At 72.8% G+C, this 56,624-nt stretch carries 51 protein-coding genes and 1 tRNA gene (1 of these 52 running past the window's edge); 31 read left to right on the forward strand and 21 right to left on the reverse strand.

What is annotated here, in order from left to right; translation table 11 throughout:
• Positions 1-55: 55 nt before the first annotated feature.
• Positions 56-754, reverse strand: a complete 699-nt coding sequence (locus tag ACY1JF_RS09910) for a DUF5324 family protein (protein ID WP_462704634.1) — start codon at positions 752-754, stop codon at positions 56-58.
• Between the two features lie 349 nt (positions 755-1,103).
• On the opposite strand from ACY1JF_RS09910, the gene ACY1JF_RS09915 reads away from it, so the two are divergent.
• Positions 1,104-1,637 (forward strand): peptidylprolyl isomerase, encoded by a 534-nt coding sequence (locus ACY1JF_RS09915; protein WP_462704635.1) that lies wholly within the window; start codon positions 1,104-1,106, stop codon positions 1,635-1,637.
• Positions 1,638-1,748: 111 nt separating this feature from the next.
• Positions 1,749-2,645 (forward strand): rhomboid family intramembrane serine protease, encoded by an 897-nt coding sequence (locus tag ACY1JF_RS09920; RefSeq protein WP_462704636.1) that lies wholly within the window; start codon positions 1,749-1,751, stop codon positions 2,643-2,645.
• Between the two features lie 256 nt (positions 2,646-2,901).
• On the opposite strand, the gene crgA is transcribed toward ACY1JF_RS09920, so the two are convergent.
• The gene (gene crgA, locus ACY1JF_RS09925) at positions 2,902-3,156 is read right to left on the reverse strand and encodes a cell division protein CrgA (RefSeq protein WP_215170380.1); all 255 of its coding nucleotides are present in this window, start codon (positions 3,154-3,156) and stop codon (positions 2,902-2,904) included.
• A gap of 101 nt (positions 3,157-3,257) precedes the next feature.
• Between crgA and ACY1JF_RS09930 the strand changes: the two genes are divergently transcribed.
• The 5 genes from ACY1JF_RS09930 to ACY1JF_RS09950 all read left to right on the forward strand — a co-directional run bounded on the left by ACY1JF_RS09930 (position 3,258) and on the right by ACY1JF_RS09950 (position 6,866).
• Positions 3,258-4,037 carry a DUF881 domain-containing protein gene (locus ACY1JF_RS09930; RefSeq protein WP_462704638.1) on the forward strand — a complete coding sequence of 260 codons (780 nt, stop codon included), beginning with the start codon at positions 3,258-3,260 and terminating at the stop codon, positions 4,035-4,037.
• An 88-nt stretch (positions 4,038-4,125) separates the two neighbouring features.
• The gene (locus tag ACY1JF_RS09935; RefSeq protein WP_462704639.1) at positions 4,126-4,323 is read left to right on the forward strand and encodes a hypothetical protein; all 198 of its coding nucleotides are present in this window, start codon (positions 4,126-4,128) and stop codon (positions 4,321-4,323) included.
• Positions 4,320-4,958 carry an aminodeoxychorismate/anthranilate synthase component II gene (locus ACY1JF_RS09940; protein WP_462704640.1) on the forward strand — a complete coding sequence of 213 codons (639 nt, stop codon included), beginning with the start codon at positions 4,320-4,322 and terminating at the stop codon, positions 4,956-4,958. Before ACY1JF_RS09935 ends, ACY1JF_RS09940 begins: the two co-directional genes overlap by 4 nt.
• Positions 4,955-6,079: a class E sortase gene (locus ACY1JF_RS09945; RefSeq protein ID WP_462704641.1), complete on the forward strand. Its 1,125-nt coding sequence runs from the start codon at positions 4,955-4,957 to the stop codon at positions 6,077-6,079. Before ACY1JF_RS09940 ends, ACY1JF_RS09945 begins: the two co-directional genes overlap by 4 nt.
• Before the next feature lie 13 nt (positions 6,080-6,092).
• Positions 6,093-6,866: a class E sortase gene (locus ACY1JF_RS09950; RefSeq protein WP_462704642.1), complete on the forward strand. Its 774-nt coding sequence runs from the start codon at positions 6,093-6,095 to the stop codon at positions 6,864-6,866.
• A gap of 74 nt (positions 6,867-6,940) precedes the next feature.
• Here ACY1JF_RS09950 and pknB read toward each other — a convergent pair whose 3' ends face one another.
• The 6 genes from pknB to ACY1JF_RS09980 form a co-directional block, all read right to left on the reverse strand.
• The gene (pknB, locus tag ACY1JF_RS09955) at positions 6,941-8,953 is read right to left on the reverse strand and encodes a Stk1 family PASTA domain-containing Ser/Thr kinase (RefSeq protein WP_462704643.1); all 2,013 of its coding nucleotides are present in this window, start codon (positions 8,951-8,953) and stop codon (positions 6,941-6,943) included.
• Between the two features lie 190 nt (positions 8,954-9,143).
• Complete coding sequence (locus ACY1JF_RS09960; protein ID WP_462704644.1) at positions 9,144-10,616, reverse strand: peptidoglycan D,D-transpeptidase FtsI family protein; 1,473 nt, start codon at positions 10,614-10,616, stop codon at positions 9,144-9,146.
• Complete coding sequence (locus ACY1JF_RS09965; RefSeq protein ID WP_462704645.1) at positions 10,613-12,046, reverse strand: FtsW/RodA/SpoVE family cell cycle protein; 1,434 nt, start codon at positions 12,044-12,046, stop codon at positions 10,613-10,615. Before ACY1JF_RS09965 ends, ACY1JF_RS09960 begins: the two co-directional genes overlap by 4 nt.
• Before the next feature lie 27 nt (positions 12,047-12,073).
• The gene (locus ACY1JF_RS09970) at positions 12,074-13,612 is read right to left on the reverse strand and encodes a Stp1/IreP family PP2C-type Ser/Thr phosphatase (protein WP_462704693.1); all 1,539 of its coding nucleotides are present in this window, start codon (positions 13,610-13,612) and stop codon (positions 12,074-12,076) included.
• A gap of 144 nt (positions 13,613-13,756) precedes the next feature.
• Positions 13,757-14,269 carry an FHA domain-containing protein FhaB/FipA gene (locus ACY1JF_RS09975; protein WP_462704646.1) on the reverse strand — a complete coding sequence of 171 codons (513 nt, stop codon included), beginning with the start codon at positions 14,267-14,269 and terminating at the stop codon, positions 13,757-13,759.
• A 10-nt stretch (positions 14,270-14,279) separates the two neighbouring features.
• Positions 14,280-15,155, reverse strand: a complete 876-nt coding sequence (locus ACY1JF_RS09980) for an FhaA domain-containing protein (RefSeq protein ID WP_462704647.1) — start codon at positions 15,153-15,155, stop codon at positions 14,280-14,282.
• Positions 15,156-15,634: 479 nt separating this feature from the next.
• Between ACY1JF_RS09980 and ACY1JF_RS09985 the strand changes: the two genes are divergently transcribed.
• The 7 genes from ACY1JF_RS09985 (at position 15,635) to ACY1JF_RS10015 (ending at position 22,115) form a co-directional block, all read left to right on the forward strand.
• A tRNA-Leu gene (locus tag ACY1JF_RS09985) sits at positions 15,635-15,721 on the forward strand.
• Between the two features lie 319 nt (positions 15,722-16,040).
• The gene (locus ACY1JF_RS09990; protein WP_462704648.1) at positions 16,041-17,558 is read left to right on the forward strand and encodes a DUF2252 domain-containing protein; all 1,518 of its coding nucleotides are present in this window, start codon (positions 16,041-16,043) and stop codon (positions 17,556-17,558) included.
• A 177-nt stretch (positions 17,559-17,735) separates the two neighbouring features.
• Positions 17,736-18,578, forward strand: coding sequence for a hypothetical protein (locus ACY1JF_RS09995; RefSeq protein WP_462704649.1), 843 nt, complete (start codon positions 17,736-17,738; stop codon positions 18,576-18,578).
• Between the two features lie 14 nt (positions 18,579-18,592).
• Complete coding sequence (locus tag ACY1JF_RS10000) at positions 18,593-18,922, forward strand: rhodanese-like domain-containing protein (protein ID WP_462704694.1); 330 nt, start codon at positions 18,593-18,595, stop codon at positions 18,920-18,922.
• Between the two features lie 256 nt (positions 18,923-19,178).
• Positions 19,179-19,946 carry a DUF5819 family protein gene (locus ACY1JF_RS10005; RefSeq protein WP_462704695.1) on the forward strand — a complete coding sequence of 256 codons (768 nt, stop codon included), beginning with the start codon at positions 19,179-19,181 and terminating at the stop codon, positions 19,944-19,946.
• Positions 19,943-21,217: an HTTM domain-containing protein gene (locus ACY1JF_RS10010; protein ID WP_462704650.1), complete on the forward strand. Its 1,275-nt coding sequence runs from the start codon at positions 19,943-19,945 to the stop codon at positions 21,215-21,217. The genes ACY1JF_RS10005 and ACY1JF_RS10010 overlap by 4 nt, the downstream gene beginning before the upstream one ends.
• A gap of 82 nt (positions 21,218-21,299) precedes the next feature.
• A complete protein-coding gene (locus tag ACY1JF_RS10015) occupies positions 21,300-22,115 on the forward strand; it encodes a TrmH family RNA methyltransferase (RefSeq protein ID WP_462704696.1) in 816 nt (271 codons plus the stop codon).
• Here the strand turns inward: ACY1JF_RS10015 and paaN are convergent, their stop codons facing one another.
• Positions 22,116-23,822, reverse strand: coding sequence for a phenylacetic acid degradation protein PaaN (gene paaN / locus ACY1JF_RS10020; protein WP_462704651.1), 1,707 nt, complete (start codon positions 23,820-23,822; stop codon positions 22,116-22,118).
• 236 nt (positions 23,823-24,058) lie between these two features.
• On the opposite strand from paaN, the gene ACY1JF_RS10025 reads away from it, so the two are divergent.
• The gene (locus tag ACY1JF_RS10025; protein ID WP_462704652.1) at positions 24,059-25,576 is read left to right on the forward strand and encodes a 3-hydroxyacyl-CoA dehydrogenase; all 1,518 of its coding nucleotides are present in this window, start codon (positions 24,059-24,061) and stop codon (positions 25,574-25,576) included.
• Positions 25,573-26,163 (forward strand): TetR/AcrR family transcriptional regulator, encoded by a 591-nt coding sequence (locus tag ACY1JF_RS10030; RefSeq protein WP_462704653.1) that lies wholly within the window; start codon positions 25,573-25,575, stop codon positions 26,161-26,163. The genes ACY1JF_RS10025 and ACY1JF_RS10030 overlap by 4 nt, the downstream gene beginning before the upstream one ends.
• Before the next feature lie 8 nt (positions 26,164-26,171).
• On the opposite strand, the gene ACY1JF_RS10035 is transcribed toward ACY1JF_RS10030, so the two are convergent.
• Entirely contained in the window at positions 26,172-26,678 is a 507-nt protein-coding gene (locus tag ACY1JF_RS10035) for an Lrp/AsnC family transcriptional regulator (protein WP_462704697.1), read from the reverse strand.
• A gap of 334 nt (positions 26,679-27,012) precedes the next feature.
• Here ACY1JF_RS10035 and pdhA (ACY1JF_RS10040) point away from each other — a divergent pair, with 334 nt between their 5' ends.
• The 6 genes from pdhA (ACY1JF_RS10040) (at position 27,013) to ACY1JF_RS10065 (ending at position 34,586) form a co-directional block, all read left to right on the forward strand.
• Positions 27,013-28,179 (forward strand): pyruvate dehydrogenase (acetyl-transferring) E1 component subunit alpha, encoded by a 1,167-nt coding sequence (gene pdhA, locus ACY1JF_RS10040; protein ID WP_462704654.1) that lies wholly within the window; start codon positions 27,013-27,015, stop codon positions 28,177-28,179.
• Entirely contained in the window at positions 28,176-29,183 is a 1,008-nt protein-coding gene (locus ACY1JF_RS10045) for an alpha-ketoacid dehydrogenase subunit beta (RefSeq protein WP_462704655.1), read from the forward strand. The genes pdhA (ACY1JF_RS10040) and ACY1JF_RS10045 overlap by 4 nt, the downstream gene beginning before the upstream one ends.
• Entirely contained in the window at positions 29,183-30,697 is a 1,515-nt protein-coding gene (locus ACY1JF_RS10050) for a dihydrolipoamide acetyltransferase family protein (protein ID WP_462704656.1), read from the forward strand. Before ACY1JF_RS10045 ends, ACY1JF_RS10050 begins: the two co-directional genes overlap by 1 nt.
• Before the next feature lie 126 nt (positions 30,698-30,823).
• Positions 30,824-31,795, forward strand: a complete 972-nt coding sequence (locus ACY1JF_RS10055) for an NTP transferase domain-containing protein (protein WP_462704657.1) — start codon at positions 30,824-30,826, stop codon at positions 31,793-31,795.
• Positions 31,792-33,492 carry a molybdopterin molybdotransferase MoeA gene (locus ACY1JF_RS10060; protein WP_462704658.1) on the forward strand — a complete coding sequence of 567 codons (1,701 nt, stop codon included), beginning with the start codon at positions 31,792-31,794 and terminating at the stop codon, positions 33,490-33,492. The genes ACY1JF_RS10055 and ACY1JF_RS10060 overlap by 4 nt, the downstream gene beginning before the upstream one ends.
• A complete protein-coding gene (locus ACY1JF_RS10065; RefSeq protein WP_462704659.1) occupies positions 33,489-34,586 on the forward strand; it encodes a potassium channel family protein in 1,098 nt (365 codons plus the stop codon). Before ACY1JF_RS10060 ends, ACY1JF_RS10065 begins: the two co-directional genes overlap by 4 nt.
• A 13-nt stretch (positions 34,587-34,599) precedes the next feature.
• On the opposite strand, the gene ACY1JF_RS10070 is transcribed toward ACY1JF_RS10065, so the two are convergent.
• Together ACY1JF_RS10070 and ACY1JF_RS10075 are read right to left on the reverse strand one after the other, a co-directional pair.
• Positions 34,600-35,448 (reverse strand): ABC transporter permease, encoded by an 849-nt coding sequence (locus tag ACY1JF_RS10070; RefSeq protein WP_462704660.1) that lies wholly within the window; start codon positions 35,446-35,448, stop codon positions 34,600-34,602.
• Positions 35,445-36,503, reverse strand: coding sequence for an ATP-binding cassette domain-containing protein (locus ACY1JF_RS10075; RefSeq protein WP_462704661.1), 1,059 nt, complete (start codon positions 36,501-36,503; stop codon positions 35,445-35,447). Before ACY1JF_RS10075 ends, ACY1JF_RS10070 begins: the two co-directional genes overlap by 4 nt.
• Positions 36,504-36,772: 269 nt before the next feature.
• Between ACY1JF_RS10075 and ACY1JF_RS10080 the strand changes: the two genes are divergently transcribed.
• Positions 36,773-37,753: an NAD(P)H-quinone oxidoreductase gene (locus tag ACY1JF_RS10080; protein WP_462704662.1), complete on the forward strand. Its 981-nt coding sequence runs from the start codon at positions 36,773-36,775 to the stop codon at positions 37,751-37,753.
• A gap of 32 nt (positions 37,754-37,785) precedes the next feature.
• Here ACY1JF_RS10080 and ACY1JF_RS10085 read toward each other — a convergent pair whose 3' ends face one another.
• On the reverse strand, positions 37,786-38,358 hold the full coding sequence (locus ACY1JF_RS10085; protein WP_462704663.1) for a hypothetical protein: 573 nt from the start codon (positions 38,356-38,358) through the stop codon (positions 37,786-37,788).
• Between the two features lie 255 nt (positions 38,359-38,613).
• Between ACY1JF_RS10085 and ACY1JF_RS10090 the strand changes: the two genes are divergently transcribed.
• Positions 38,614-39,156, forward strand: a complete 543-nt coding sequence (locus ACY1JF_RS10090; RefSeq protein ID WP_462704664.1) for a bacterial proteasome activator family protein — start codon at positions 38,614-38,616, stop codon at positions 39,154-39,156.
• A 682-nt stretch (positions 39,157-39,838) separates the two neighbouring features.
• Positions 39,839-41,443, forward strand: a complete 1,605-nt coding sequence (locus ACY1JF_RS10095) for a protein kinase domain-containing protein (protein ID WP_462704665.1) — start codon at positions 39,839-39,841, stop codon at positions 41,441-41,443.
• 180 nt (positions 41,444-41,623) lie between these two features.
• On the opposite strand, the gene ACY1JF_RS10100 is transcribed toward ACY1JF_RS10095, so the two are convergent.
• Positions 41,624-42,655 carry a phosphotransferase gene (locus tag ACY1JF_RS10100; RefSeq protein ID WP_462704666.1) on the reverse strand — a complete coding sequence of 344 codons (1,032 nt, stop codon included), beginning with the start codon at positions 42,653-42,655 and terminating at the stop codon, positions 41,624-41,626.
• Between the two features lie 886 nt (positions 42,656-43,541).
• On the opposite strand from ACY1JF_RS10100, the gene pdhA (ACY1JF_RS10105) reads away from it, so the two are divergent.
• Genes pdhA (ACY1JF_RS10105) through ACY1JF_RS10115 form a run of 3 tightly spaced genes read left to right on the forward strand, consistent with a single transcriptional unit; the run spans position 43,542 to position 47,357 of the window.
• Complete coding sequence (gene pdhA / locus ACY1JF_RS10105; RefSeq protein ID WP_462704667.1) at positions 43,542-44,774, forward strand: pyruvate dehydrogenase (acetyl-transferring) E1 component subunit alpha; 1,233 nt, start codon at positions 43,542-43,544, stop codon at positions 44,772-44,774.
• A gap of 2 nt (positions 44,775-44,776) precedes the next feature.
• Entirely contained in the window at positions 44,777-45,754 is a 978-nt protein-coding gene (locus ACY1JF_RS10110; RefSeq protein WP_462704668.1) for an alpha-ketoacid dehydrogenase subunit beta, read from the forward strand.
• 19 nt (positions 45,755-45,773) lie between these two features.
• Positions 45,774-47,357: a dihydrolipoamide acetyltransferase family protein gene (locus ACY1JF_RS10115; protein WP_462704698.1), complete on the forward strand. Its 1,584-nt coding sequence runs from the start codon at positions 45,774-45,776 to the stop codon at positions 47,355-47,357.
• A 160-nt stretch (positions 47,358-47,517) separates the two neighbouring features.
• On the opposite strand, the gene ACY1JF_RS10120 is transcribed toward ACY1JF_RS10115, so the two are convergent.
• Complete coding sequence (locus tag ACY1JF_RS10120; protein ID WP_462704699.1) at positions 47,518-48,366, reverse strand: D-alanyl-D-alanine carboxypeptidase family protein; 849 nt, start codon at positions 48,364-48,366, stop codon at positions 47,518-47,520.
• A 242-nt stretch (positions 48,367-48,608) separates the two neighbouring features.
• Between ACY1JF_RS10120 and ACY1JF_RS10125 the strand changes: the two genes are divergently transcribed.
• Both ACY1JF_RS10125 and ACY1JF_RS10130 read left to right on the forward strand, forming a co-directional pair.
• Entirely contained in the window at positions 48,609-49,259 is a 651-nt protein-coding gene (locus tag ACY1JF_RS10125; protein ID WP_462704669.1) for a GntR family transcriptional regulator, read from the forward strand.
• Entirely contained in the window at positions 49,256-50,572 is a 1,317-nt protein-coding gene (locus tag ACY1JF_RS10130) for an MFS transporter (RefSeq protein ID WP_462704670.1), read from the forward strand. The genes ACY1JF_RS10125 and ACY1JF_RS10130 overlap by 4 nt, the downstream gene beginning before the upstream one ends.
• Positions 50,573-50,887: 315 nt before the next feature.
• Here ACY1JF_RS10130 and ACY1JF_RS10135 read toward each other — a convergent pair whose 3' ends face one another.
• From ACY1JF_RS10135 to ACY1JF_RS10145, 3 genes are all read right to left on the reverse strand, one after another.
• Complete coding sequence (locus tag ACY1JF_RS10135) at positions 50,888-51,712, reverse strand: maleylpyruvate isomerase family mycothiol-dependent enzyme (RefSeq protein WP_462704671.1); 825 nt, start codon at positions 51,710-51,712, stop codon at positions 50,888-50,890.
• 188 nt (positions 51,713-51,900) lie between these two features.
• Positions 51,901-52,431 carry an LURP-one-related/scramblase family protein gene (locus tag ACY1JF_RS10140; RefSeq protein WP_462704672.1) on the reverse strand — a complete coding sequence of 177 codons (531 nt, stop codon included), beginning with the start codon at positions 52,429-52,431 and terminating at the stop codon, positions 51,901-51,903.
• Entirely contained in the window at positions 52,428-53,441 is a 1,014-nt protein-coding gene (locus tag ACY1JF_RS10145; protein ID WP_462704673.1) for a GlxA family transcriptional regulator, read from the reverse strand. The genes ACY1JF_RS10140 and ACY1JF_RS10145 overlap by 4 nt, the downstream gene beginning before the upstream one ends.
• A 52-nt stretch (positions 53,442-53,493) precedes the next feature.
• Here ACY1JF_RS10145 and ACY1JF_RS10150 point away from each other — a divergent pair, with 52 nt between their 5' ends.
• Positions 53,494-53,895 (forward strand): cupin domain-containing protein, encoded by a 402-nt coding sequence (locus tag ACY1JF_RS10150; RefSeq protein WP_462704674.1) that lies wholly within the window; start codon positions 53,494-53,496, stop codon positions 53,893-53,895.
• Positions 53,896-53,926: 31 nt separating this feature from the next.
• On the opposite strand, the gene ACY1JF_RS10155 is transcribed toward ACY1JF_RS10150, so the two are convergent.
• From ACY1JF_RS10155 to ACY1JF_RS10165, 3 genes are all read right to left on the reverse strand, one after another.
• Complete coding sequence (locus tag ACY1JF_RS10155; RefSeq protein WP_462704675.1) at positions 53,927-54,172, reverse strand: DUF6458 family protein; 246 nt, start codon at positions 54,170-54,172, stop codon at positions 53,927-53,929.
• Between the two features lie 100 nt (positions 54,173-54,272).
• Positions 54,273-55,577 (reverse strand): M18 family aminopeptidase, encoded by a 1,305-nt coding sequence (locus tag ACY1JF_RS10160; protein ID WP_462704676.1) that lies wholly within the window; start codon positions 55,575-55,577, stop codon positions 54,273-54,275.
• 693 nt (positions 55,578-56,270) lie between these two features.
• Positions 56,271-56,624 carry the 3' portion of an acyl-CoA dehydrogenase gene (locus ACY1JF_RS10165; protein ID WP_462704677.1) on the reverse strand. Its footprint extends 1,473 nt past the window's final position, so only the last 354 of its 1,827 coding nucleotides appear in the window; its start codon lies off the right edge, out of view; the stop codon is at positions 56,271-56,273.

Genomic DNA, 56,624 nt, shown 5'->3' on the forward strand with positions numbered 1-56,624 from the left:
CGGGAGAGTCCGGCTCTCCCGCCCCGCGGCGGTGTGTTCGCCCCAGCGCCGGCCGTCAGCGCTGGTCGTCGCCCTCGGTGGCCTCGTCCTCGGCCTGCTTGGCCTCCACCTCGGGGTCGAGCGACGCCCCGCTGCCGTCCACCGACGTCAGCCGGCCAGGCTCCGGGACCTCCGTCGCCTCCGGCGGCTCGACCAGCCAGTCCGGGTTGGCCTGCTTGTCCCACCACTTCCACGCGGCGAAGGCGCCGCCGGCCACGAGACCCAGGACCGCCAGCACCCGGACGGCCCGGCCGGCCTTCGCCCGCCGCTCGTGCTTGCGGGCCAGCTTCCGGATCTCCTCGGCCGAGACCTGACCGCGCAGCGCCGCCAGCGCGGCGGCACCGCGCAGCGCCGCCTCGTCCCGGACGGGAGCGGCCGCCGCCACCACCTGCTCGATCTTGGGCCGGGAGTACTCGGCCGCCTGCCGGGCGGCGATACGGGCACGCAGGGCGGCCTCATGGGCGGCCAGGTCCACCTTGGGCGGCACATGCGAGAGGGCCTGCTCCAGCCGTGGCGCGACATGCGCGCCGTACTGCAGCCGCGCCTGATCGGCGGCCAGAGACACCTTGGGCGCCAGCCGTACGCGCGCCTCGTGTGCGTAGTGCGCAGCCCTGTCCTTGGCCGTGTCGGCGTAGGGCGCCACCACTTCCGCGGCGTGCAGCACGCTGTCCTTCGCCGAACCGGTCGCGGCGCGCACGCTGTCGATGCGGGTCACGGGTTCCTCCTCCTCGGTGGCGTACGGTAATTCGACTTTCCACCCTTTTACGGATCATGCCTGTCGGCACACCGACGGGCATGTGAGAGCGGGCATCCGGGTCATGACGAGCGGCACCGGAAGACGCTCCACGGGTGATCCACCGCGATAGCGGGTGAATACGGGGCAACGGGAGCTTGCCGTCGACAATGCCACGGATCGCCGCGCACCGCCCCCAGCACGGGAGTACTCGGCCGGATTTCCGCAAGCGACACGCGCTGAAGAGGGACAACGACCGGTCGCTGGGCGACGCGCGCGGCCGGCCGTGCGAGGATCGGGGAGTCACAAGGAAGACAACGGAAGGCAGATCGTGGCTGAGCAGCTTTACGCCACCCTGAAGACCAACCACGGCGACATCAACGTCCGGCTCCTGCCGAACCACGCCCCCAAGACGGTCAAGAACTTCGTCGAGCTCGCCAAGGGCGAGCGCGAGTGGACTCACCCGGCCACCGGCCAGAAGTCCACGGACAGGCTCTACGACGGGACGGTCTTCCACCGGGTGATCAGTGGGTTCATGCTCCAGGGCGGCGACCCGCTGGGCAACGGCACCGGCGGTCCCGGTTACCAGTTCGAGGACGAGTTCCACCCGGACCTCGCCTTCGACAAGCCCTACCTGCTGGCCATGGCGAACGCCGGTCCGGGCACCAACGGCTCGCAGTTCTTCATCACCGTCGCCCCGACGACGTGGCTGAACCGCAAGCACACCATCTTCGGTGAGGTCGCCGACGAGGCCAGCCAGAAGGTCGTGGACTCCATCGCCACCACGCAGACCAACCCGCGCACCGACCGCCCGGTGCAGGACGTCGTCATCGAGACGGTCGTCGTGGAGACCCGCGAGGGCTGAGCCACCCCCGCCGGCGCCGGCGCGACCGGCCGCCACGGGAACCTGACGCCCCGCTCATCCGTAGGGATGGGCGGGGCGGGCGCATTCACACGACGACGGAGGGGACACCTCATGGACCAGGCAGCGGGAGGCACTCCACAGGAGGCGGCCGGGTCACCGCCGACCTGCTACCGCCACCCGGACCGCGCCACCGGCGTCCGCTGCACCCGCTGCGAGCGCCCGGTCTGCCCCGAGTGCATGATCGACGCCTCCGTCGGTTTCCAGTGCCCCGACTGCGTCCGCGGCGGCTCCGGCACCGGCCACGCCCCCGCCGCGAGCCGGCCCCGCACCCTCGCGGGCGGCACCGTCACCGCGGACCCCAAGCTGACCACCAAGATCCTGGTCGGTCTCAACCTCGCGTTCTTCCTGGTCCAGCTCACCGTCGGCGACCGCTTCACCGAGCGGTTCGAACTCATCGGCCAGGCCTACGTACCGCTGCTCGGCTCCGTCGAGGGCATCGCCGAGGGCCAGTGGTACCGCCTGCTCACCGCGGTGTTCCTGCACGGCAGTTACCTCCACGTCATCTTCAACATGCTGAGCCTGTGGTGGATCGGCGGTCCCCTGGAAGCGGCCCTCGGCCGGGCCCGCTACCTCGCGCTCTACGTCCTGTCCGGACTGGCGGGCAGCGCCCTCACCTATCTGATCGCCGCGCCCAACCAGCCCTCGCTCGGCGCCTCCGGTGCCGTCTTCGGCCTCTTCGGCGCCACCGCGGTGCTGATGCGCAGGCTGCGGTACGACATGCGGCCGGTCATCGCCCTGCTGGCGATCAACCTGATCTTCACCTTCAGCCCGGGCTTCAACATCGCCTGGCAGGCCCACGTCGGCGGCCTCGTCGCCGGTGTGGTGATCGGGTACGCCATGGTCCACGCCCCGCGGCAGCGGCGCTCGCTCGTCCAGTACGGGACCTGTGCGCTGGTGCTGGTGATCGCGCTCGCCCTGGTCCTGATCAGAACGGGACAGCTCACCTGAGCGCTGGTTGTCCACATCGGTGCCGGATCTTGTGCACAGGGCGTGGGAACGTGTACGCCCCCTGTCACCGGCCCGCGTTACCGCAGGTCAGCCGGGGGCGAACGCGCTTTCGGTTACTAGTGTGACTGTCGTACCGGCGTCAACGTCCAGCAAGTTATCCACAGATTGTCGTTTCTTTTCCCCAGCGTGTGGACAGCCCCTGTGGATAACTCGGTGGACAGTCGCGGGCGGCACCGCGCTCAGCGGGACGCGGGCGTCACTTCCACTGCGTGGAGACGCCGAACCCGGCGGCGATGAAGCCGAAGCCCACCACGATGTTCCAGTTGCCCAGGCTCTCCACCGGCAGCGAGCCGTCGGTCACGTAGAACACCACGATCCAGGCGAGGCCGATGAGGAACATGGCCAGCATGACGGGGGCGACCCAGGCACGGCTGTTCAGCTTGATGCTCGTCGACTGCTTCGCCGGCGGCGGCGTGAAATCGGCCTTCTTGCGGATACGTGACTTCGGCACGAGGGTCTCTCCTGTCGATGCGCTGCGTGGCCGCGCAGGGAACTGGGTCCGGGCGTCCGTTAGCGTAGTGCTTCCGCGGCGCCGAAGGAGATAAGGGTACGTTGAGCAATCCTGCCGACTCCTCCCAGGCCGGTCCCGGTCCTGCCCGCCGGCACCGTTTCCGGCCGGTACGGGCGCTGACCGCGGCCGTCTTCGCGCTCGCCGGGCTGATCTTCTTCACCAGCTTCGACACGGCCAAGGGCACCGACATCCGCACCGACGACTCCCTGCTGAGGCTCTCCGACCTCATCCAGGAGCGCAGCCGGGACAACGGGGCGCTGGACGAGTCCAACGCCGCCCTGCGCGACGACATCGAGGCCCTCGCCGAGCGCGACGACGGCAGCACCGGGGCGGAGGACGACAAGCTCGCCGCGCTGGAGCGGAGCGCCGGCACGCAGGAGCTGAAGGGCGAGGCGCTCACGGTCACCCTGGACGACGCCCCGCCGGACGCCACCGCCAAGCTGCCCGGTTACCCCGAGCCGGAGCCCGACTACCTGGTGATCCACCAGCAGGACCTGCAGGCCGTGGTGAACGCGCTGTGGCAGGGCGGCGCCCGGGGCATCAAGGTCATGGACCAGCGGCTGATATCCACCAGCGCCGTGCGCTGCGTGGGCAACACGCTGATCCTCCAGGGCCGCGTCTACTCACCGCCGTACAAGGTCACGGCGGTCGGCGACCCGGAGAAGCTGAAGGAGGCGCTGTCGGCGTCCCCGGCGATCCAGAACTACATGGTGTACGTCAACGTCTACGGACTCGGCTGGAAGGTCGAGGAGGACGGCGCGGTGACGCTGCCCGGCTACTCGGGCGCGGTGGACCTGCACTACGCCGAGCCCGTGGAGTGACCGCCCCCCGCGCACCGGCATCCGCCAGCCGCCGTGGCTTTCCTGCGGCCTGAGCCGAACGGCAGGCCCTAGTCTGGTGGTGTACGGCGTGATTCTGGTGCCGTGGTGCGACGGAAGGGACGGCATGTACGGCTGGATCTGGCGGCATCTGCCGGGAAACGTGTGGGTGAAGGCGTTGCTCTCCCTGGTGCTCGTCGTGGCCGTGGTCTACGTCCTGTTCCAGTACGTCTTCCCGTGGGCCGAGCCGCTGCTTCCCTTCAACGATGTGACGGTGGACAACCAGTGAGTGCGCGGATTCTCGTCGTCGACAACTACGACAGCTTCGTCTTCAACCTGGTCCAGTACCTGTACCAGCTGGGCGCCGAGTGCGAGGTGCTGCGCAACGACGAGGTGTCCACGGCGCACGCCCAGGACGGCTTCGACGGGGTGCTGCTGTCGCCGGGGCCGGGCGCCCCCGAGCAGGCCGGCGTCTGCGTGGACATGGTCCGGCACTGCGCGGCGACCGGGGTGCCGGTCTTCGGGGTCTGCCTCGGCATGCAGTCGATGCAGGTGGCCTACGGCGGCGTGGTGGACCGGGCGCCGGAGCTGCTGCACGGCAAGACCTCGCCGGTCGAGCACGGGGGCAGGGGCGTCTTCGCGGGCCTGCCCTCGCCCTTCACGGCGACGCGCTACCACTCGCTGGCCGCCGAGCCGGTGACGGTGCCGGCCGAGCTGGAGGTGACCGCCCGCACGCCCGACGGGATCGTGATGGGGCTGCGGCACCGGGAACTGCCCGTCGAGGGCGTGCAGTTCCATCCCGAGTCGGTGCTGACCGAGCACGGACACCTGATGCTGGCCAACTGGCTGGCGGAGTGCGGCGACGAAGGCGCGGTGGCGAGGTCCGCGGGGCTCGCCCCGGTGGTGGGCAGGGCCACGGCGTGACCGCGCTGCGCCCCGAGCGGGAGTCCGGCGCCGAGGTGCCCGGGGGATCGTTCGCGGACGCCCCGGCGCACGGTGACGCCGGCCCCGCGGGGACCCCGTACGGGCAGGAGCCGTACGGGGACCCGGGGGCGCCCGGGGGCGGCGGCCGGTACGGCGACGAGACGGTGGCGCTGCGGGTGGTGGACCCGGCGGCGCGGACGAACGCCGAGCGGGCCCCCTCCGCGCCGGCCCCGGGCGGTACCCCCTCCGCGCCCGCTCCGGGCGGCCGTGCGGCCCGCAGGAAGGCCGCCAGACGGCGTCAGGGCGGCCGTGGGGCCTCGCGCAGGGCCTCGGGGGCTTCGGGCGCCGCCAGGGCGTCCGCGGGCCCCGTGGAGCCGCAGGGGGGCGACGAGGGTCCGAGAGCGCCCCTCACGCGGGTGGAGGCGCGGCGGCTGGCCCGGGCGCGCAAGCCGAGCCCGGCGACGGTCGCGAGCCGGGTGATCGGCGAACTGTTCATCACCACCGGCGTGCTGATGCTGCTGTTCGTCACCTACCAGCTGTGGTGGACGAACGTGCGGGCGCAGGCGCAGGCCGACAGGGAGGCGAGCAGCCTCCAGGACGGCTGGGCCGACGGCGAGCGCGCCCCGGGGACCTTCGAGCCGGGACAGGGCTTCGCGCTGCTGCACATCCCCAAGCTGGACGTCGTGGTGCCGATCGCCGAGGGCACCAGCAAGGAGAAGGTGCTCGACCGGGGCATGGTGGGGCACTACGCCGAGGGCGCGCTGAAGACGGCGATGCCGGGCGACCGGACCGGCAACTTCGGGCTCGCCGGCCACCGCAACACCCACGGCGAGCCGTTCCGGTACATCAACAAGCTCCAGCCGGGCGATCCGATCGTCGTGGAGACGCAGGACGACTACTACGTCTACAAGATGGCGTCGATCCTGCCGGTGACGTCGCCGAGCAACACCAGCGTGCTGGACCCGGTCCCGCAGCAGTCGGGGTTCACGGGGCCCGGCCGCTACATCACGCTCACCACGTGCACGCCGGAGTTCACCAGCAAGTACCGGATGATCGTGTGGGGCAAGATGGTCGAGGAACGGCCGCGCAGCAAGGGCAAGCCGGACGCACTCGTCGATTAAGGGCAGATGACCAGTGGCAGCGACCACCGATACCGAGCACGACCCCGAAGAGCAGGCCGGCACGCCCGGTTCCGCGGAGCCGGCGTCGCCCCGTCCGCGCGGTCGCGGCCGGATCGCGCCGGCCGTCGGTGTCTTCGGTGAACTCCTCATCACGGCGGGCCTGGTGATGGGCCTGTTCGTCGTCTACTCCCTGTGGTGGACGAACGTCATGGCGGACCGCGAGGCGGACCGGCAGGGCGACGAGGTCCGGGACGACTGGGCACGGGGCGGGGAGGGCACGGGCGGCCCGGCGGAGTTCGACACCAAGGCCGGCATCGGCTTCCTGCACGTCCCGGCGATGGGCAAGGGCGAGATCCTGGTCGAGAAGGGCACCTCGATGAAGGTCCTGAACGACGGCGTCGCCGGCTACTACACCGACCCGGTCAAGGCGGAGCTGCCCACGACCGGCAAGAAGGGCAACTTCTCGCTCGCCGCCCACCGGGACGGGCACGGCGCCAAGTTCCACAACATCGACAAGATCGAGAAGGGTGACCCGATCGTCTTCGAGACGAAGGACACCTGGTACGTCTACAAGGTCTACGGCATCCTGCCCGAGACCTCGAAGTACAACGTCGAGGTCCTCGGGAAGGTCCCGCAGGGGTCCGGCAAGAAGAAGGCCGGGCACTACATCACGCTGACCACGTGCACGCCGGTCTACACGAGCCGCTACCGGTACATCGTGTGGGGCGAGCTGGTGCGCACCGAGAAGGTGGACGACGAGCGGACGGTGCCCGAGGAACTGCGCTGAGCGGCGAAGACGGCGAGAGCCCCGGTCCGCGGAACGCGGACCGGGGCTCTCGCCGTGGTGGCGGGCGGCGGGCGTCAGCCGCCGAAGCTGTCCCACCAGTTGCTGCTGTCACCGTTGCCGTTGCCGTTGCCGTTGTTGCCGTTGTCGTCGTCGGTCGCCGCAGTGGCGACCAGGCTGACCTTGTCGCCCTTCTTGACCTGAGTGTTCTCGGTCGGGTTGCTCGCGACGACGGTGGCGTCGTCCTCCTGCGAGCCCGCGATGCCCGACAGTTCGAGGCCGGCCCCCGACAGGACGTCCTTGGCCTCGGCGACCGTCATGCCGGTCACCTTCGGCATCGCGAACGACGTCTCCTCGGCCGGGGCCTTGGCGATCTTCACGTCGACCGTGCTGCCGCGGTCCACGTCGGTGCCCGGGGCGAGCCCCTGCTCGAAGATCTTGCCCTCCTCCTGGGCGGTGGACTCCTCGGTGGTCTGGGTGCCGAGGACCAGGCCCTTGGCCTCCAGGACGTTCTTGGCCTCGGCCGGCGTCTTGCCCGTGACGTCGGGCACGGTCACCTGGGCCGTCTCCTTGGCCACGGTCAGGGTGACGGTGGAGCCCTTCTGCTTCGAGGTGCCGCCCGCGGGGTCCTGGGAGAGGACCGTGTCCGGCGTCGCGGTGGACTCCTGGGTCTTCTGCTCGACCTCGAAGCCCGCCTCCTTCAGCTCGGCCTCCGCGTCGTCGTAGCTCTGTCCCTCGACGTCGGGCACCTCGACCTTGGGGGCGCCGGTGGAGACCACCAGGTTGATGGTCGCGTCCTTGTCGACCTCGGCGCCGGCCTTCGGGTCCTGCGTGCAGATCTTGCCCTTGGGCTCCTCCTCGCAGGAGTCCTCGGTGAAGGCGACCTTCAGGTCCGCGTTGACGGCCTGCTGCTCGGCCTCCGCCTTGGTCTGGCCGACGAAGTTCGGCGCGCTGATCGTGCCGTCGTCGCCGCCGCCCCCGCCGAACAGCTGCCGGCCGATCAGGATCGCGCCGACCAGCACCAGGACGCCCGCGACGGCCAGCACGATCGTGGAGGTGTTGGACTTGCGCTTGGACGGGCGGCGCCGGTCGGGGCGCTCGTCGTAGCCGTAGCCGCCGTCGTCCGGGTTCATCGGCGGCAGCATCGAGGTGGCGGCGGCGCCGGAGTCGGAGCGCAGGGCCGTGGTCGGCTGGTCGTCGGGGTAGCCGCCGTAGCCGACGGCGCCCATCGCGGCGGTGGCGGCGACGGGCTGGCCGTCGAGGCAGGCCTCGATGTCCATGCGCATCTCGTCGGCCGACTGGTACCGGTAGTCCGGGTCCTTGGTCAGCGCCTTCAGCACGATCGCGTCCATCTCGGGCGTGATCTCGGGGTCGAAGACGCTGGGCGGCTGCGGCTCCTCCCGTACGTGCTGGTAGGCGACGGCCACGGGCGAGTCACCGACGAAGGGCGGGCGGACGGTCAGCAGCTCGTACAGGAGGCAGCCGGTGGAGTACAGGTCGGAGCGGGCGTCGACCTGCTCGCCCTTGGCCTGTTCCGGGGAGAGGTACTGGGCGGTGCCGATGACGGCGGCGGTCTGCGTCATGGTCATGCCCGCGTCGCCCATGGCCCGGGCGATGCCGAAGTCCATGACCTTGACCTGGCCGTTGCGGGTCAGCATGACGTTGGCCGGCTTGATGTCGCGGTGGACGATGCCGGCGCGGTGCGAGTACTCCAGCGCCTGGAGGATGCCGATGGTCATCTCCAGCGTCCGCTCGGGCAGCAGCTTGCGGCCGCTGTGGAGCAGTTCGCGCAGGGTGGAGCCGTCGACGTACTCCATGACGATGTACGGGATGGAGACCCCGTCGATGTAGTCCTCGCCCGTGTCGTAGACCGCCACGATCGCGGGATGGTTGAGCGAGGCGGCCGACTGGGCCTCCCGGCGGAACCGGGCCTGGAAGGACGGGTCGCGCGCCATGTCCGCGCGGAGCGTCTTCACCGCCACCTGGCGCCCGAGCCGGGTGTCATGCGCGTGGTAAACCTCCGCCATGCCACCACGGCCGAGCACCGGGCCCAGCTCGTACCGGCCGCCTAGGCGACGCGGCTCTTCCATAGCTACCTACCAGCCCTCTCCGTCGGTCCCGACCGGCCTGCTTGTACGGTCGGAGGCTGCCGTCCGGCCTACGGTACCCGGCCCGCTCCGTGCGGCCTGGCCAAGCCCGGTAGCCGATACACGACCGGTATCGCAACGTGCGTCGATGCGAAGGGGACGTGACATGATTCACGTCCCGTTCAGCCTGTGGTCACTTCTTGCTGTCGACGACGGCCTTCATGACGTTCTTCGCGATCGGCGCCGCGAGGCCGCCGCCGGAGATGTCGTCCCGGTTGGCGTTCTCGTCCTCGACCACCACGGCGACGGCCACCGGCGAGCTGCCGTCGCTCTGCTTGGCGTAGGAGATGAACCACGCGTACGGGTTCTCGCTGTTGTCGACACCGTGCTGGGCGGTACCGGTCTTGCCACCGACGGTGACGCCGTCGATCTGCGCGTTGGTTCCCGTGCCGTCCTCGACGACCGTCTCCATGATCGACTGGAGGATCTGGGCGTTGTCCGCGGACAGCGGCTTGCTCAGCTCCTCCGGCTCGGTCTTCTCGAGGGTGTCCAGGTTGGGGGCCTGCAGCTCGTCGACCATGTACGGCTGCATCAGCGTGCCGTTGTTGGCGATCGCCGAGGTGACCATGGCCATCTGCAGCGGGGTCGCGGCGGTGTTGAACTGGCCGATGGAGGAGAGCGCGACCTGCGAGGGCTCCATGTCGTCGGAGAAGACCGAGGCGCTGGAGCGGACCGGGACGAACTGCTCCTCGGTGAAGCCGAACTTCTTGGCCATCTCCAGCATCTTGTCGTTGCCGAGGTCGGAGCCGATCTTGCCGAAGACCGTGTTGCAGGAGACCCGCAGCGCCTCACGCAGCGAGGCGTTCTCACAGGGCAGGTCGCCCTCGTTGGGCAGCGTCGTCGTGGTCCCCGGCATGGTCCAGGGCAGCGGCGAGTCGGTCTTCTCGTCGGCGCTCTCGTAGAGGCCGTTCTCCAGGGCCGCCGCGGCGGTGAGGACCTTGAAGGTGGAGCCGGGCGGGTAGACCTCGCGCAGGGCCCGGTTCAGCGTCGGGTCGTCCTCGTTGTTCTCCTTCAGCAGCGACTTCCACGCCTTGGCGTCGGCGTCGCTGCCGCCGGCGAAGGTCGAGGGGTCGTACGACGGGTAGGAGGCCAGCGCCAGGATCTTGCCGGTGGACGGCTCGATGGCGACGACCGCGCCCTTGCCGCCCTGCGCCTTCAGACCGTTGTACGCGGCCTTCTGCGCGGCGGCGTTGAGGGTGGTGACGACGTTGCCGCCCTCCTTCTTCTTCCCCGTGAGCATGTCCAGGGTGTTGCGGAAGAAGAGGCGGTCGTCGTTGCCGGTGAGGATGCCGTCGTTGATCGCTTCGAGCTGGGTGGCGCCGTACGCCTGGGAGACGAAGCCGGTGACCGGCGCCCACATGGCGCCGTTCTTGTAGGTGCGCTTGTACTCGAAGTCGCCCTCGGTGGTGGCGTGTCCGGTGATGGCCTTGCCCTCGACGATGATGTCGCCGCGCGGGGAGGCGTACCGCTCGATGAGGACGCGGCGGTTCTTGTCGTCGGTCTTGAGCTCGTCGGCCTTGACGTACTGGAGCCAGTTGTCGCGGAGCAGGAGGGTGAGGACCAGGAGGCCGCAGAAGAGCGCGATGCGGCGCAGGGGCTTGTTCACGGTCGGACCACCTGGGTCATCTCGGCGTCGGGGTTGGCGGGGGCGGGGGCCGGACGGCGCGCGGTGTCGCTGATGCGCAGCAGGACGCCGATCAGGGCCCAGTTGGCGATGACGGAGGAGCCGCCGTACGCCAGGAACGGCATCGTCATACCGGTCAGCGGGATGAGGCCCATGACGCCGCCGGCGACGATGAAGACCTGGAGCGCGAAGGCGCCGGAGAGGCCGATGGCCAGCAGCTTGCCGAAGGGGTCGCGGGCGGCGAGGGCGGTGCGCACGCCGCGCTCCACGATCAGCGCGTACAGCAGGAGCAGGGCCATCAGGCCGGCCAGGCCCAGTTCCTCGCCGAAGGTGGCGAGGATGAAGTCGGAGTTGGCGGCGAACCGGATGAGGTCGGAGTGGCCCTGGCCCCAGCCGGTGCCCAGGGTGCCGCCGGAGCCGAACGCCCACAGGGCCTGCATGGCCTGCTCGGAGTGGCCGACGACGCCCTGCTGGGAGAGCGTGTACTCGCGCATCGGGTCGAGCCAGGCGTCGACGCGCTGCTGGATGTGGGGCTCGAAGCTGGCCACGCCGACGGCGCCGACGGCGGACATCAGCAGACCGAAGACGATCCAGCTGGTCCGCTCGGTGGCGACGTACAGCATGATCACGAACATGCCGAAGAACAGCAGCGACGTACCGAGGTCGGTCTCGAAGACCAGGATGAGGATCGAGACGATCCAGACCACCAGGATCGGGCCGAGGTCGCGCCCGCGGGGCAGGTAGAGGCCCATGAAGCGGCGGCTGGCCAGGGCCAGGGCGTCGCGCTTCACCATCAGGTAGCCGGCGAAGAAGATCGCGAGGACGATCTTGGCGAACTCACCGGGCTGGATGGAGAAGCTGCCGACCTTGATCCAGATCTTGGCGCCGTAGATGTTCTGGCCGAGGCCCGGGACCAGCGGCAGCAGCAGCAGGATCAGCGCGCCGACCATGGAGATGTAGGTGTAGCGCTGCAGGACGCGGTGGTCCTTGAGGAAGATCAGGACCGCGAGGAAGAGGGCGATGCCCATCGCGGTGTACATCAGCTGCCGGGGCGCGGCGGTACCGGCCTGCTCGATGGACTGCAGCAGGTCGGACTGGTCCAGGCGCCAGATCGCGACGAGCCCGAGGCCGTTGAGGAGCGTGGCCAGGGGCAGCAGCAGGGGGTCCGCGTACGGGGCGAACTTGCGCACCACCAGGTGGCCCACGGCGGCCAGCAGGCCGAGGCCCAGGCCGTAGCTCAGCAGCCCGGCGGGGACCGCGTCGTTGATGGCGAGGCCCACGTTGGCGTAGGCGAAGACCGGGATGACGACGGCGAAGACCAGCAGCGCCAGCTCGGTGTTGCGCCGGCTCGGCGCTCCGATGGCGCCGATCGTGGACGTGTGGTGCGTCGGCGAGTTGGAAGTACTGCTCATCGTGTGACAGGGCCTCTCACGGCTTGCCTACTGCTCACCGCACCGCGAGACGACCTTCTGCTCTTCCTCCGAGAGGGTGGGGCCGGCATCGGGGGTGGGTGCGGTCGTGGACGGGGACGGATCGGGCGTCTCGGTGGTCCCGGACGTGGCCGACGCGGTGGGCGTCGGGCTCGCCTTGGACGTGAAGGAGACAGGGTCGGTTCCGGTGCCCCCGGCCTCGCCCTCGCCCGTCTTCGCGTTGCTCTCGTTCTGCGTGGTGCGCCGTTCGGCCTGCTTCTGGCAGGCGGAGGCCTGTACGGCCAGTTCCTCGATCTTCCGCCGGGCGTCGCTGAGGTCGCCCTCGGCGATGGTCTCCTCGACCGACTTCAGCTGGTACGGCGGCAGGTACTTGAGTTCGATCTCGGGGTGGTCCTTCTCCACCTTCGACAGCGACACCCAGGCCAGGTCCTGGCTGATGCCCCGGTAGAGGGCGACGTGGTCGTCCTTGGCACCGACGTAGTACTGGGTCTGGGTCCAGCGGTAGCCGCCGTAGAGCCCGCCGCCGATGACGGCGAGGGTCAGGACGGAGTAGAAGGATCTCTTCAGCCAGCGGCGGTTCTTGCGCGGCTTGGTGAAGTCCTCGTCGCCGTAGTCGAGTCCGTCGGCGGGGATGTAGCCGGTGGTGTCGCCGCTGCCGGGCGGGCCGAACTCGCCGCCGCCCCCGGCTCCCCGGCGGCCGAGCCCGGAGGCCCGCCCCGCCGGGGTCTGCATGATGCCGTTGTCGCCGAACTGCGCCTGGTTCTCGGCGACGGCGCCGACCACGACCGGGGTGTCGGAGAGCTGCCCGGAGAGGGTGTCCCCGGTGTCCAGGTCGAGGACGTCGGCGATGATCACGGTGATGTTGTCGGGGCCGCCGCCGCGCAGCGCGAGCTGGATCAGCTCCTGGACGGTCTCCTGGGGGCCCTGGTAGCTGGCGAGGGTCTCCTCCAGCGTCTGGTGGGAGACGACGCCGGAGAGTCCGTCGGAGCAGATCAGGTAGCGGTCGCCGGCCCGCACCTCGCGGATGGACAGGTCGGGTTCGACGTGGTCGCCGCTGCCCAGCGCGCGCATGAGGAGGGAGCGCTGGGGGTGCGTCCCGGCCTCCTCCTCGGTGATGCGGCCCTCGTCGACGAGGCGCTGCACCCAGGTGTGGTCCTGGGTGATCTGGGTCAGTACGCCGTCGCGCAGCAGGTAGGCGCGGGAGTCGCCGACGTGCACCATGCCGAGCCGCTGGCCCGTCCACAGCAGGGCGGTGAGGGTGGTGCCCATGCCTTCGAGGCTGGGGTCCTCCTCGACCATCTGCCGCAGCTGGTCGTTGGCGCGCTGCACCGCGGTGCCGAGGGAGGTGAGGATGTCGGAGCCGGGCACGTCGTCGTCGAGGGCGACGATGGTCGAGATCACCTCGGAGGAGGCGACCTCGCCGGCGGCCTGGCCGCCCATGCCGTCGGCGATGGCGAGCAGGCGCGGACCGGCGTAACCGGAGTCCTCGTTGCCCTCCCGGATCATGCCCTTGTGCGATCCGGCGGCGAAGCGCAGTGACAGACTCATGCGCACCTCGCCCGTCGGCTGCTCCGGGTACAGCCGGTCGTGTCGAGCCACACTGCCCACCCTCCGGTCGGGAGCGCGCCGGGGCCCGGGGTGCCGGCCGCCGCCGCGTGCTCGCTCCGCTCGCGCTCATTCATTGGTGTAGCACTACTTCCGCAGCTCGATGACGGTCTTGCCGATGCGGATCGGCTGGCCCGGTGCGATGGGCGTGGGCGTCGTCAGCCGGGACCTGTCCAGGTAGGTGCCGTTGGTGGAGCCGAGGTCCTCGACGATCCACTGGCCGTCGCGGTCCGGGTAGATCCTGGCATGGCGGCTGGAGGCGTAGTCGTCGTCCAGCACGATCGTCGAGTCGTGTGCCCGGCCGAGCGTGATGGTCTGGCCCTGGAGGGCCACGGTGGTGCCCGTGAGGGTGCCCTCGGTCACCACCAGTTTGGTGGGAGCGTTGCGGCGGCCCCGGCCGCCGCTCGGCTGCTGGCGCTGCGGCGCGGGCGCCTGTCGTGCGGCCTGCTGCCGGTCCCGCCCGGTGTCCCGGCGCTGGCCGCGCTGGGTGACGCGCGTACCGAACAGGTCGCTGCGGATGACCTGCACGGCCACGATCACGAACAGCCACAGTACGGCGAGAAAACCCAGCCGCATGACCGTGAGGGTCAGCTCTGACATTGCCCCCGGATCACCCTTCGGCTTGCCTGTAGATAACGGTGGTACTGCCCACGACGATCCGCGAGCCGTCGCGGAGCGTAGCGCGGGTGGTGTGCTGCCCGTCCACCACGATGCCGTTGGTGGAGCCGAGATCCTGGATCGTCGAGGGCGTTCCGGTCCGGATCTCGCAGTGCCGCCGGCTCACGCCGGGGTCGTCGATCCGCACGTCGGCCTCGGTGCTGCGGCCCAGCACGAGCGTCGCGCGGGAGATCTGGTGGCGGGCACCGTTGATCTCGATCCAGTGGCGGGTGCGTCCGCCGGGTGCGGCCGCGGGGACCGGCGCGGCCGGTGACCGCGGGGCGCTCGCGGGCTGCGGATACCCGTAGGCGCCGCCCGCGCCGCGGGCGCCGGGCGGCGCGGGCGGCATCGGCGGGGCCGGGGAGGGGGCCGCGGCGGGCGGGTAGCCGTAGCCGCCGGGGCGGCCGGCCGGTGGTGCGGGCGGCGCGGTGGCCGCGGCCGGGGACTGCGAGCTGGAGGAGGCCAGGGTGCGGCTGCGGACCCGGTACAGGCCGGTGTCGAGGTCGTCCGCCTTCTCCAGGTTGACCTTGATCGGTCCCATGAAGGTGTAGCGCTGCTGCTTGGCGTAGTCGCGCACCATTCCGGCCAGTTCGTCGCCGAGTTGGCCGGAGTAGGGGCTGAGGCGCTCGAAGTCGGGCGTGCTCAGCTCCACGATGAAGTCGTTGGGCACGACGGTGCGGTCGCGGTTCCAGATGGTCGCGTTGTTGTCGCACTCGCGCTGCAGCGCGCCCGCGATCTCCACGGGCTGTACCTCGGACTTGAAGACCTTCGCGAAGGTGCCGTTGACCAGACCTTCGAGACGCTGCTCGAACTTCTTCAGGACTCCCATGGGGCACCTCCTCCGTCGCTGCCGTCCTGTTCACTGCCCTGCGTACTGCTGCCTTGCGTACTGCTGCCCTGCGTACCGCGTACTTGGTACTGCTTACTGATCGTATCCACGCGCGGGTCGATCGGCTGGTTCCCCCTGTCGGGCCGGTCGAAGGGTGTCGACGCCTCTCGGAGTTCCCGCTGGAGCTCCTCTTCGAACGCCGCGGGACGCGCTGTCGCGCGTACTCCTGCCCAGGATCGTAGAGCCGCTCGACGACCAGTGTCCCGCACCGGGCTGTGGACCCGGCCCGCGCACGGGAGGACGTGCCGGACCGGTACGAGGTTGATACGTGAACGACCGGCCACCGGGACGTGTCCGGGGGTACCGCCGGGAGGGCGGGGGAAGGGATGTGAACCCACCCCCGCCAGCGTGCTAATGTTCTGCATGTCGGAAGGCGCCGGGCCGCGAGAAGCGGATCGGAGCCGGAGGACACACCCAATGCGCGGGTGGCGGAATAGGCAGACGCGCTGGATTCAGGTTCCAGTGCCCGCAAGGGCGTGGGGGTTCAACTCCCCCCTCGCGCACCAGACGGAAGCCCCGTAGGTCTCAGACCTACGGGGCTTCCGCGTTGTGCGGTGCGCGCATTGTCGCGCGGCTGTGAGGAAGGTCTCACCGCCGGGGGGCTGTGCGGGCGGGGCGGGGGGTAGCTTCGAGGCGCGTCGTCGGCGGTGCGTGGTCGGCGGTGCGTGGTCGATGCGCGGGCGGCGCGTGAGTGGTGGGCGAGTGGTGTGCGGGCGGCGCGTGAGCGGTGTGTGGGCGGTGTGCGAGAGGCGCGCGAGCGGTGTGCGGAGGCACGTCGGAGCAGGGCGTACGGGTCATGACGTACGGGCGATCGGGAGGGACCGGATGACCGGGCTGTCGGCCGGGGCGGGTGCGGAAGCGGCGGCCGGGGGCGGTCCGCAGGGGGCCGCCGCGGGGGACGGGGCGCGGGGGCCGGTCGGGACGGACGGGGAACGGATACCGGCCGTGCCGGGGTTCGCGCGGCGGCCTGCGGGCGGGGGCGGAGCCGGGACCGGGGCCTGGGGCGGTGACGCGAAGGCCGAGGGCAAGGCGCTGCGGCGGCTGGTGCCGCGGTCCGCGCACGCGACGCTCGACCTGGACGCCGGGCGGCCCGACGCGGTGCGCGCGGTCGAGGAGTCCGGCCGGGGCCGCATACCGGAGCTGGCCCCGATACGGGTGGGACGCATGGCGGCCACCCCCTTCGCCTTCCTGCGCGGCACGGCCGGTCTGATGGCCTACGACCTGGCACGGACGCCGATGACCCGGATCACGGCGCAGATCTGCGGGGACGCGCACGCGGCCAACTTCGGCCTGTACGGCGACGCCCGGGGCGGACTGGTCATCGACCTGAACGACTTCGACGAGACGGTCCGCGGTCCCTGGGAGTGGGACCTCAAGCGGCTGGCGGCGTCGCTGGTGCTGGCGGGCCGGGCGGCCGGGGCCGACGAGGACACCTGCCGCGAGGCCGCCCACGACGCGGCGGGCGCGTACCGGCGCACGATGCGGCTGCTGGCCCGGCTGCCGGTACTGGACGCCTGGAACGCCATCGCCGACGAGGCGCTGGTCTCCCACACCGACGCCCACGATCTGCTGGGCACGCTGGAGCGGGTCGCGCAGAAGGCGCGGAGCAACACCAGCGGGCGGTTCGCGGCCCGGTCGACCGAGGTGACGCGGGACGGCGGGCGGCGGTTCGTGGACGCCCCGCCGGTGCTGCGGCGGGTGCCGGACGCGGAGGCGGCGGTGGTCGCGGCGGCGCTGGAGGAGTACCTGACGACGCTGCCGGAGGACCGGCTCCCGCTGCTCGCCCGGTACGCGGTGCACGACGTGGCGTTCCGGGTGGTCGGCACGGGCAGCGTCGGGACCCGGTCGTACGTGGTGCTGCTCCTGGACCACCGGGGCGAGCCGCTGGTGCTCCAGGTGAAGGAGGCGCGGCCCTCCGCGCTGGTGCCGCATCTGGCGACGGCCGGCTACGAGGTCCCCGCGGCGGGACACGAAGGACGCCGGGTGGTGCTCGGGCAGAAGCGGATGCAGGTCGTCAGCGACATCCTGCTGGGCTGGACGACGGTGGACGGACGGCCGTTCCAGGTACGGCAGTTCCGCAACCGCAAGGGCAGCGTGGACCCGGCCGCGCTCGCCGCCGACCAGATCGACGACTACGCGCGGATGACCGGTGCGCTGCTGGCCCGCGCCCACGCGCACAGCGCCGACCCGCGCCGGGTGGCCGGGTACTGCGGCAAGAACGAGGAGCTGGACGAGGCGGTGGCCGCGTTCGCCGTCGCCTACGCCGACCGCACCGAGGCGGACCACGCACAGCTGGTGGCGGCGGTGCGGGCGGGGCGGGTCGCCGCCGAGCCGGGGGTGTGAGGGTGCTGCGGGCGGGGCGGGTCGCCGCCGAGCCGGGGGTGTGAGGGTGCTGCGGGTGGGGCGGGTCGCCGTCGAGCCGGGGGTGTGAGGGTGCTGCGGGTGGGGCGGGTCGTCGTCGAGCCGGGGGTGTGAGGGTGCGGGCCGCGGCCGGCCGGAGGCAGGGCCTAGGGTGGGCGTGTGACGACCCCGGAAGCTGAGCAAAGCGGTGCCGCGCGGCCCGAGGAACGGCTGGAGAAGGCCGTACGGGCGGCCGAGCAGGCGCTCATCGAGTACGAGATCGCGGTGGAGACCTTCCGGGTGGAGGTCGACAACTTCTCCCGGCTGCACCACCAGCGGCTCGGTCCCGTCTACGCCCGCCTCGACGAGCTGGAGGCGCGGATCCTGGAGGCGAAGGCCGCCCGCAGCGGTGACCCGGAGGACCTGCGCCTGGCGGACGAGGCGCGGGCCCGGCTGATGCCGCTGCCGGGGGTCGAGGAGCTGCTGCACGGCTGGATGGACGGCGACGGGCTGTTCCCGGAGGCCACGGCGATGCTCACCGGGCAGGAGGTGCGGCCCCCGCAGCGGGTGCGGCCCAGCGAGGAGGCCCGCAAGCTGTACCGCGAGCTGGCCCGCCGGGCCCATCCCGACCTGGCGCAGGAGGAGGGCGAGCGGGCGCGGCGCGAGGAGTTCATCACCCGGGTCAACGCCGCCTACGCCCGCGGTGACGCGGCTGAGCTGCGGCGGCTGGCCGAGGAGTGGGACGCCGGACCGCGGCAGGAACGGGGACCGAGCCCCGCCGAGGAGCTGTACGCCCGGCTGGAGTGGCTGGCCGAGCGCAAGGAGATGCTCACCCGGGTCGCGAACGAGCTGGAGCAGAGCGCGATCGGCGGGATGCTGCGGCTGGCCCCGGACGATCCCGACAGGCTGCTGGAGGAGATCGCCGGGCAGCTGACGGCGCAGGTGGCCGAGCGGGAGGCGGAGCTGGCCGCGCTGCTGGGACAGGCCGGTCCGGACGCGGATTCCGGTAGCGTCGGAGCATGAGTTTCGGAGCTGGTGTGCCCACGGTCGAGGTCGCGGACCTGAAGGACGACGACTTCCTGCTGGACGTCCGCGAGGACGACGAGTGGCGGGCGGGTCACGCCAAAGGGGCGCTGCACATCCCGATCAGCGAGTTCGTCGCCCGGTACGGGGAGCTGGCCGAGGCGGCGCCGGAGGGCGGCCGGGTCCATGTGATCTGCCGGTCCGGCGGGCGTTCGGCGCAGGTCACCATGTATCTGGCGCAGCAGGGCGTCGACGCGGTGAACGTCGACGGCGGCATGCAGGTGTGGGCCGCGTCGGGCCGTCCGGTGGTGACGGACTCGGGTGAGCCGGGACACGTGATCTGAGGACGCCCGCCGCCGGCGCCGGGGCTGCTTCCGGGGTGGTCGAGAGTGGCTTCCGGGGGCGTGCGGGCTGCTTCCGGGGTGGTCGGGGGCGGTTTCCGGGGCCGTGCCGGGTGGGTCCCAGGATGGGGTCCGGGCCGGCTCCGTGGCCGTAGGGCTGCGGGGTGCGCGTCCCGCTGAGTACCGTTCGCGTGCGTGTCCCGCCCAGGGGCGCGCGGTCACGGACACCGGTGTGCGGGAGCGGGGCGGGATGGACGCGATGGACGCGTACGACGCGGGGGCTGACGCCGGGCACGGGCCGGCCGGTGGCGGCGTCGCCCGTACCGACGTGGCTCGTACCGACGTGGCTCGTACCGACGTATCCCGTGCCGACGCGGCCCGTGCCGGGGTCGCCGCGCTCTCGCCGCGCTACCAGGTCGGCGCGGCCCTCGCCCTGGCGGTCGTCGCCGCCGTGGTCTCGGTCCACCTCGGCATGACGTTCCTGCACGTGGCCCCGTCCAACACGGTCACCAAGCGGCACGGCGAGGCGGTCGATGAGTGGATCTACCCGGAGTTCGAGCAGAACTGGAAGCTGTTCGCGCCCAACCCGCTCCAGCAGAACATCTCCGTCCAGGTCCGCGCCGGGCTGAGCAGGGCGGACGGCGAGGTCCGCACCACCGGCTGGTACGACCTGTCCGCGGCGGACGGCCGGGCCATCGACGGCAACCCGCTGCCCAGCCACACCCAGCAGAACGAGCTGCGCCGCGCCTGGGACCTCTACGTCACCACCCATGACTCCGACGACCGGCCGGTGGGACTGCGCGGGGCGCTGTCCGAGACGTATCTGCGGCGCATCGCCGTGCTGCGCCTGGACCGGGCGGGCGCGGCCCGGCCCGGCGAGGTCCTGGACACGGTCCAGTACCGCGCCCTGACCCGCGCGGTGCCGCCGCCGGACTGGAGCGGCGAGCAGGTCTCCGACCGGATCGAGCGGCGTGAGCTGCCCTGGTGGCCGGTGTCCGGCCGCGAGGCGGACGGGGGCGTGGAGTGAACCGCGTCGCCCTGTCGGTCTCCCGGGGCATCGCCCGGGTCACCGGGGCGGCCCTCGGTCCGTACCAGACGGCGGTGATCCGCATCGGGTTCGGCGCCACCTGGCTGCTGTTCCTGCTGCGGGAGATCCCGCACCGCCACGAGCTGTACGGGCCAAACGGTCCGTGGAGCTGGGACCTGGCCCGGCAACTGACCGCGGACAACGGCGCGTTCACGGTGCTGATGTGGTCCGACGGCCGGCTCTGGTTCGAGGCGGTCTACGCGTTGTCGGTGCTGGTGAGCGTCCTGCTGCTGCTGGGGTGGCGCACCCGGACCGTGTCGGTGCTGTTCATGGTCGGGGTGCTCTCGCTGCAGAACCGCAGCGTCTTCGTCGGTGACGGCGGTGACAACGTGCTGCACCTGATGAGCGTCTACCTCGTCTTCACGCGCTGCGGGCAGGTGTGGTCGCTGGACGCGCGGCGGGCGCGGCGGGCGGTGGAGGCGCGGGCGCGTGGCGAGCGGGGCGCGGACCGGACCGGGGTGGCGCTGTGGGGCGGGCTCGGGCTGGTGCTGGCCGTGGCGACCCTGGCGGGCCGGTTCGGCGGTCCCGGTGCCGAGTGGCCGGTGCCGGCGCTGCTGTGGGGAGTGTGGCTGGGCCAGGCGCTGTGGTGGGCCGTGGGGAGGTGGGCGACCGGCGGCGAGCCGCGCATCCTGCTCGACGTGGTCGCCGACGTCGTGCACAACGGCGCGCTCCTGGTGATCATGGCGGAGGCGTGCCTGATCTACGCGACCGCCGGCTGGTACAAGGTGCAGGGCTCGCGCTGGCAGGACGGCACCGCCGTCTACTACCCCCTGCAGCTGGAGTACTTCTCGCCCTGGCCGCAGCTCGCCGGGCCGCTGGCGGCCAGCGGCACCCTGGTGATGCTCATCACCTACGGGACGGTCGCGGTGCAGGTCGCGTTCCCGTTCACGCTGTTCAACCGGCGGGTCAAGAACGTCCTGCTGGCCGCCATGATGGCTGAGCACGCGGTGATCGCCGTGGTGCTCGGGCTGCCGTTCTTCTCCCTGGCGATGATCGTGACCGACGCGGTGTTCCTGCCGACGGCGTTCCTGCGGCGGCTGGGCGGGGCGGCGGCGCGGGTGCGGGAACGGGTGCGCGAGCGGGCACGGGTGCGGGCGCGGGGGCAGGGGCGGGGGCGGTTCGGGTGGCTGGGCCGGCACCAGGGCGGGACCGCGGTGGTGCCGGCCCAGCGTGCCCCGGAGGGCACCGGACCGACGCGGGTGGGCACGTAGGCTTCGGCGCATGCCCGACCCGACCGACCCGACCGATCCGACCGGCCCGACTGATTCGATCGGCCAGGCCGATCGAGCTGACTTGACCGATCCGGCCGATCCGGCCGATCCGGCCGATCCGGCCGATCCGGCCGATCCGGCCGCCCGGACCGACCCGGTCGCCGCTGTGCGTTCCTGGCGCCGTCTCGCCGACGGTGCTGTCCTGCTCGACGGCTTCCACGCCCTCAAGCACGCGCTGCGCTTCGGAGCGGACGTGCCGGTGGCGGTCACCGCCGACCGGGACGCGGCGCTCGCGCTCGCCGACGAACTGGCCCCGGACGTAAGGGAGCGGCTGGCCGGCCTGCTCGCCGAGGTCACGCCGGCGGCGTACGCCTCCCTCGTGCCGCGTCCGCACCCCACCGCCGTGGCCGCCCTGGCGGTACGACCCGCGCGGGAGGCGGCCCTGCGGCGGCTGGCGCACACCCCGCGCACCGCGCCCGTCGTGGTCCTCGACAACCCCCGCAACCTCGGCAACGCGGGGGCGGTGATCCGGCTGGCCGCCGGGTTCGGCGCGACCGGCGTGGTCACCACGGGCACCCTCGACCCCTGGCACCCCACCGTGGTGCGCGGTGGGGCGGGGCTGCACTTCGCGACCGCCGTGGAGGCGCTGGCCGTGCCCGACCTGCCGCCGGGCCCGGTGTTCGCCCTGGACCCGGAGGGCGAGGACATCCGGGGGCTGAGCCTCCCCGACGACGCGCTGCTCGCCTTTGGGTCCGAACGCAGCGGACTTTCCCCGGAGTTGCGCGCGCGGGCCGATCACCTGGTCGCGCTGCCGATGCGCCCCCAGGTCTCCAGCTACAACCTCGCGACCAGCGTGGCCATGACGCTGTACCACTGGAGCGCCGGGCGGATGTCCTAGCTAGGAGGGCCGGCGCACCTCGATGACCCGGAAGCGGTTCGCGACGAACGCGCCGTCCGTGAGGGCCGCGTTGGCCGCCGGGTTGCCGCCCGAGCCGTGGAAGTCGGAGAAGGCCGCCGTCTGGTTGACGTACACCCCGCCGGTCAGGTTGAGGGAGAGCTGAGCGGCCTCCTCCAGGCAGACCTCCTCGACGGCCCGTTCGACCTCGGGGTCGGTGGTGTACGCGCCGACCGTCATCGCGCCCTTCTCCCGGACGGCGCGGCGCAGCAGTGCCACCGCGTCGGCCGTGGAGTCGACGGCGACGGCGAAGGAGACGGGGCCGAAGCACTCGCTCAGGTAGGCGGCCTCGCCGTCCGTCTCCTCCCAGTGTTTCCGCGCGCCGTCCAGCTTGACGATCACCGGGGTGCGGACGACCGCGTCGGGGAAGTCGGGGTGGGGCACCGCGCGGGAGGCGAGGGCGACTTCACCGAGTCCGGCGGCGGCCTCCAGGCGGGCCTTGACGTCCGGGTTGACGATCGCGCCGAGCAGCGCGTTCGCCCGCGCGTCGTCGCCGAGGAGGCTCTCGACGGCACCGGCGAGGTCGGCGGTCACCTCGTCGTAGGACTTGGGGCCCTGGTCGGTGCGGATGCCGTCGCGGGGGATCAGCAGGTTCTGCGGGGTGGTGCACATCTGCCCGCTGTAGAGGCAGAGGGAGAAGGCGAGGTTGGCGAGCATGCCCCGGTAGTCGTCGGTGGACTCGACGACCACCGTGTTGACGCCGGCCTTCTCGGTGAAGACCTGGGCCTGGCGGGCGTGGGTCTCCAGCCAGTCGCCGAAGGCGGTGGAACCGGTGTAGTCGATGATCCGGATCTCGGGGCGGGTGGCGAGGGTCTTGGCCAGGCCCTCGCCGGGGGCCTCGGCGGCCAGTGCCACCAGGTTCGCGTCGAAGCCGGCCCCGGCGAGCACCTCGCGGGCGACGGCCACGGTCAGGGCGAGCGGCAGCACCGCGCGCGGGTGCGGCTTGACCAGGACCGCGTTGCCGGTGGCCAGGGAGGCGAACAGACCCGGATAGCCGTTCCACGTCGGGAAGGTGTTGCAGCCGACGACCAGGCCGATGCCGCGCGGGACCGGCGTGAAGCTCTTGGTGAGCGTCAGCGGGCCGCGCTTGCCCTGGGGCTTGGTCCACTCCGCGGCGGCGGGGACGCGGCTCTGCTCCGCGTAGGCGTACGCCACCGCCTCCAGGCCGCGGTCCTGCGCGTGCGGGCCGCCCGCCTGGAACGCCATCAGGTACGCCTGGCCGGAGGTGTGCATCACCGCGTGCGCGAACTCGTGCGACCGGTCGCTGATCCGCTTGAGGATCTCCAGGCAGACCAGGGCGCGCTGCTCGGCGCCCGCGTCCCGCCAGGCGGCCTGCCCGGCCCGCATGGCGGGCAGCAGCACGTCGGGGTCGGCGTGCGGGTAGGTGACGCCCAGCTCGATGCCGTACGGGGAGACCTCGCCGCCCACCCAGTCGTCGGTGCCGGGCTGGCCGAGGTCGAGGCGGGTGCCGAGCAGGGCGTCGAAGGCGGCCTTGCCCGCCGCCGGGTCCAGGCTGCCGTTCTCCCCGTACGCCTTGGGGTGCTCGGGGTGCGGGGACCAGTACGCGCGCGTGCGGATCGCTTCCAGGGCCTGGTCGAGGGTGGGCCGGTGCCTGGCGACCAGGGTCTGAGCGTCGAGTTCGGCGGGCATGCGGGACCAACTCCTCGTTCTGCGGGCTCCTCGTCGAGTCCGCGGCCTGGACGGGACCTGCCCGGAACCCGGGCGGGACCTGGGCAAGGTCTGGGCAGGACCCGGGCGGGGCCTGGCCAGGACCTGGGCGGGACCTGGGCGGCGACAGTCGGACAGAGCTAGAGTAACCGAACGATCGGTCGGGACAAGGGGGTCCGCCGCATCTGTGGAAAACCGCGTGCGGGAGGATCGCGCCCATGACAGCACTCGACCTCAACAGCCCCGTGGCCGTCGTCGGCGCCGGCACCATGGGCCAGGGCATCGCCCAGGTCGCACTGGTGGCGGGCCATCCCGTACGGCTGTACGACACCGTTCCCGGGCGGGCCCGGGAGGCGGCCGGCGCGATCGGTGCCCGGCTCGACCGGCTGGTGGAGAAAGGGCGGCTCCCGGCGGACGGGCGGGACGCGGCCCGCGACCGGCTGGAAGCCGTCGAGGAGCCGGCCGGGCTGGCCGGCTGCGCGCTGGTGGCGGAGGCGGTGGTGGAGCGGCTGGAGGTCAAGCGGGAGCTGCTGCGCGCCCTGGAGGACGTCGTCGGCGACGACTGTCTGCTCGCCACCAACACCTCCTCCCTGTCCGTCACCGCCATCGGCGGCGCCCTGCGGGTGCCGGGCCGTCTCGTCGGCCTGCACTTCTTCAACCCGGCGCCGCTGCTGCCGCTGGTGGAGGTGGTCTCCGGGGCCGCCACCGACGCGTCGTCCGCCACGCGCGCGTACGACACCGCCCGCGCCTGGGGCAAGACGCCGGTCGCCTGCGCCGACACCCCGGGCTTCCTCGTCAACCGCGTCGCCCGGCCCTTCTACGCCGAGGCGTTCGCCGTGTACGAGGCGCGGGGCGCCGACCCGGCCACCATCGACGCCGTGCTGCGCGAGTCCGGCGGCTTCAGGATGGGCGCCTTCGAACTGACCGACCTGATCGGGCAGGACGTCAACGAGTCCGTCACGCACTCCGTGTGGCGGTCCTTCTTCCAGGACGCGCGCTTCGCCCCGTCGCTCGCCCAGCGCCGCCTGGTCGAGTCCGGCCGCCTGGGCCGCAAGAGCGGACAGGGCTGGTACGACTACCGGGACGGCGCCGGGCGCCCCGCGCCGCACACCGCGGAACCGGCCGGGCGGCCCCCGTACGTCGTCGTGCACGGCGACCTGGGACCCGCCGCCGAGCTGGTCGCGATGGTCCGCGAGGCGGGCTTCGAGGTGCGGGAGGGCGGGGAGCCGGGCGACCCGCGGTTCGTCCTGCCCGGCGGCGGTGACCTGTACCTCGCCGACGGGCGGACCTGCGCGGAGTCCGGCGACGCCGTCCGCTTCGACCTCGCCCTCGACTACCGCCGGGCCACCCGGGTCGCCCTCTCCGCCGGCCCGGGCACCCGGCCCGGCACCCTCCGGGAGGCCACCGGCCTTTTCCAGGCCCTCGGCAAGGAGGTCAGCGTCATCGGGGACGTCCCCGGCATGATCGTCGCGCGTACCGTGGCGCGGATCATCGACCTCGCCCACGAGGCGGTCGCGAAGGGCGTGGCCACCGCGGAGGACGTCGACACGGCCATGCGGCTGGGCGTCAACTACCCCGCCGGGCCCTTCGAGTGGGAGCGCTCGCTCGGCCCGCGCTGGGCGCACGGCCTGCTCAGCGCCCTGCACCTGCGCGACCCCTCCGGCCGCTGCGCGCCGTCCCTGGCGCTCCACCTGCACGCCCACGCCTGCGACCAGCGGGAGGACCGACCCTCATGACCACCGCCAAGCGCGACACGTACACCCCGGAGAGCCTGCTCTCCGTCGCGGTGCGGGTCTTCAACGACCGCGGTTACGACGGCACCTCCATGGAGCACCTGTCCAAGGCGGCCGGCATCTCCAAGTCGTCGATCTACCACCACGTCTCCGGCAAGGAGGAACTGCTGCGCCGTGCGGTCAGCCGGGCCCTGGACGGCCTCTTCGGCATCCTCGACGAGGAGCACGCGCGCGTGGGGCCCGCCGCCGGGCGGCTGGAGCACGTCGTACGGCGCATGGTCGAGGTGCTCATAGCCGAGCTGCCCTACGTGACGCTGCTGCTGCGGGTGCGCGGCAACACCGCCACCGAGCGGTGGGCGCTGGAACGGCGCCGTGACTTCGACCACCGGGTGGCCGAACTGCTGAAGGCGGCGGCGGCCGAGGGGGACGTGCGCGACGACGTGGACGGGCGGCTGGCGACCCGGCTGGTCTTCGGGATGATCAACTCGATCGTCGAGTGGTACCGGCCCGACGGGCGGGGCGCGGGCGAGCGGGAGATCGTCGACGCGGTGGCGCGGCTGGTGTTCGGGGGGCTGCGGGAGGTGCGGTGACCCTCGGGTCACGGGCGGGGCTCCAGGTCCTGTTCCTCGAAGACCAGCAGGGTGCGGGTGCTGAGCACCTGGGGGATCGCCTGGATACGGGTCAGGACCAGCTCGCGCAGGGCGCGGTTGTCGGGCGTGTGCACCAGCAGCAGGACGTCGAAGTCGCCGCCCACCAGGGCGATGTGGGCGGCCCCGGGCAGCTCCTCCAGCTGCTCGCGCACCGTGCGCCAGGAGTTCTGGACGATCTTGAGGGTGATGTACGCCGATGTGCCCTGTCCCGCGCGCTCGTGGTCGACGCGGGCGCCGAAGCCGCGGATGACGCCGTCCTCGACGAGCCGGTTGATCCGGGCGTAGGCGTTGGCCCGGGAGACGTGGACCCGTTCGGCGACCGACCGGATCGAGGCGCGGCCGTCGGCCTGGAGGATGCGCAGGATGTCCTGGTCGATGGCGTCCAGGGGGCGCGGGGGCGGCGGGGGAGGCGAGAGCGGGGCGGTGTCCGTGGCGGTGGTGGTGGCGGTGGTGATGGCGGGGGCAGTGGTGGGCGCGGTGGTGGGGGTGTTCCGGGCGGGGACCGCCGGGGCGGGGGTGGCTGTGACGGGGGTGTTCGGAACGAAGGTGTTCGGGGCGGGGGTGCCCGGGGTGGGGGTCTCCCCTGGACGCTCGGCCATTTGTTCAGCTGCCATCTGCCCCCGCCTCTCCACCATGGACGTACTGCGTCCATCTCAGGCTGTGCAGAACCGTTTGTCCACAGCCTGGGGGCCGCTGTAGCCAGAATGTGCCGGCAACCGAACAATCGGTAGGTGAGACCCGTCACACCCGTGGCGGTGCCGCGAACCACTCCCACGAGGAGGTGCCGTCATGACGGTCACGCAGCAGCGCGACGCGTACCGGCCCGCTCCGCCGCCCGCCTGGCAGCCCCGTACGGACCCCGCGCCGCTGCTGCCCGACACCGAGCCGTACCGCGTCCTGGGCACCGGGGCGGCCGGCCGGACCGACCCCGGGCTGCTGCGGACCCTGCACACCTGGCTGGTGGCCGGCCGGCGGTACAACGCGCAGGCCACGGCCCTCACCAAGCAGGGCCGGCTCGCTGTCTACCCCTCCAGCACCGGGCAGGAGGCCTGCGAGGTCGCCGCCGCGCTGGTGCTCCAGGACCGCGACTGGCTCTTCCCCAGCTACCGCGACACGCTCGCCGTCATCGCCCGCGGCGTCGATCCGGTCCAGGCGCTCACCCTGCTGCGCGGCGACTGGCACACCGGCTACGACCCCTACGAGCACCGGGTCGCCCCCCTCTGCACGCCGCTCGCCACCCAGCTGCCGCACGCCGTCGGCCTCGCGCACGCCGCCCGCCTCAAGGGCGACGACGTGGTCGCGCTGGCCATGGTCGGCGACGGCGGCACCAGCGAGGGCGACTTCCACGAGGCGCTGAACTTCGCCGCCGTCCAGCGCGCGCCGGTCGTCTTCCTCGTCCAGAACAACGGCTTCGCGATCTCCGTCCCGCTCGCCAAGCAGACCGCGGCCCCGTCGCTGGCCCACAAGGCCGTCGGCTACGGCATGCCCGGCCGCCTGGTCGACGGCAACGACGCCGTCGCCGTGCACGAGGTACTCTCCGAGGCCGTACGGCACGCGCGCGAGGGCGGCGGCCCGGTCCTGGTGGAGGCGATCACGTACCGCCTGGAGGCCCACACCAACGCCGACGACGCGACCCGCTACCGCGGCGACGCCGAGGTCGCCGCCTGGCGCGGGCACGACCCGGTCGACCTCCTGGAGCGCGAACTGACCCGGCGCGGACTGCTCGACGAGGACACCGCACGGGCCGCTCGCGAGGACGCCGAGGCGCTCGCCGCCGGCCTGCGCGACCGGATGCACCAGGACCCGCGGCTGGACCCCATGGACCTGTTCGACCACGTCTACGCCGAACCGACCCCGCAACTGCGCGAGCAGCGGGAGCTGCTGCGAGCGGAGCTGGACGCCGAGGCGCAGGCGGGTGCCGCGGTCGGGGCCGGGCCGGAAGGGGCGGCGCGATGACCACCACCGTCGCCGCCCGGCCGGCCACCATGGCCCAGGCCCTCACCCGCGCGCTGCGCGACGCCATGGCCGCCGATCCGGCCGTCCACGTCCTGGGCGAGGACGTCGGCACGCTCGGCGGTGTCTTCCGGGTCACCGACGGACTCGCGAAGGAGTTCGGCGAGGACCGCTGCACGGACACGCCGCTCGCCGAGGCCGGCATCCTCGGCACGGCCGTCGGCATGGCGATGTACGGGCTGCGCCCGGTGGTGGAGATGCAGTTCGACGCCTTCGCCTACCCGGCGTTCGAACAGCTCGTCTCCCACGTCTCGCGGATGCGCAACCGCACGCGCGGGGCGATGCCCCTCCCGCTGACCGTCCGCATCCCCTACGGCGGCGGCATCGGCGGCGTCGAGCACCACAGCGACTCCTCCGAGGCGTACTACCTGGCCACCCCCGGCCTGCACGTCGTCACGCCCGCGACCGTCGCCGACGCCTACGGGCTGCTGCGCGCGGCCGTGGCCTCCGACGACCCGGTGGTCTTCCTGGAACCCAAGCGGCTGTACTGGGCCAAGGACGCCTGGAACCCCGAGGAGCCGGCACCCGTTGAACCGATAGGCCGCGCGGTGGTGCGGCGCTCGGGGCGGAGCGCCACACTCATCACGTACGGACCGTCCCTGCCCGTCTGCCTGGAGGCGGCGGAGGCGGCCCGGGCCGAGGGCTGGGACCTCGAAGTCGTCGACCTGCGCTCGCTGGTGCCGTTCGACGACGAGACGGTGTGCGCCTCGGTGCGGCGGACGGGACGCGCGGTCGTCGTCCACGAGTCGGGCTCCTTCGGCGGTCCGGGCGGGGAGATCGCGGCCCGGATCACCGAGCGCTGCTTCCACCACCTGGAAGCGCCGGTGCTGCGGGTGGCCGGGTTCGACATCCCGTATCCGCCGCCGATGCTGGAGCGCCACCACCTGCCCGGTGTGGACCGTGTCCTGGACGCGGTGGGGCGTCTGCAATGGGAGGCCGAGAGCTGATGGCAGCACAGGAGAGGGAGTTCAGGCTCCCCGACCTCGGTGAGGGGCTCACCGGGGCGCAGATCGTGCGCTGGATGGTCGAGGTCGGTGACGTCGTCGCCGTCGACCAGCCGGTCGTCGAGGTCGAGACGGCCAAGGCGATGGTGGAGGTGCCCTGTCCCTACGCCGGGGTCGTCACCGAGCGCTTCGGCGACGAGGGCGCGGAGGTGCCGGTCGGGGCGCCGCTGCTGACGGTGACCGGCGGTGACCGTTCTGGCGGTGACGGTGACGGTGACGGTGTCGGTGGTGTCGGTGGTGTCGGTGGTCGCGGTGCCGGTGGTGCCGGTGACGGCAATGGTGACGGTGACGGCGCCGCCGAGGGTGAGGGCGACGGTGACGGCGCGCATGCGGGTGCGCGGGTCGGGGTCGGGGCCGGTGCGGATGCGGAAGGTGCCGCCGGGGGTGCCGGGGGCCGGGACGAGGGCTCGGGCCAGGTGCTCGTGGGGTACGGGACCGCGCGGGCTCCCGCGCGGCGGCGCCGGGTGCGGACCGGGGAGCCGGTGCCCCCGGGCATACCCCCGGACCGGGTGAACGGCCGGGCGGTGGACGCCGAGCGGGCCGAGGGACCGGTGCCCGTCATCTCCCCGCTGGTGCGCCGACTGGCCCGGCAGAACGGCCTGGACCTGCGCGAGCTGCCCGGTTCCGGACCGGACGGGCTGATCCTGCGCGCCGACGTGGAGTACGCGCTGCGCGCCGCCGCCGCGCAGGGCCGTACGGCGGCGGCGCGCGGTGAGCCCGACGCACGCGCGGCACAGGCGCCCGCCCGGCAGGAGACCGCCCCCGCGGCCGGACACCGCGTCCCGCTCAAGGGCGTCCGGGGTGCCGCCGCCGACAAGCTCACCCGCAGCCGGCGCGAGATACCGGACGCGACCGTCTGGGTGGACGCCGACGCCACCGAGCTGACCCGGGCGCGCGCCGCGATGAACGCGGCCCGGGAACCGAAGATCTCCCTGCTCGCCCTGCTGGCCCGGATCTGCACCGCCGCCCTCGCCCGCTTCCCCGAGCTGAACGCCACCGTCGACGCCCGGGCCCGGGAGATCGTCCGGCTCGACCGCGTCCACCTCGGCTTCGCCGCGCAGACCGACCGGGGCCTGGTGGTGCCGGTGGTCCGCGACGCGCACACGCGGGACACCGAGTCCCTCACCGTCGAGCTGGCCCGGCTGACCGGGGCCGCCCGCGCCGGCACCCTGGCCCCCGCCGATGTCACCGGCTCCACCTTCACGCTGAACAACTACGGCGTGTACGGCGTCGACGGCTCCACACCGATCCTCAACCATCCCGAGGCAGCCATGCTCGGTGTCGGCCGGATCGCGGCCAAACCCTGGGTGCACGAAGGGGAACTGGCGGTGCGGCAGGTCGTCCAGCTGTCGCTCACCTTCGACCACCGGGTGTGCGACGGCGGCACGGCGGGCGGGTTCCTGCGGTACGTCGCGGACTGCGTGGAACAGCCGGCGGTCCTGCTGCGCGCGCTCTGACCGCATCGCGGCTGTCCCGGCTGTCCCGGCTGTCCCGGCTGTTCCGGCCGACCCGGTGGTTCCGGTGGTTCCGGTCGGGGGGTCCCCCGCGTTCCCTGGGATCCCCCCGGCACGCATACTCGGGGGGTGAGCGCGTACGAGTCCTCCGGCCGCCCCGGCGGTGTCCCCGGGGCGGGGGCCGCCCCCGTCGTCCACGACGCCGTCGTGCTGGCCGGTGGTGCCGCCCGGCGGCTCGGCGGCGCGGACAAGCCCGGCGTCCGGATCGGCGGGCGCGCGCTGCTCGACCGGGTGCTGACCGCCTGTGCCAAAGCCTCGGCCACCGTGGTCGTCGCCGGTCCGCGGCCGACCGTACGGCCCGTCGTCTGGGCCCGTGAGGATCCGCCCGGCGGAGGACCGGTCGCCGCACTCGCGGCGGGACTGGACCACACGACGGCGGAGTACGTCGTCGTGCTCTCGGCCGACCTGCCGTTCCTTCACGAGGCGACCGTGGAACGCCTGGTGGCGGCTCTCGCCACGGGTTCCGCCACCGTCGAGGGCGCGCTGCTCACCGACGCCGACGGGCGCGACCAGCCCCTCGTCGCCGCGTACCGGGCGTCCGCGCTCCGCCGCGAACTCGCCGCACTGGCCACCGCGCACGCAGGGCTCACCGGGCTGCCCCTGCGTCGGCTGACCGGGGGGCTGCGGCTCGTTCGCGTCCCCGATCCCGTCGCGTCCTTCGACTGCGACACCTGGGACGACATCGCCACCGCTAGGGCACGCATCAGGGAGCATGGGCACGTGTTGGATGAATGGATTTCCGCCGCCAAGGACGAACTGGGCATCGATCTCGACGTCGACACCGCCGTCCTGCTCGACCTGGCCCGCGACGCCGCCCACGGCGTGGCCAGGCCCGCCGCCCCGCTGACCACCTTCCTCGTCGGCTACGCGGCCGCACGGGCGGGCGGTGGACCGGAAGCCGTCGCCGAGGCCGCCCGCAAGGCCGTGGCGCTCGCCCTGCGCTGGGAGGAGGAAGGCGCCTCCGGGACGACGGCCGCGCCCCCGGGCGCGGGCACTGGTGCGGCCGACGCCGCCCCCGGCGGCCGTCCGGACGCCGGATGACCGCCCGCTCCGGCGGGACGGGGCTGGACGCCGAGGACCTCGACGTCGAGGAGGCACTCGCCCTCGTGAGCGACAACCGCGGTCCCGTCTCCGACGATCACGATCGCGGCTGCGAACCCGCACGCGGGCCTCAGCGGCAGGACCGCCGGGCCGGTGAGCGGGATGACGCGCGGGCTGAGGAGCGGGTCGACCACTGGGACGACGACCAGGCCGGCCATGGTGGTGACGACCGGACCGGCCACGTTAGCGACGACCAGGCCGGCCACAGTGGTGACAACCGTGGTGACGACCGAGGCGACGACCGTGGTGACGACCGAGGTGGCCACGGTGGCGGCCACGGTGGTGGCCATCGCGGCGACAACCGCGCCGACCACGTGGCCGGCACCCGCCGGACCCCCCGCCGAGACGATCCCCGCCCGGCCCCCCACCGGGATGACCTCCGCCGAAATGACCCTCCTCCGGCCCCCCGCCGGAACGGCTCACGCCACCACGCCACCCCTTGGCCCGACGCGCGGACGACCGCCGGGCGGGCCGGCCGGACCGGGGTCCGCGCTGCCGGCCGGTCGCCGGTCTCCGTCCCCGTCGACGCGGCCCTCGGACTCACCCTGGCCGCGCCCCTCGCGGCCCTCACCGATCTGCCCTCCTTCGACACCTCGGCGATGGACGGCTGGGCGGTCGCGGGCCCCGGGCCCTGGGCCGTGCGCGAGGAGGGCGTTCTCGCGGGCCACGCCGCGCATCCGCCGCTCGCCGACGGCGAGGCCGTACGGATCGCGACCGGTGCCCGTGTCCCGGCAGGCACCACGGCCGTACTCCGCAGCGAGCACGGCCGGACCGGCACCCGGAACCGGCTGCACGCCACCCGCGCGGTCGTACACGGCCAGGACATCCGTCCACGCGGCCAGGAGTGCGGCCGCGGTGATCAGCTCCTGCCGGCCGGCGCCCTGGTCACCCCGGCGGTGCTGGGACTGGCCGCGGCGGCCGGGTACGACGCGCTCACCGTGGTGCCCCGCCCCCGCGCCGAGGTACTGGTCCTGGGCGACGAACTGCTCACCGAGGGGCTGCCGCACGAGGGCCTCATCCGTGACGCGCTCGGCCCGATGCTCCCCTCCTGGCTGCGGGCGCTGGGCGCCGAGGTGATCGCGGTGCGCCGGCTCGGCGACGACGCCGAAGCCCTGCGCCGGGCGGTCACCGCGTCCGGCGCCGACCTCGTCGTGACGACCGGCGGGACCGCCGGGGGTCCGGTCGACCACGTCCACCCCACGCTGCGCCGCGTCGGCGCCGACCTCCTGGTGGACGGCGTCCAGGTGCGGCCCGGTCACCCCATGCTGCTGGCGCGGACCGGGGAGGACCAGCACCTCGTGGGGCTGCCCGGCAACCCCCTGGCCGCCGTCTCCGGGCTGCTCACGCTCGTCCAGCCCCTGCTGCGAGCCCTGGCGGCCCGTCCGGCCCCGGAGCCGTCCTCCCTGCCGCTGCGCGGCGAGGCGCACGGCCACCCGCACGACACCCGGCTCGTCCCCGTGGCCCTGCGGGGCGACGGCGCCGTGCCGCTGCACTACAACGGACCGGCCATGCTGCGGGGGATCGCGGCCGCCGACGCCCTGGCGGTCGTACCGCCGGGTGGGGTACGGCCGGGTCAGGAGGCCGAGATGCTCGGCCTGCCCTGGGCCACCGGCGGAATCGGAGTGTGTTTCACGTGAAACTTCCCGGCCAGGACGCGATCGCGCGCCAGGCGGACGAACATCTCGTGACCCATAAGGTGAGGCTCCCGAGGAAGCTGGTGGAGCACCCGTTCCGCCAGGTCGGGAAGCGGCTCTCCTGGGCTCTGGTCGTCCTGGTGGCGACCGCGTTCATCGTGTGGGCCGACAGCGACGGCTACAACGACAACTCCGACGGTTCCGTCGATCTCCTCGACGCGTTCTACTACGCGACCGTCACCCTCTCCACCACCGGGTACGGCGACATCACACCGGTCAGTGACGCCGCCCGGCTGACCAACATCTTCGTCATCACGCCCCTGCGCGTGCTGTTCCTGATCATCCTGGTCGGCACCACGCTGGAAGCCCTCACCGAACGCACCCGGGAGGAATGGCGACTGAACCGCTGGAGGTCCACCTTGCGCGATCACACCGTCGTCGTCGGCTTCGGCACGAAGGGCAGGTCGGCGGCCCGGACCGTCTGCGCGACGGGGCTGCGGAAGGAGCAGGTGGTGGTGGTCGATCCGAGCGGCAAGGCGATCGAGGCCGCCACCGCCGACGGCTTCGCCGGGGTGATAGGCGATGCCACCCGCAGCGAGGTGCTCAAGCGGGCCGAGGTGCACAAGGCGCGGCAGATCATCATCGCGACCCAGCGCGACGACACGGCGGTGCTGGTCGCGCTGACGGCCCGGCAGCTCAACAAGGGCGCCAAGATCGTGGCCGCGGTCCGCGAGGAGGAGAACGCGCCGCTGCTGAAGCAGTCCGGTGCCGACGCCGTGATCACCAGCGCCAGCGCCGCGGGCCGGCTGCTCGGGCTCTCCGTGCTCAGCCCCGCCGCCGGCATGGTGATGGAGGACCTCATCAGCCAGGGCAGCGGACTCGACATAGTCGAACGTCCCGTCATAAAGGCCGAGGTGGGCCGGGGGCCGAGGGAAGTCGAGGACCTGGTGGTGAGCGTCCTGCGCGGACACCGGGTGCTCGGTTACGACGACCCCGCCGTCGGCGGGCTGGAACTGACGGACCGGTTGATCACGATCGTCCGGGCGACGCCCGGCACACAGGTCGCGCCGGACGCCCGTCCCCTGCCCAGGGACTGACCGGCCGGGCGGGTCACTTGCGGTTGTAGAGCCGCATCGTGATCGGGCCGAAGACCAGCAGGAGCAGTGCCGACCAGCCCAGTGACCAGGCGATCTCGTCGGCCGGCCAGTCGCCCGCCAGCAGGCCGCGCACCGCGGAGGCCACGTGGGTGATCGGGCTGTTGTTGACGAACGCCTGCAACCAGCCGGGCATGGTCGACGGGGCGACGAAGACGTTGGAGAGGAAGGTGAGCGGGAAGATCACCATCATGCTGACGCTCATCACCGCCTTCTCGGTGCGCAGCATCAGACCGAACATCGTCCAGATCCACGAGAAGGCGAACGAGAACACCAGCAGCAGGGCGATCCCGGTGACCACGCCGTCGACCCCGCCGCCGGGCCGGTAACCGAGGACCAGCCCGACGACGAGCATCACCACGGAGGCGATGGTGTAGCGCAGGGCGTCTCCGAGCAGGTAGCCGACCATCGCGGCCGGCCGCCAGACCGGCAGCGAGCGGAAGCGGTCGAAGACGCCCTTCTCGATGTCGGTGTTCACCGACACCCCGGTGTACATGGTGATCATGACCACCGACATCACCAGGATGCCGGGCAGCACGAACTGGATGTAGTCGCCCGGTGAACCGGCCAGCGCGCCGCCGAAGAGGTACGTGAACATCAGCAGGTTCATGATCGGGAACGCGGTGACGTCGAAGAGCTGCTCCGGCACGTGCTTGATCTTGAGCATCGCGCGCCAGCCGAACGTCAGCGACGCCGACAGGGAACTGGGCCGCGGGGGCCGTTCCCCGGCGACCAGCAGGGTGGCCAGGGACTCGGCGCTGACCGGTGCCGGCTCCTTGCTCCCGGCGCTCGTGACCGTACTCATGCCGCCACCTCGCCCTTCGTGCCCTTCGTGCCGTCCGTGCTGTCCGTGCTGTCCGTGCCTCCGCCGGTGTCCGGGACCGTGTCCTGTCCGGTGCCGTGGCCGGTCAGGGCCAGGAAGACCTCGTCGAGGCTGGGCTGCCCCAGGGAGAAGTCGTCGACGGTGACGCCGGCCCGGGTCAGCGCGGTGAGCGCGCGGGCGGCCTGGTCGGCGGCGGTGTCCCCGGCCGCCGCGCTCAGCCGGGCGGTCAGCGCCACCGGATCGCCCTCCAGCCGTACTTCGGCGGCCGGCAGGTCGCGCAGGATCCGCTCGGCGTCGGACCGCCGCCCCGCGTCGCGCAGCCGCAGATGGACGGAACCGGCGCCGACGGACGCCTTCAGCTCCCCCTTGGTCCCCTCGGCGATCACCTTGCCCCTGTCGATGACGGCGATCCGGGCGGCCAGCTGGTCGGCCTCGTCCAAGTACTGGGTGGTCAGCATCACGGTGGTGCCCTGGGCGACGACCGCGCGCACGATGTCCCACACCTGGTTGCGGCTGCGCGGGTCCAGGCCGGTGGTCGGCTCGTCCAGGAAGAGGAGGTCGGGAGTGTTGAGGATGGACGCGGCGATGTCGATGCGGCGCCGCATGCCGCCGGAGTAGTGCTTGACCCGCCGGGAGGCCGCGTCCGTCAGTCCGAAGGCTTCGAGCAGTTCCCCGGAGCGCCGTCGGGCGGCCGTCCTGCCGTGGCCGAGGAGCCGGCCGAGCAGGACCAGGTTCTCGGTGCCGGTGAGGTCCTCGTCCACGGACGCGTACTGTCCGGTGAGGCTCACCCGGCCGCGTACCTCGTCCGCCTCGCGGACCACGTCGTGGCCGAAGACCTGGGCGCGGCCGCCGTCCGGCCGCAGCAGCGTCGCGAGGATCCTCACCGCGGTGGTCTTGCCGGCCCCGTTCGGACCGAGGACGCCGTAGACCGTGCCGGCCGGCACCCGCAGGTCCACCCCGTCGACGGCACGGGTCTCGCCGAACGTCTTCACCAGGCCCTCGGTTTCGATCGCGAGGCCGGACGGCTGCGTGCTCATGCTGAGAGTCCTTCCGCGTTCTTGGCCCACGCATGGGGAGACCTTCACCGTCCCGCGGACTCATCGCTCGCGCACGGGGTTTTCCAAGAGGGGTGGCCGACCGGCCGGGGGCCGTGTCCGTACGGGCGGGAGGAGGAAGCCGGCGGGAGGGGAAAGCCGGTGGGAGGAGGAAGCCGGCGGGAAGGGAAAGCCGGCGGGAGGCGGGAGGCGGGAGGTGGGCGGCCGGGTCGGGAGGGTCCGGCGGGGCGCCCGGGGGTAGCGTCCCCTTCATGCATGCGATCACGATCCCCGAACCCGGAGGCCCCGAGGCGCTGGTCTGGGCCGAGGTCCCCGACCCCGTGCCCGGTGAGGGCGAGGTCCTCGTCGAGGTGACGGCCAGCGCCGTCAACCGGGCCGACATCATGCAGCGGCAGGGTTTCTACCCGCCCCCGCCCGGCGCGTCCCCCTACCCCGGCCTGGAGTGCTCCGGACGCGTCGCCGCCCTCGGCACCGGCGTCTTCGGCTGGTCCGTGGGCGACGAGGTGTGCGCGCTGCTGGCGGGCGGCGGCTACGCCCAGAAGGTCGTCGTCCCGGCCGGGCAGCTGCTGCCGGTGCCCGAGGGCGTCGGCCTGAAGCACGCCGCCGCGCTGCCCGAGGTGGTCTGCACCGTCTGGTCGAACGTCTTCATGATCGCCCACCTCCGTCCCGGTGAGACCTTCCTCGTGCACGGCGGCTCCAGCGGCATCGGCACCATGGCGATCCAGCTCGCCAAGGCGGTCGGCGCCAAGGTCGCCGTGACGGCGGGCACCGGCGAGAAGCTGGAGCGCTGCGCCGAGCTGGGCGCCGACATCCTCATCAACTACCGGGAGCAGGACTTCGTCACCGAGGTCAAGCGGGCCACGGACGGCGCCGGTGCCGACGTCATCCTCGACAACATGGGCGCCAAGTACCTGGACCGCAACGTGCGGGCGCTCAACTTCAACGGCCGGCTGGCGATCATCGGCATGCAGGGCGGCCGGAAGGCCGAGCTGGACATCGGCGCGCTCCTCGCCAAACGCGCCGCCGTGACCGCCGCGGGGCTGCGCGCCCGCCCCCAGGAGGAGAAGGCGGCCGTCGTGGCGGCCGTGCGCGAGCACGTCTGGCCGCTCCTCGCCGAGGGCCGCGTGCGCCCGATCGTCGACCGGGAGATGCCGATGAGCGACGCGTCCGCCGCCCACCGGGTCGTCGAGGAGAGCGGCCACATCGGCAAGGTGCTGCTGGTCGCGCCGTAACGGCCGCGGTACGGGTGTCGCGCTCGCCCCGCTCATGTCCGGCGCAGCCGGAGACCGACGAAGGCGAGGACCAGGCCGAGTCCGACCAGGACCAGCCCGCTGCCCAGCGGCAGGATCCGCGGGGCGGGCCCGGACTCGTCCTCGGTGTGCGCGACGGGCCGGGGGACGGGACGGCGTGCCGGAGTCTCGGAAGGCGCCAGTCCGGCCTCCCCCGGTCCTGCCGAGGCGTCGCCTGGGCCGACCGGTCCGGCGCTGTCGCCCCTTCCCTTCTCCCCGGGCCCGGCGTCCGCGTCCCTCGTCTCCTCCGCCTCCGCCTCCGCGTCCCCCTGCCGGCCCGGCCGCTGCCGCCCCTCGCCGGCCCTGCTCCCGGCGCGGGAGGGTTCGGCGCGGGCCTCGGGAGAGGCTTTCGCGGACCGTGAGGGGGCCGGAGGCGAGGGCCGGGCGGAACGCGTGGCCGGCGGGGTGGACGCCACCGCGTGCGGCGGCGCGGGTCCCGGGCCGTGCGCCGCGCCGGTCGCGCTCGCCGCGCAGGGGGACACGACCGCGCTCAGTGCCAGGGACCCGGCCAGTGCCGTGACCCGCAGTGCGTGCAGACGTGGAGTCACACCGGTGACCCCCTCCCGGTAGCCGTCGTACTCGTCGTACTCGTCGTACTCGTCGTGGTGGTCAGGGCTGTCGTGGCCGTCGTGGCCGTCGTGGCCGTCGCCCTGTCGTACCTGTCGTCCCTGTCGTCAAGATCGACGGAACAAGCGTCACACCCGCCGACCATTCCGGCATTCCGGGTGGAGCCGAACGCGGGAGACCCGGTTCGGGCAGGGGCACCCCGGTGACGCGGTGCGGGCGTGCGAGAGAATGACGGCATGGAGATGCCGAGGAACGACAGGTCGTCGGAGAACCCCCAGATCCTGGTCGTCGGCCGGGACGGCATGGCGCTCAACGGCGGCGGTGACGGAGACGAGGACGCCCGGGAGACCCCGGTGACGGACCAGGTCGAGCAGCCCGCGAAGGTCATGCGCATCGGCAGCATGATCAAGCAGCTTCTGGAGGAGGTGCGCGCCGCTCCCCTGGACGACGCCAGCCGGGCCCGGCTCAAGGAGATCCACTCCAGCTCGGTGAAGGAGCTGGAGGACGGTCTCGCGCCGGAGCTGGTGGAGGAACTGGAGCGGCTGTCCCTGCCCTTCACGGAGGAGGCGACCCCCAGCGACGCGGAACTGCGGATCGCCCAGGCGCAGTTGGTGGGCTGGCTGGAGGGGCTGTTCCACGGGATCCAGACCACCCTGTTCGCCCAGCAGATGGCCGCCCGTGCCCAGTTGGAGCAGATGCGCCGCGCCCTCCCGCCCGGCATCGGCGACGCCGAGGAAGGCCCCCACCCGGGCGGTCGCTCGGGCGGGCCGTACCTCTAGACCCCGCCGCCCCGCCCCCTGGACCACCGACCCCGTGAGGCCCGGCAGCGAGGACTGCCGGGTCTTCGGCGTTCCCGGAGCGGCTCTCCCGGTTCCTCTCGGGCTGTTCCGGGCCGTTCCGGGCTTCCGGGGCCTGTTCCGGTCCTCTGAGGCCCTCGCATTCGTTCCGGGGCGCTCGGACCCGTTCCGGGTTCTCGGTCTCCCCGGGCTCTGCGGTACCGGGCTCTGCGGTACCGGGGTCCCACGGCCCCCGGGTCGTGCGGTCCGGCGTGCGGTGTACGTTCCGGCGCACGGCGAGCCGCCGGTGACCACGCCCACCGGCGTGACCCGGACCGTGGCGAAGGTCACTTACGGCGATGTGACTCCGCCAGAACCCGCGGCGGGGAAAACTTGATCCAATCCGCGGTTCCGCCCAGTCTGCCGAAGGGCCTCGACACGTCAAGCGCGGTGCCCGATCCGTGACCGTACGCGAAGGAAGCGTCATGGATGCGTTACGGCGCGGGTGCGGACGGTACACAGAATTTGCACGACCGTACGGAAACACGGTTTCATGACCGGTCCGTCACGTGCCGGGCCCGGCGCCCATTGCGGACCGGAGGCTTGCGCGGAGGCTGTAGCGTGGCCGACGGAGACCGTGACACAACACCGCGCGTACCGCGGGCAGAAACGACGGCGAGGACTGATGGCACAGCAGCAGCGCGCTCAGGGCCCGTCCGAACCCGAGGCGACTGGCGGCGGTATGTCGGACGCGCCGGAGACCTGGGGCAACGGCGGGTTGGTCGGCGACGGCCGGTACCGGCTGACCCGCAGACTCGGGCGGGGCGGCATGGCCGAGGTGTTCGCCGCGGAGGACGTCCGCCTGGGACGCACCGTGGCGGTCAAGCTGCTCCGTGCCGACCTCGCCGAGGACCCGGTCTCCAAGGCCCGCTTCACGCGCGAGGCGCAGTCCGTGGCCGGGCTCAACCACCACGCGATCGTCGCCGTGTACGACTCCGGCGAGGACTTCGTCGGCGGCCAGTCCGTGCCGTACATCGTCATGGAGATCGTCGAGGGCCGCACCATCCGCGACCTCCTCCTCAACGCCGAGGCGCCCGGCCCCGAGCAGGCGCTGATCATCGTCTCCGGCGTCCTGGAGGCGCTGGCCTACTCGCACCAGCACGGCATCGTGCACCGCGACATCAAGCCGGCCAACGTCATCATCACCAACAGCGGCGCCGTGAAGGTGATGGACTTCGGCATCGCCCGCGCCCTGCACGGGGCGTCGACGACGATGACGCAGACCGGCATGGTCATGGGCACCCCGCAGTACCTCTCCCCGGAGCAGGCCCTCGGCAAGGCCGTCGACCACCGCTCCGACCTGTACGCCACCGGCTGCCTGCTCTACGAACTCCTCGCGCTGCGCCCGCCGTTCACCGGCGAAACCCCGCTGTCGGTGGTCTACCAGCACGTCCAGGACATCCCGACGCCCCCGTCCGAGGTCTCCGACGCGGTCCCGCCGGAGCTGGACGGGCTCGTCATGCGCTCGCTGGCCAAGGAGCCCGACGACCGCTTCCAGACCGCCGAGGAGATGCGCGGACTGGTCCAGTACGCGCTGCAGATGCTGTACGACCAGGGCGGCCACACCGGCACCTGGAACACCGGCCCGGTCACCCACGACGGGCGGCAGACGCCCACGGCCGGGTTGGGGATGGCCGGCACGACCGCGCTGCCGCACCCCGACCACTCGGGCACCGCGCAGATCCCCCAGCCGATCCTGCCGGGCGGCTACGGCGGCGGCGACGACGGCGGCTTCGAGGGGCACGGGAACCGGGGCAGCGGCCGGGGCAAGCTGTGGATCCTGGCCGTGCTCGCGGTGATCGCCATCGCGGGCGGCGTCGCGCTGGCGATGAACCAGGGCGGGGACGAGAGCGGCGGCAAGACCGACACCTCCACGTCGCCGAGCGCCACGCAGAGCACCGGCGAGGAGAAGACCTCGGAGTCGCCGACCGACGAGGCCACCGACGAGACGGACACCGGCACCGGCAGCGGCAGCGGCAGCGGGGGCAGTTGGTCGACGCCGTCGTACCAGCAGTCGTGGACGCCGTCCGCGACGCAGTCCCAGGAGACCAGCGTGGAGCCGACGGGCGAGGAGACCGGGGGCGTCCAGCCCACGGACACCGCGACCGACGACACCGGCGGCGACGGCGGGGAGACCGGGGGCACCCAGCCCACGGCCACCGCGACCGACGACGGCGGCAGCGGCGACGGCGGCGAGGAAGACGACGGCCTGGGCGGTCTGGGCGGCTGAGCCACCCGGCACCGGCGGGGACCTCGCGCCCGCCGGCACCGGCCGGGAACCCCGCGCCGGCACCGACAGGTTCCCGGCCCGGCGGTACCGGTCGGGAACCCCGCGCCCGCCGATACCGGTCGGGAACCCCGCGCCGGCACCGACCGGGAACCCCGCGCCCGCCGGCACCGCTCCCCGGGATCAGTCGGCGAACGCCTCGCACACCGCGTCGTACTCCCGGGTCCACCACACCGCGAGGGCCGACGCCGCGGGGAACTGCGGGTCGGCCCGCCGGTCGCCGCGCTCGTAGTGCCAGCGCAGCATCCAGAAGTCGTTGAGCCGCTCCCACCACACCCGGTGCACGGCGGCCACGAGCTGGGAGGGCGTGGCGCCCGCGGTGCGCCGGTACGCGCGCGCGTACGCGCGTACCCTCGGCAGGTCGAGCGGGCCGGCGGGGCGGACGAAGAAGATCGCGGCGGCGCGTACGGCCTCTTCCGCGCGCGGGCGCACGCCGAGCCGGTCCCAGTCCACGATCGCGGCCGGCGCCTCCCCCCGGTAGAGCAGGTTGAACGGGTGGAAGTCGCCGTGCACCCAGCCCACCGCGCCACCGCGCGGCGGACGCCGGCCGGCGTGCCGTTCGAGGAGTGCGCGGCGCTCCAGCAGCCGGTGCCGGGCGAGTGCGTCGAAGGAGTCGGCGGGCCGGTGCCGGCGCACCTGGGCGAGCAGGTCGTCGATGAGGGCGAAGGTGTCGGCGGGGTCGGCGCTCGCGGCCGGGTCGGGCACGCCGTCGGCTCCGGCCCGGACCGCCGCGCGCGGTTCGGCCCCCGGCATCACCTGTTCCAGACCGGCGTGCACGGCACCGAGCAGCGCGCCGAGCCGTTCGCACTGGGCCTCGGTGAGCTGTCCGCCGTGCCGGTGCCGGCCCTCGATCCACGGGTGCAGGGCGTAGCAGTGGCCGCCGACCACGACCACCGTGCGCCCGTCGCGGCCGGACAGGGCGGGGGCGACCGGGACGCCCAGGCCGGCCAGGCGCCGGGTGGCCCGGTGCTGGCGGTCGATGGCGGCCGGCGTGGCGGTCTCGGGGTCGAAGTGGTGCTTGAGGAAGAAGCGGCCGCGGGTGGTGCACAGGCGCCAGCCACGGTTGAGCAGACCCTGGTCGACGGGTTCGCAGGAGAGCGCGGAACCGGCGCGGTACTGGGGGAGGAGGGCGCCCAAGGGGGGCGCGTGAGGCACAGTGGTGGGTACACATAAGCGCGGCACGCCGCTGATGCTAGGGCACGGGGATCCGTTGTGAGCTGGGCTTTCTCACACACAGTCATCGGTGGTCGCTTTCGGTCGCCATCCCGTCAGGGGGTGCATCGGAGCGCGCCCGCTGTGTCCCGAAGTGGTGTTCCGTGACCTCTGCCCCCGCCTCCGCCTCGGTCCCCGCTCCCGCCTCCGCCCGCCTCCGCCCCGTCTCCGCCCCGTCTCCGCCCCGCCTCCGCCCCGCCTCGGCTCCCGCCTCCGCCTCCGCCCCGCCTCGGCTCCCGCCTCCGCCTCCGCCCCGCCTCGGCTCCCGCCTCCGCCTCCGCCCCGCCTCGGCTCCCGCTCCCGCCTCCGCCTCCGCCCCGCCCGCTCTCGCGCGGGCGCCACAGCCGTACGCACCGGAGTGCCACAGCCGTACGCGCCGAGGCGCCCCGGTCGTACGCGCCGGAGCGTCCCGGCCGTACGCCCCAGGACGTCACGGCCCGGTGGCCGGCCGAGGGCGCGGCGCGGACCGCAGGGGAGGAAGCGCCCCGATTCGCCCGTCTCCGGGGACGGAACCGGGGTCCCGCGCGGGCCCTTCCCGCGCCCGGGGCGGCCGGGATAACGTGCCGTTGTCCCGGCCTCCTGCGGCGCTGTGACCAGTGCCTGTTCCCGACTTTGCCGATTTACTAGGAAACCCAAATAAAAATGCAGGTCAGGAGGGGTTTCACAGATATGTGGCGCACTGGGTAACGTGCTATTTGCAGGACGCTCGCCGGGGCACCTGTCACGCCCGTAGCCGACTTTGGCGCACCCACCCCGTGCGCCCGCCGGACGCGGGTGAGCCGCACCGCCTCCCGGCGAACCCGGGGGCCGGACCGACGGAGGAGCACACGTGACCGTGGAGAGCACTGCCGCGCGCAAGCCGCGACGCAGCGCCGGGAGCAAGGCCGGAAACACCGGCATCACCGGCACCAAGGCGGCCGGCGCCACCGGTACCAAACGCGCCGCGCGCAGCCCCCGCGCCGCCGCCAAGGGCACCGACCCGCAGCTCGTGCAGCTGCTGACGCCCGAGGGCAAGCGCGTCAAGAACGCCGAGTTCGACCCGTACGTCGCCGGTGTCACCCCCGACGAGCTGCGCGGCCTGTACCGCGACATGGTGCTCACCCGGCGCTTCGACGCCGAGGCCACCGCGTTGCAGCGCCAGGGCGAACTGGGGCTGTGGGCGTCGCTGCTCGGCCAGGAGGCCGCGCAGATCGGCTCCGGCCGGGCCACCCGCGAGGACGACTACGTCTTCCCGACCTACCGCGAGCACGGCGTCGCCTGGTGCCGCGGGGTCGACCCGACCAACCTGCTGGGCATGTTCCGCGGCGTCAACAACGGCGGCTGGGACCCCACCAGCAACAACTTCCACCTCTACACCATCGTCATCGGCTCCCAGACGCTGCACGCCACCGGCTACGCGATGGGCGTCGCCATGGACGGCGCCGACTCGGCCGTCCTCGCCTACTTCGGCGACGGCGCCTCCAGCCAGGGCGACGTCATGGAGTCGTTCAACTTCGCCGCGGTCTACAACGCGCCGGTGATCTTCTTCTGCCAGAACAACCAGTGGGCGATCTCGGAGTCCAACGAGAAGCAGACCCGGGTGCCGCTCTACCAGCGCGCCGAGGGCTTCGGCTTCCCCGGCGTCCGCGTCGACGGCAACGACGTCCTGGCCTGCCTGGCGGTCACCCGCTGGGCGCTGGAGCGGGCCCGGCGTGGTGAGGGACCGGCGCTCATCGAGGCGTACACCTACCGGATGGGCGCCCACACCACCTCCGACGACCCCTCGCGCTACCGCCACGACGACGAGCGGCTCGCGTGGGAGGCGAAGGACCCGATCCTGCGCCTCCGTCGCCACCTGGAGGCCGCACACCACGCGGACGAGGGGTTCTTCGTGCAGCTGGAGGCCGAGAGCGAGGCGTTGGGCAAACGAGTGCGCGAAGTGGTCCGTGCCATGCCGGACCCGGACCGGTTCGCCCTCTTCGAGCACGCGTACGCGGACGGGCACGCGCTGGTCGACGAGGAGCGCGCCCAGTTCGCCGCCTACCAGGCGTCGTTCGCCGACACCGAGGCCGAGGGGGTCTGATCATGGCCGAGAAGATGGCGATCGCCAAGGCGATCAACGAGTCGCTGCGTCACGCCCTGGAGACGGACCCCAAGGTCCTGGTCATGGGCGAGGACGTCGGCAAGCTCGGCGGGGTGTTCCGGGTGACGGACGGCCTGCAGAAGGACTTCGGCGAGGGCCGCGTCATCGACACCCCGCTCGCCGAGTCCGGCATCGTCGGCACGGCGATCGGCCTCGCGCTGCGCGGCTACCGCCCCGTGGTGGAGATCCAGTTCGACGGCTTCGTCTTCCCGGCGTACGACCAGATCGTCACGCAGCTCGCGAAGATGCACGCCCGCGCGCTGGGCAAGATCAAGCTGCCGGTCGTCGTGCGCATCCCCTACGGCGGCGGGATCGGCGCGGTCGAGCACCACTCGGAGTCCCCGGAGGTGCTCTTCGCGCACGTGGCGGGCCTGAAGGTGGTCACACCGTCCAACCCCTCGGACGCCTACTGGATGATGCAGCAGGCCATCCAGAGCGACGACCCGGTGATCTTCTTCGAGCCCAAGCGGCGCTACTGGGACAAGGGCGAGGTCGACCCGGAGGCGATCCCCGGCCCGCTGCACGCGGCGCGGGTGGCCCGTGAGGGCACCGACCTCACCCTGGTCGCCTACGGGCCGATGGTGAAGCTCTGCCTGGAGGTGGCCGACGCGGCGGCGGAGGAGGGCCGGTCCCTGGAGGTCGTCGACCTGCGCTCGGTCTCCCCGCTGGACTTCGACACCGTGCAGGCCTCGGTGGAGAAGACCCGCCGCCTGGTCGTGGTGCACGAGGCGCCGGTCTTCCTCGGCTCCGGCGCGGAGATCGCCGCGCGGATCACCGAGCGCTGCTTCTACCACCTGGAGGCCCCGGTGCTCCGGGTCGGCGGCTACCACGCGCCGTACCCGCCGGCGCGTCTGGAGGAGGAGTACCTGCCCGACCTGGACCGGGTGCTGGATGCCGTCGACCGCTCGCTGGCGTACTGAGGAGAGGGTCGTGACGACGATGACGGAAGGGTCCGTGGGCGCCGTGCGCGAGTTCAAGATGCCCGACGTGGGCGAGGGACTCACCGAGGCCGAGATCCTCAAGTGGTACGTCCAGCCCGGCGACACGGTCACCGACGGCCAGGTGGTCTGCGAGGTCGAGACGGCCAAGGCCGCGGTGGAACTGCCCATCCCCTACGACGGCGTGGTCCGCGCGCTGCACGTCCCCGAGGGCACCACGGTCGACGTGGGCACGGCGATCATCGCCGTGGACACGGGCGGCGGGGCGGCCGCCGAGCCGGTCCGGGAGACGGCGGCGGAGGAACCGGCGGGCGCGGCGTCCGGGGCCGGTGCGTCCGGGGCCGGTGCGTCCGGGCAGCCGCAGGGTCGCCAGCCGGTCCTGGTCGGTTACGGGGTGGCGACCTCCTCGACCCGCCGCCGCCCTCGCAAGACGCCGCAGACGCCCGCCGAGCCCACCACGAATCCCGTCGCGGGACGGCCCGTCGCGGGGCCTGCCACGGGTCCCGTCGCGGGGCCGGCCGCCGCACCCGCCGCCGTACCGGCAGCCGCACCGGCAGCCGCACCGGCAGCCGCACCCACCGCCTCGATCCAGGCCGAGCTGAACGGCGGAAGCCCGGCCGCCGCGGGGCACGGCGGCCCGCTCCCCACCGGGCGTCCGCTGGCCAAGCCCCCGGTGCGCAAGCTCGCCAAGGACCTCGGCGTCGACCTGGCGGCGATCACCCCGACCGGCCCGAACGGCGTGATCACCCGCGAGGACGTGCACGCGGCGCTGAGCGGGCCGCCCGCCGGGACACCGGCCCCCGCGTCGGCTGCCCCCGCGTCCGCTGCCCCCGCGTCGGCGGTGTCCGCCCCGCCCGGGTCCGCCCCGGCCCCGTACGACGCGTCCCGCGAGACCCGCGTCCCCGTCAAGGGCGTCCGCAAGGCGACGGCCGCGGCGATGGTCGGCTCGGCGTTCACCGCGCCGCACGTCACGGAGTTCGTGACGGTCGACGTGACCCGCACCATGAAGCTGGTCGAGGAGCTGAAGCGGGACAAGGAGTTCGAGGGCCTGCGGGTCAATCCGCTGCTGCTGATCTCCAAGGCCCTGCTGGTCGCGATCCGGCGCCACCCGGACATCAACGCCTCCTGGGACGAGGCGGCCCAGGAGATCGTGGTCAAGCACTACGTCAACCTGGGCATCGCGGCGGCGACCCCGCGCGGCCTGATCGTGCCGAACATCAAGGACGCGCACGCCCAGACACTGCCGGAGCTGGCCCGTTCGCTGGGCGAGCTGGTGACGACGGCCCGGGAGGGCCGGACCTCCCCGGCCGCGATGCGCGGCGGCACGGTCACCATCACCAACGTGGGCGTCTTCGGCATCGACACCGGCACGCCGATCCTCAATCCCGGCGAGTCGGCGATCCTCGCCGTCGGCGCGATCAAGCCCCAGCCCTGGGTGCACAAGGGCAAGGTGAAGCCCCGCCAGGTGACCACGCTGGCGCTGAGCTTCGACCACCGCCTGGTCGACGGCGAGCTGGGCTCCAAGGTCCTCGCCGACGTGGCAGCGGTCCTGGAGCAGCCCAAGCGGCTGATCACCTGGGCGTAGCGGGCACGGCGAAGGGGGTCCACCGCCCGCCGGCGGTGGACCCCCTTCGCCATGTGGCCGTACTGCCACGGGTGTGTTCCCGTACTGCTCCGGGTGCGTCCCCGTATGCCCCGCACGTCCCGCACGTCCCGTACGTTCCCGTACGACTCCGTACGGTGCGTCAGCTGATCTTGGCGTAGCCGTAGTTGACGAGCTTCTTCACGTCCGAGGTGCGGTTGGCCGCCGAGGACGAGGTGAGCACCGCGCCGACCACCGACTCACCGTTCTTGGTGGCGGCGAACACCAGGCAGTACTTGGCGGAGGAGCCGGAGCCGGTCTTCACGCCCAGCGTGCCGTTCCAGCCGAGCAGGGTGTTGGTGTTCGACCAGGTCGCCATGGTGCGGGTGGACCCGGTCTTGGTGATGGTCTTCGCCTTGTACGTCTTGGCCTTCACGACCGACTTGAAGGTGGAACTCTTCATCGCGCTGCGGGCGAGCTTGGTCAGGTCGCGCGGCGTCGAGTAGTTGGACCCGTTGCTGATGCCGTCGAACGAGTCGAAGTGCGTGTGGGACATGCCCAGGCTCTTGGCCATGGAGTTCATCTTGCCGATGAAGTTCTTGGTGCGGGCCGAGACGGTCGAGCCGGAGCCGAACTTGTCGGCCAGCGCCATCGCGGCGTCGCAGCCGGACGGCAGCATCATCCCGTAGAGGAGCTGGCGGACGGTGACCTTGTCACCGACGATCAGCCGGGCCGACGAGGCACCCTTGGAGACGATGTAGTCGCTGTACGCCTTCTTGATGGTGACCTTGGAGTCCAGGTTCAGGTTGCTCTGCGAGAGCACGACCTTCGCGGTCATGATCTTCGTGGTGGAGGCGGTGAGCCGCGTGGTGTCGGCGGACTTGCTGTAGAGCGTCTTGCCGTTGGCGCTGTTCATCAGGAACCCGCCCTTGGCGGTGATGCTCGGCGTCGTGACGGCCTGGGCCGGTGCCGCGGTGAGGACGCCGGTCGCCAGCATGGTGCCGCTCGTCACGGCGACGGCGACGGCTCTGCGGAAGCGGAAGCCCTGATTGACGGTTTTCACGTGAAGTACCCCGATTGTCGGTAATTCATCGGCGGTGCCGCCGAGTTGAGGTCAGTTCATCATCTGCAACAGCATGATGCCGCGTCTGTGTCCGACTCGCGGCGGGGGTGGATGGTTGCCCCGCGGCACGGGAGATGTCCGCATGACGGACGCGATCCCTCATGCGCCCCTGTTGTATCTATCCTGTGGGCATGACCATGGCCGTGAAGCAACCTCCCGCCGCCGACCGCGTCTACACCCACGTCAAGCAAGGTGTCCTCGACCGCCGTTACGAGGGCGGCACCCTGCTGACCGAGGGTGAGCTGGCCGAGGCCACCGGGGTCTCGCGCACCCCGGTGCGCGAGGCGCTGCTGCGGCTGGAGGCCGAGGGGCTGATCCGGCTCTACCCGAAGAAGGGCGCCCTCGTCCTGCCCGTCTCCGCGCAGGAGATCGCGGACGTGGTGGAGACGCGGCTGCTGGTCGAGGAGCACGCGGCCCGCAAGGCCGTACCCGCCCCGCCCGCGCTCCTCGCGCGGCTGGCGGAGCTGCTCGACGAGCACAAGGAGCGCGCCGCGGCCGGGGACTTCGCCGCCGCCGCCGTCGCCGACCGCTGCTTCCACGCCGAGATCGTGCGCAGCGGCGGCAACGAGATCCTCTCCCGCCTCTACGACCAGCTGCGCGACCGCCAGCTGCGGATGGGCGTCGCCGTCATGCACTCCCACCCCGACCGCATCGCCAAGACCATCACCGAGCACCAGGAGATCCTCGACGCGCTGCGCGCGGATGACGCGGAGGCGGCCGTCGGTGCCGTCGGCCGGCACGTCGGCTGGGTCTCCCACCTGGCCCGGGGGGAGGTCCGATGAGCGGCGCCGGTACCCCGCTGCCCACCGGCCGCCCGGAGGGGGAACCCCCGGGCGGCCGGCGCGCGATCGCCGTCTGGGGCGTCGGCGTCGCCGTCTACTTCGTGGCCGTCATCTTCCGCACGTCGCTGGGTGTCGCGGGACTGGACGCGGTCGAGCGCTTCCACGTGGGCGCCTCGGCGCTGTCCACCTTCTCCATACTCCAGCTGCTGGTCTACGCGGGCATGCAGATACCCGTCGGCCTGCTGGTCGACCGGCTCGGCACCAAGAAGGTGCTGGGCATCGGCGCGGTGCTGTTCACCCTGGGCCAGCTCGGCTTCGCCCTCTCCCCCTCCTACGGCACGGCGCTGGCCTCGCGGGCGCTGCTGGGCTGCGGTGACGCGCTGACCTTCATCAGCGTGCTGCGGCTGGGCACCCGCTGGTTCCCGGCCCGGCGCGGGCCGGTGGTCGCCCAGCTGGCCGGACTGGCCGGCATGGCCGGCAACCTGGTCTCCACCCTGGTCATCGCCCGCCTGCTGCACGGCATCGGCTGGACGGCGGCGTTCGCCGGCAGCGCGCTGGCCGGCGTGGTCGTCCTCGTCCTGCTGCTGCTCTTCCTCAAGGACCACCCCGAGGGCCACGAGCCCGAGCCGTCGGCGCACCGGGGCGCGACGTACGTACGGAGCCAGATCGCCGCCTCCTGGCGGGAGCCGGGGACCCGGCTCGGCCTGTGGGTGCACTTCACCACGCAGTTCCCGGCGATGGTGTTCCTGCTGCTGTGGGGCCTGCCGTTCCTGGTCGAGGCACAGGGCCTGTCCCGCGCCACGGCCGGCGAACTGCTCACCCTCGTCGTGCTGTCGAACATGGCCGTCGGCCTGGTCTACGGCCAGGTCGTCGCCCGGCACCACGGGGCGCGGCTGCCGCTGGCGCTGGCGACCGTGGGTGCCACGGCCCTGCTGTGGGCGGCGACGCTCGCCTACCCGGCCGAGCGCGCGCCGATGTGGCTGCTGATCGTGCTGTGCGTGGTGCTGGGCGCCTGCGGACCGGCCTCGATGATCGGTTTCGACTTCTCCCGCCCGGCCAACCCGCCGGAACGTCAGGGCACCGCCTCCGGCATCACCAACATGGGCGGTTTCATCGCCTCGATGACGACGCTGCTGGCCATCGGCGTGCTGCTGGACGCCACGGGGGACGACTACACGGTCGCCTTCTGCGCGGTGTTCGTGCTCCAGGCGCTGGGCGTCTCGCAGATCCTGCGGCTGCGCGGACGGGCGGCGCGGCGGGAGCGGGAGCGGCTGGTCACCAGTCGGGTGTCGTCGGTGCACGTTCCCGTGTGACGGTGCGCGCCCGGGGTGCCGGCCGCGCACGATGGCTCGGCCGCGCACCACAGGTCAGGCGCGCACCACGGACCGGCCGCGCACCACGGACCGACCGCGCACCACGGACCGACCGCGGCCGGGACGCCCCTCGGTCACCGTGCCCTGCCCCGCTGGGTGGGACCGGCAACGCCACCGGCCCCGGTCTCTCGCCCTGCCGCCCTCCCGCCCCCAGGTCCCCCGGTGCGCCCGCGCGGCCCGGCTCCCGCGTGCGTCAACCGCCGACGGCCCTCACCCGTCCGCGGCCACGGTGGTCGCCGCCCGGGGACGCGGCCGTCACTTGGTGACGGTGAAGTGCCGCAGGATCGCCGCCGTCAGCTCCGGGTCGCCCTCCGTCTTCACCCGGTCGGCCACCGCCTCCGGCGTCACCCGGCCGCAGGCCAGGCGGACGTACGTCTCCCAGTCCAGGGTCAGGGTGGCGACCGGGCCCAGCGCGGGGACCGTCTCCAGGGTGCCGCGGCCCTGGATGTCGACGCGGATCGTGCGCAGGAACTCGACGGGACCGTGGACGTCGAAGACGACGGCCGAACTGCGCGGCGCGTCCGCGTCCTGGGCGACGATCCGCGGCAGCTCGGCGAGCAGCACGTCACGGGCGACGTGCGCGCCGGGGGAGTCGAGGTCGCCGGGGTGGCCGAGGGCGGTGCGCAGGTCCTGCTCGTGCACCCACACCTCGAAGGCGTGCCGGCGCATCGCCTCCTCCAGGGTCAGCTCGGCGCCGAGCGGGCCGCGCACCTTGGCGTCCGGGTCGCGCGACTCGTTGCGCAGCTGCCGGTTGCGCCGGATGATCATGTATTCCAGCTCGGCGGTCATCTCGGGCGCCGTGTGGTGCCGACGGGCGTCGACCTGCATCTCCATGTAGCGCTGGTGGTCATTGGTGACGTGGAACAGGTCGCGCGGGAGCGCGTGGATGGGACGCGGGTCGCCGAGCATCTCCGAGTCCAGGCCGATGACATGGGAGACGACATCACGCACGGACCAGCCGGGGCACGGCGTACGGCGGTTCCACTCTGCTTCCACGAGCGGCTGCACCAGCTCGGATATCGCTTCGATGGAGTGAGTCCAGGCGTCGGCGTAGGGCTGGAGGGTGGGATGCAGACTCACGGAACGGGACCCCTCGGCGGTCGGTACAGTCGGTCGGTACAGGTGGACGGGCGGCGGTCGGCGGGCGTCTTGGGAGGCTAAGTTACGCTGCTGTGCGGCACCCCGGCAGTGCTTTCGTGTGACGATCGTAGGCCCGTGTTGACACCTGGAACGCCAGGGTGGGCCCCCGCCCGGCGCCGGGCGCCCGCTCAGCCGCCCCCCGGCTCCTTCTCGCGGTCCCTCTCCCGCTCCTTCTCCCGCTCCTTCTCGGCCAGGTGGATCACGCACACCGTCAGCGCGATCAGCAGTGCCGGGTCGGCGTCCTCGTGGACGACGTCCAGGCCGTAGGCGTCCCGGACGGTCAGCAGGCGGCGGGAGACCACGGCCAGCGGCCCGCCGTCGTACTCGATGGCGAACTCCCGGTCGAGGATCCTGCCGCTGACGTCGAGCCCGTCGCCGTCGGCGAGGGCCACCCGGTAGTGGTCGCGCAGCAGTGACAGCCGCTCGCGCCGGATGGTGGCCAGCTGCTCGCCGGCCCGTTCGATCACCATGGTGCCGCGCAGCGCGAACATCTTCTGGTGGATGCCGGCCAGGACCCGCCCCCGGGCGTCCTTCAGCTCCCAGGTGTCCCGCAGCCGCATCGCCTTGCCGTCGACGAGGAACACCTTGTCGCCCCGGTCGTCCTCGATCCAGTAGTCGTCACCGAAGCCGAGGAGCCGGTCGTACAGGAGGAATCTCATACGGGCATCGCTTCCCCGGCGGCCGGCCCGAAACGTCGGCGGTAGGCCGAGGGGCTGAGTCCGGTCTCCCGGCGCAGCCGCGCCCGCAGGTTCGCGGCGCTCCCCAGCCCGGTGCGCGCGGCCACCACGTCCAGCCGTTCCTCACCGCGCTCGATCAGCCGCCGGGCGAGGGTCACGCGCTCCGCCGTGAGCCAGGCGAGCGGCGTCGTGCCCAGCTGCGCCCGGAACCGCCGGTGCAAGGTGGCCGGGGAGACCGCCGCACGGGCCGCCAGGTCCGCCACCGTCAGCGGCTCCCCCAGGCGCTCCTGCGCCCAGGCCAGCAGCGGTGCCAGCGAGGAGTCCGGCACGTCGGGCACCGGCCGTTCCACGAACTGCCGCTGTCCGCCGTCCCGGTGCGCGGCGAACACCAGCCGCCGGGACACGGCGTTGGCGATCTCGGCGCCGTGGTCCCGGCGCCAGAGGTGGAGGCCCAGGTCCAGCGCGGCCGTGCTGCCCGCCGCGGTGAGCACGTCCCCGTCGTCCACGAACAGCACGTCCGGTTCCAGCAGCACGCGCGGGTGCAGCCGACGGAAGGTGTCGGCCCACATCCAGTGGGTCGCGGCCCGCCGCCCGTCGAGCAGCCCGGCCTCGGCGAGCGCGAAGCTGCCGGTGCACAGGCTGACCACGCGGGCGCCCCGGGCGTGCGCGCGCCGGACGGCCTCCAGGACGTCCCGGTCCCGCGGCACGACGTTGTCCGGCCGGCCGGGGACGACGAGCGTGTCCGCCGTGTCCACGGCATCCAGGCCGGACAGGCCGGTGACGCTGAAGAACCCGTGGTTCATCCGGACCACGGACGCGGGCCCGCACAGCGTCACCTCGTACAACGGCCCCGGCAGTCCGAGTTCGGGCCGGGGCAGCCCGAACATCTCGGTGGCACAACCGACCTCGAACGGATTGGTGCCCTCGTCGACGATCACCACGACCCGGTGCGGCGGGGCGGACCGGGAGGACTGCGAGGAATCATGCGTCACATGCGATTTCTAGCACTCGCGCGGCGCGTACGGCGGCCCGCACGATGGTGCCATGACCAAGGAACCCGTCTCCCTCACCGCCGCCCTCGACTCCTTCACGGAGTACTGGAGCCCGCGCGTCGTCACCACCGTCAACGAGTACGACGTCCGGATCGCCAAGGTCGAGGGCGAGCACCTCTGGCACGTCCACGACCACACCGACGAGTTCTTCCTCGTCCTCGACGGCGAACTGCGCATCGCCCTGCGCGAGCCGGCCGGCGAACGCGTGGTCGTCCTGCCCGCGGGCTCGGTCTTCACGGTCCCGCGCGGCACGGAACACAAGCCGTCCGCCCCCGTCCCCACGCGCATCCTGTTGCTGGAGCCCACCGGCACCTCCACCGTCGGCGACCGCCACGACGCCGTACCCGACCACGTGGACGTGACGACGGGGCACGCGCTGGGGACCACGCGGTGACGGGGCCGGACGCCTGGGAGGGGCCGGGGCGTCAGCCGCCGTACCCGTTGTTGTAGCCGTCACGCGAGTGGGGCCGTTCCTCGACGACCGGGGCCGTCGGGGGCATCACGACGCGCCGCCTGCGGGCGATGCTGCTGAAGGTCGCGACACCGATCAGACCGACGATCATGAAGATGACGCCGACCAGGTCGAGGTTGACACCCTGCATGTCCCAGTCGGTCGCGAACGTGAGGATGGCTCCCACGGCGATGAGGATGATGCACCCGCCGAGGCCCATGACTGTCGCCTCCCTGTAGATCCGGTCGGTTCCGGTCCTTCCGGTCGATCCGGTTCCGTTCGGATACCCCGGCAGGCAACACCCATGCGGCACACCGTACTTACGCGTCACCGCCCAGGAACGCCGCCAGCGCGTCCGCCAGCAGCCGCGGGTCGTCGGCGCCGCACAGCTCGCGGGCGCTGTGCATCGACAGGATGGCGGCGCCGATGTCGACGGTCCGGATGCCGTGCCGGGCGGCGGTGATCGGGCCGATCGTCGTGCCGCACGGCATGGAGTTGTTGGAGACGAAGGACTGGAAGGGGACGTTCGCCTTCTCGCAGGCGGCGGCGAACACCGCGCGGCCCGAACCGTCCGTCGCGTAGCGGTTGTTGACGTTGACCTTGAGGATCGGGCCGCCGTTGACGCGCGGGTGGTGCGTCGGGTCGTGCCGCTCCGCGTAGTTGGGGTGGACGGCGTGGCCGGTGTCGGAGGAGAGGCAGACGGTGCCGGCGAAGGCGCGGGCCCGGTCCTCGAACGTGCCGCCGCGCGCCAGCACCGAGCGTTCCAGCACGGTGCCGAGCAGCGGGCCGTCCGCGCCGGTGTCCGACTGCGAGCCGGTCTCCTCGTGGTCGAAGGCGGCGAGGACCGGGATGTACGACAGTCCGGCCCCGCCGTCCGCGACCGCGGCCAGCGCGGCCGTGGCGGCGTGCACGGACAGCAGGTTGTCCATGCGCGGCCCGGCGACCAGTTCCCGGTCGCGGCCCAGGTACGCCGGGGCCTCCACGGAGTGCGTCATCAGGTCCCAGCCGGTGACCGAACCGGCGTCCAGGCCCGCCTCCTGCTCCAGGAAGGCGATCAGGTCGCCGTCGCGGACGGTCTCGGAGAGGCCCCAGACCGGCTGGAGGTGGCGCTGCTTGTCGAGTCTGAGGCCGTCGGCGGTGACGTCGCGGTCGAGGTGGATGGCGAGCTGGGGGACGCGCAGCAGGGGCCGGTCGACGTTGACCAGCCGGGTCGAGCCGTCGCGCAGGCTGAGCCGGCCGGCCAGGCCCAGGTCGCGGTCGAGCCAGGAGTTCAGCAGCGGGCCGCCGTAGATCTCCACGGCGACCTGGCGCCAGCCGTGCGCCCCGGTGTCGGGACGCGGCTTGACGCGCAGGTTGGGGGAGTCGGTGTGGGCGCCGACGACGCGGAAGGGGGTGTGCGGATCGGCGCCCTCGGGGACGTACCAGGCGATGATCGCGCCGCCGCGCAGCACGTACTTGCCGCCGCTCGTCGCGTCCCAGGCGTCCGTCTCCGCGACCTGCCGGAATCCCGCCTCCTCCAGCCGCCGGGCGGCGTTCGCCACGGCGTGGTACGGCGTCGGGGACGCCGCGAGGAAGGACATCAGGTCATCGGTGTGGCCGCGGTCGAAGCGGGGGGGTTCGCTCATGGGGCCACCTTAATGACGGGACGTCCACCCGCATGAAGGGCACGGGCCCGGTCCCGGTCGTCGGCATAGCCGCGGTACCGGCCGCGCACCCGATGGACACCGCTGACCTGCGGCGCCGCCGCTCCGGCGCGGTGCCGTCCGGGCTGCCCGCAGCGGCGGGGGCGTCGCCGGACACCAGGAGTCCGGCAGCCGCTCCCCGCGCCGTGTCCTGATCGGTGACCGGGTGGTGACCGGGTGGTTCACCCGGTGACGAGGCAGGCCGCCACCGCGACGGGGACCGCCGCGTGCGACCGCCCGAGAGGGGAGGCCCCGGCGGTGGCACGGTCCCGCTCGCCAGGGACGTCGCTCTCCGCTTCCGCTCGCGTGGCGGACGTCCGGGCAGGAGCGGGGCGCGGGCACGGACCTGACGCGGGGCTTCGGCGGCTGCCCGCCGGGCACGCACGGAGCGGATCCCCCTGCTGGAGCGTGCCGCCGGCGCCCGCGCGGCCGAGCCGGCCACAGGGCGCCGCCGAACTCGGGGGGAGCCGCTCCACGCTCTCCCGGGAGCCGCCGGGACCCCTCGCCCATCCGCGAGCGGGCCCCGGCGCAGCGGGCGCCAGGAGCGGGCGCCAGGAGCGGGCGCCAAGAGGCGGCCTCCTGGAACCGGCCCCCTGGAACCGTCCTCCTGGAGTTCCTGGAGCTCTGAGCGGGCCCCTAGAACGCGGCCTCGTCCAGCTCCATCAGGTCCAGGTCGACGCCCTGGGCGACCTCGCGGGCCAGGGTGACGCCGGGCAGGACGTTCGCGGCGAAGAACTTCGCGGCGGCGATCTTGCCGGTGTAGAACGCCTTGTCCTTCGCGGACGCGGCCGGCAGCTTCTCGGCGGCGATCGCGGCGCCCTTGAGCAGCAGGTAGCCGACGATCACGTCACCGGAGGCCATCAGCAGGCGGGTGGTGTTGAGCCCGACCTTGTAGATGTTCTTGACGTCCTGCTCGGTGGCGGCGAGGTCGGTGAGCATCAGGCCGACGATGGCCTCCAGCTCGACGGCGGCCTTGGCGAGGTGCTCGCG

This window comes from Streptomyces sp. SYSU D01066-1 (genome assembly GCF_054956795.1).

Excerpts from the sequence above, each read along its gene's own strand:
- ACY1JF_RS10115 (WP_462704698.1), top strand. The coding sequence starts at position 45,774 with ATGACGGAAGGGTCCGTGGGCGCCGTGCGCGAGTTCAAGATGCCCGAC.
- ACY1JF_RS10095 (WP_462704665.1), top strand. The coding sequence starts at position 39,839 with ATGGCACAGCAGCAGCGCGCTCAGGGCCCGTCCGAACCCGAGGCGACT.
- ACY1JF_RS09990 (WP_462704648.1), top strand. The coding sequence starts at position 16,041 with ATGACCGGGCTGTCGGCCGGGGCGGGTGCGGAAGCGGCGGCCGGGGGC.
- ACY1JF_RS10030 (WP_462704653.1), top strand. The coding sequence starts at position 25,573 with ATGACCACCGCCAAGCGCGACACGTACACCCCGGAGAGCCTGCTCTCC.
- ACY1JF_RS09965 (WP_462704645.1), bottom strand. The coding sequence starts at position 12,046 with ATGAGCAGTACTTCCAACTCGCCGACGCACCACACGTCCACGATCGGC.
- ACY1JF_RS10160 (WP_462704676.1), bottom strand. The coding sequence starts at position 55,577 with ATGAGCGAACCCCCCCGCTTCGACCGCGGCCACACCGATGACCTGATG.
- ACY1JF_RS10075 (WP_462704661.1), bottom strand. The coding sequence starts at position 36,503 with ATGAGCACGCAGCCGTCCGGCCTCGCGATCGAAACCGAGGGCCTGGTG.
- ACY1JF_RS10025 (WP_462704652.1), top strand. The coding sequence starts at position 24,059 with ATGACAGCACTCGACCTCAACAGCCCCGTGGCCGTCGTCGGCGCCGGC.
- ACY1JF_RS10150 (WP_462704674.1), top strand. The coding sequence starts at position 53,494 with ATGACCAAGGAACCCGTCTCCCTCACCGCCGCCCTCGACTCCTTCACG.
- ACY1JF_RS09920 (WP_462704636.1), top strand. The coding sequence starts at position 1,749 with ATGGACCAGGCAGCGGGAGGCACTCCACAGGAGGCGGCCGGGTCACCG.
- pknB (WP_462704643.1), bottom strand. The coding sequence starts at position 8,953 with ATGGAAGAGCCGCGTCGCCTAGGCGGCCGGTACGAGCTGGGCCCGGTG.
- ACY1JF_RS10060 (WP_462704658.1), top strand. The coding sequence starts at position 31,792 with ATGACCGCCCGCTCCGGCGGGACGGGGCTGGACGCCGAGGACCTCGAC.
- ACY1JF_RS10080 (WP_462704662.1), top strand. The coding sequence starts at position 36,773 with ATGCATGCGATCACGATCCCCGAACCCGGAGGCCCCGAGGCGCTGGTC.
- ACY1JF_RS10005 (WP_462704695.1), top strand. The coding sequence starts at position 19,179 with ATGGACGCGTACGACGCGGGGGCTGACGCCGGGCACGGGCCGGCCGGT.
- ACY1JF_RS10130 (WP_462704670.1), top strand. The coding sequence starts at position 49,256 with ATGAGCGGCGCCGGTACCCCGCTGCCCACCGGCCGCCCGGAGGGGGAA.
- ACY1JF_RS09975 (WP_462704646.1), bottom strand. The coding sequence starts at position 14,269 with ATGTCAGAGCTGACCCTCACGGTCATGCGGCTGGGTTTTCTCGCCGTA.
- ACY1JF_RS10125 (WP_462704669.1), top strand. The coding sequence starts at position 48,609 with ATGACCATGGCCGTGAAGCAACCTCCCGCCGCCGACCGCGTCTACACC.
- ACY1JF_RS10045 (WP_462704655.1), top strand. The coding sequence starts at position 28,176 with ATGACCACCACCGTCGCCGCCCGGCCGGCCACCATGGCCCAGGCCCTC.
- ACY1JF_RS09970 (WP_462704693.1), bottom strand. The coding sequence starts at position 13,612 with ATGAGTCTGTCACTGCGCTTCGCCGCCGGATCGCACAAGGGCATGATC.
- ACY1JF_RS10155 (WP_462704675.1), bottom strand. The coding sequence starts at position 54,172 with ATGGGCCTCGGCGGGTGCATCATCCTCATCGCCGTGGGAGCCATCCTC.
- ACY1JF_RS10110 (WP_462704668.1), top strand. The coding sequence starts at position 44,777 with ATGGCCGAGAAGATGGCGATCGCCAAGGCGATCAACGAGTCGCTGCGT.
- paaN (WP_462704651.1), bottom strand. The coding sequence starts at position 23,822 with ATGCCCGCCGAACTCGACGCTCAGACCCTGGTCGCCAGGCACCGGCCC.
- pdhA (WP_462704654.1), top strand. The coding sequence starts at position 27,013 with ATGACGGTCACGCAGCAGCGCGACGCGTACCGGCCCGCTCCGCCGCCC.
- ACY1JF_RS10140 (WP_462704672.1), bottom strand. The coding sequence starts at position 52,431 with ATGAGATTCCTCCTGTACGACCGGCTCCTCGGCTTCGGTGACGACTAC.
- ACY1JF_RS10070 (WP_462704660.1), bottom strand. The coding sequence starts at position 35,448 with ATGAGTACGGTCACGAGCGCCGGGAGCAAGGAGCCGGCACCGGTCAGC.
- ACY1JF_RS09980 (WP_462704647.1), bottom strand. The coding sequence starts at position 15,155 with ATGGGAGTCCTGAAGAAGTTCGAGCAGCGTCTCGAAGGTCTGGTCAAC.
- ACY1JF_RS10050 (WP_462704656.1), top strand. The coding sequence starts at position 29,183 with ATGGCAGCACAGGAGAGGGAGTTCAGGCTCCCCGACCTCGGTGAGGGG.
- ACY1JF_RS10090 (WP_462704664.1), top strand. The coding sequence starts at position 38,614 with ATGGAGATGCCGAGGAACGACAGGTCGTCGGAGAACCCCCAGATCCTG.